The 50,254-nt window shown below is 61.7% G+C and carries 42 protein-coding genes and 3 pseudogenes; 13 read left to right on the top strand and 32 right to left on the bottom strand.

What is annotated here, in order from left to right; all coding sequences use genetic code 11:
- The 8 genes from EN745_RS01855 to tauA form a co-directional block, all read right to left on the bottom strand.
- The coding region (locus EN745_RS01855; RefSeq protein ID WP_127420381.1) for an ATP-binding cassette domain-containing protein at window positions 1–658 on the bottom strand (658 nt) is incomplete at its 3' end.
- Window positions 659–778: 120 nt separating this feature from the next.
- Window positions 779–1,876: a dimethylsulfone monooxygenase SfnG gene (gene sfnG, locus EN745_RS01860; RefSeq protein WP_127420382.1), complete on the bottom strand. Its 1,098-nt coding sequence runs from the start codon at window positions 1,874–1,876 to the stop codon at window positions 779–781.
- Between the two features lie 163 nt (window positions 1,877–2,039).
- Window positions 2,040–3,461 (bottom strand): FAD/NAD(P)-binding protein, encoded by a 1,422-nt coding sequence (locus tag EN745_RS01865; RefSeq protein ID WP_127420383.1) that lies wholly within the window; start codon window positions 3,459–3,461, stop codon window positions 2,040–2,042.
- Entirely contained in the window at window positions 3,458–4,630 is a 1,173-nt protein-coding gene (ssuD, locus tag EN745_RS01870; RefSeq protein ID WP_127420384.1) for an FMNH2-dependent alkanesulfonate monooxygenase, read from the bottom strand. The genes EN745_RS01865 and ssuD overlap by 4 nt, the downstream gene beginning before the upstream one ends.
- A gap of 348 nt (window positions 4,631–4,978) precedes the next feature.
- Window positions 4,979–5,173, bottom strand: a complete 195-nt coding sequence (locus EN745_RS01875) for a hypothetical protein (RefSeq protein WP_127407085.1) — start codon at window positions 5,171–5,173, stop codon at window positions 4,979–4,981.
- Window positions 5,174–5,193: 20 nt separating this feature from the next.
- Window positions 5,194–6,054, bottom strand: coding sequence for an ABC transporter permease subunit (locus tag EN745_RS01880; protein ID WP_127420385.1), 861 nt, complete (start codon window positions 6,052–6,054; stop codon window positions 5,194–5,196).
- Window positions 6,051–6,839 (bottom strand): taurine ABC transporter ATP-binding protein, encoded by a 789-nt coding sequence (locus tag EN745_RS01885; protein WP_127420386.1) that lies wholly within the window; start codon window positions 6,837–6,839, stop codon window positions 6,051–6,053. The genes EN745_RS01880 and EN745_RS01885 overlap by 4 nt, the downstream gene beginning before the upstream one ends.
- A gap of 120 nt (window positions 6,840–6,959) precedes the next feature.
- Window positions 6,960–7,973: a taurine ABC transporter substrate-binding protein gene (tauA, locus tag EN745_RS01890; RefSeq protein ID WP_127420387.1), complete on the bottom strand. Its 1,014-nt coding sequence runs from the start codon at window positions 7,971–7,973 to the stop codon at window positions 6,960–6,962.
- Between the two features lie 608 nt (window positions 7,974–8,581).
- Between tauA and EN745_RS01895 the strand changes: the two genes are divergently transcribed.
- Window positions 8,582–9,922: an FAD/NAD(P)-binding protein gene (locus EN745_RS01895; RefSeq protein ID WP_127420388.1), complete on the top strand. Its 1,341-nt coding sequence runs from the start codon at window positions 8,582–8,584 to the stop codon at window positions 9,920–9,922.
- A gap of 236 nt (window positions 9,923–10,158) precedes the next feature.
- Here EN745_RS01895 and EN745_RS01900 read toward each other — a convergent pair whose 3' ends face one another.
- Genes EN745_RS01900 through EN745_RS01920 form a run of 5 tightly spaced genes read right to left on the bottom strand, consistent with a single transcriptional unit; the run spans window position 10,159 to window position 15,881 of the window.
- Window positions 10,159–11,046: an ABC transporter permease gene (locus EN745_RS01900; RefSeq protein ID WP_127420389.1), complete on the bottom strand. Its 888-nt coding sequence runs from the start codon at window positions 11,044–11,046 to the stop codon at window positions 10,159–10,161.
- Window positions 11,043–12,002, bottom strand: a complete 960-nt coding sequence (locus tag EN745_RS01905) for an ABC transporter permease (RefSeq protein ID WP_127420390.1) — start codon at window positions 12,000–12,002, stop codon at window positions 11,043–11,045. Before EN745_RS01905 ends, EN745_RS01900 begins: the two co-directional genes overlap by 4 nt.
- A 37-nt stretch (window positions 12,003–12,039) precedes the next feature.
- Window positions 12,040–13,683, bottom strand: coding sequence for an ABC transporter substrate-binding protein (locus EN745_RS01910; protein WP_127420391.1), 1,644 nt, complete (start codon window positions 13,681–13,683; stop codon window positions 12,040–12,042).
- A 54-nt stretch (window positions 13,684–13,737) separates the two neighbouring features.
- Window positions 13,738–14,511 (bottom strand): DUF427 domain-containing protein, encoded by a 774-nt coding sequence (locus EN745_RS01915; RefSeq protein ID WP_127420392.1) that lies wholly within the window; start codon window positions 14,509–14,511, stop codon window positions 13,738–13,740.
- 11 nt (window positions 14,512–14,522) lie between these two features.
- Window positions 14,523–15,881, bottom strand: coding sequence for an LLM class flavin-dependent oxidoreductase (locus tag EN745_RS01920; protein WP_127405616.1), 1,359 nt, complete (start codon window positions 15,879–15,881; stop codon window positions 14,523–14,525).
- A gap of 192 nt (window positions 15,882–16,073) precedes the next feature.
- Here EN745_RS01920 and EN745_RS01925 point away from each other — a divergent pair, with 192 nt between their 5' ends.
- Window positions 16,074–17,879: an ABC transporter ATP-binding protein gene (locus EN745_RS01925; RefSeq protein WP_127420393.1), complete on the top strand. Its 1,806-nt coding sequence runs from the start codon at window positions 16,074–16,076 to the stop codon at window positions 17,877–17,879.
- A 347-nt stretch (window positions 17,880–18,226) separates the two neighbouring features.
- On the opposite strand, the pseudogene EN745_RS01930 reads toward EN745_RS01925, so the two are convergent.
- A pseudogene (locus tag EN745_RS01930) lies at window positions 18,227–18,852 on the bottom strand (class I SAM-dependent methyltransferase); the annotation flags it as partial.
- A gap of 76 nt (window positions 18,853–18,928) precedes the next feature.
- A pseudogene (locus EN745_RS36745) lies at window positions 18,929–19,147 on the bottom strand (short-chain dehydrogenase/reductase); the annotation flags it as partial.
- A 9-nt stretch (window positions 19,148–19,156) separates the two neighbouring features.
- Between EN745_RS36745 and EN745_RS36750 the strand changes: the two are divergent.
- Window positions 19,157–19,328: pseudogene (locus EN745_RS36750) on the top strand (ISNCY family transposase); the annotation flags it as partial.
- Window positions 19,329–19,690: 362 nt separating this feature from the next.
- Here the strand turns inward: EN745_RS36750 and EN745_RS01945 are convergent.
- The 3 genes from EN745_RS01945 to EN745_RS01955 all read right to left on the bottom strand — a co-directional run bounded on the left by EN745_RS01945 (window position 19,691) and on the right by EN745_RS01955 (window position 22,439).
- Window positions 19,691–20,401 carry an ABC transporter permease subunit gene (locus EN745_RS01945; protein WP_127420394.1) on the bottom strand — a complete coding sequence of 237 codons (711 nt, stop codon included), beginning with the start codon at window positions 20,399–20,401 and terminating at the stop codon, window positions 19,691–19,693.
- A gap of 77 nt (window positions 20,402–20,478) precedes the next feature.
- Window positions 20,479–21,360 (bottom strand): ABC transporter permease, encoded by an 882-nt coding sequence (locus EN745_RS01950; RefSeq protein ID WP_189362922.1) that lies wholly within the window; start codon window positions 21,358–21,360, stop codon window positions 20,479–20,481.
- Window positions 21,357–22,439, bottom strand: a complete 1,083-nt coding sequence (locus EN745_RS01955; RefSeq protein ID WP_245487597.1) for an ABC transporter ATP-binding protein — start codon at window positions 22,437–22,439, stop codon at window positions 21,357–21,359. The genes EN745_RS01950 and EN745_RS01955 overlap by 4 nt, the downstream gene beginning before the upstream one ends.
- Before the next feature lie 80 nt (window positions 22,440–22,519).
- Between EN745_RS01955 and EN745_RS01960 the strand changes: the two genes are divergently transcribed.
- The 4 genes from EN745_RS01960 (at window position 22,520) to EN745_RS01975 (ending at window position 25,714) form a co-directional block, all read left to right on the top strand.
- Window positions 22,520–22,771 carry a hypothetical protein gene (locus EN745_RS01960; RefSeq protein ID WP_127420396.1) on the top strand — a complete coding sequence of 84 codons (252 nt, stop codon included), beginning with the start codon at window positions 22,520–22,522 and terminating at the stop codon, window positions 22,769–22,771.
- Window positions 22,772–23,030: 259 nt separating this feature from the next.
- Entirely contained in the window at window positions 23,031–24,074 is a 1,044-nt protein-coding gene (locus tag EN745_RS01965; RefSeq protein ID WP_189362923.1) for an extracellular solute-binding protein, read from the top strand.
- A 40-nt stretch (window positions 24,075–24,114) separates the two neighbouring features.
- Window positions 24,115–24,816: an SGNH/GDSL hydrolase family protein gene (locus EN745_RS01970; RefSeq protein WP_210213721.1), complete on the top strand. Its 702-nt coding sequence runs from the start codon at window positions 24,115–24,117 to the stop codon at window positions 24,814–24,816.
- A gap of 148 nt (window positions 24,817–24,964) precedes the next feature.
- Entirely contained in the window at window positions 24,965–25,714 is a 750-nt protein-coding gene (locus EN745_RS01975; protein WP_127227929.1) for a FadR/GntR family transcriptional regulator, read from the top strand.
- A gap of 9 nt (window positions 25,715–25,723) precedes the next feature.
- Here the strand turns inward: EN745_RS01975 and EN745_RS01980 are convergent, their stop codons facing one another.
- The 4 genes from EN745_RS01980 to EN745_RS01995 all read right to left on the bottom strand — a co-directional run bounded on the left by EN745_RS01980 (window position 25,724) and on the right by EN745_RS01995 (window position 30,157).
- Entirely contained in the window at window positions 25,724–26,761 is a 1,038-nt protein-coding gene (locus EN745_RS01980; RefSeq protein WP_127420398.1) for a pyridoxal-phosphate dependent enzyme, read from the bottom strand.
- A 67-nt stretch (window positions 26,762–26,828) separates the two neighbouring features.
- The gene (locus EN745_RS01985) at window positions 26,829–27,827 is read right to left on the bottom strand and encodes a Gfo/Idh/MocA family oxidoreductase (RefSeq protein WP_127420399.1); all 999 of its coding nucleotides are present in this window, start codon (window positions 27,825–27,827) and stop codon (window positions 26,829–26,831) included.
- Window positions 27,828–28,176: 349 nt separating this feature from the next.
- Complete coding sequence (locus EN745_RS01990; RefSeq protein WP_127420400.1) at window positions 28,177–29,268, bottom strand: ABC transporter ATP-binding protein; 1,092 nt, start codon at window positions 29,266–29,268, stop codon at window positions 28,177–28,179.
- A 151-nt stretch (window positions 29,269–29,419) separates the two neighbouring features.
- A complete protein-coding gene (locus EN745_RS01995) occupies window positions 29,420–30,157 on the bottom strand; it encodes a FadR/GntR family transcriptional regulator (RefSeq protein ID WP_127420401.1) in 738 nt (245 codons plus the stop codon).
- Between the two features lie 198 nt (window positions 30,158–30,355).
- On the opposite strand from EN745_RS01995, the gene EN745_RS02000 reads away from it, so the two are divergent.
- Complete coding sequence (locus EN745_RS02000) at window positions 30,356–30,808, top strand: RidA family protein (protein ID WP_127227935.1); 453 nt, start codon at window positions 30,356–30,358, stop codon at window positions 30,806–30,808.
- Here the strand turns inward: EN745_RS02000 and EN745_RS02005 are convergent.
- Window positions 30,801–32,453 carry a choline dehydrogenase gene (locus tag EN745_RS02005; RefSeq protein ID WP_127420402.1) on the bottom strand — a complete coding sequence of 551 codons (1,653 nt, stop codon included), beginning with the start codon at window positions 32,451–32,453 and terminating at the stop codon, window positions 30,801–30,803. The genes EN745_RS02000 and EN745_RS02005 overlap by 8 nt on opposite strands.
- A 13-nt stretch (window positions 32,454–32,466) precedes the next feature.
- Entirely contained in the window at window positions 32,467–33,963 is a 1,497-nt protein-coding gene (locus tag EN745_RS02010) for an aldehyde dehydrogenase family protein (RefSeq protein WP_189362924.1), read from the bottom strand.
- Window positions 33,964–34,248: 285 nt separating this feature from the next.
- Here EN745_RS02010 and EN745_RS02015 point away from each other — a divergent pair, with 285 nt between their 5' ends.
- The 3 genes from EN745_RS02015 to EN745_RS02025 are packed head-to-tail and all read left to right on the top strand — an operon-like array spanning window position 34,249 to window position 38,777.
- Window positions 34,249–36,411, top strand: coding sequence for a hydantoinase/oxoprolinase family protein (locus tag EN745_RS02015; RefSeq protein WP_245487599.1), 2,163 nt, complete (start codon window positions 34,249–34,251; stop codon window positions 36,409–36,411).
- Complete coding sequence (locus tag EN745_RS02020; RefSeq protein WP_127420404.1) at window positions 36,395–38,038, top strand: hydantoinase B/oxoprolinase family protein; 1,644 nt, start codon at window positions 36,395–36,397, stop codon at window positions 38,036–38,038. Before EN745_RS02015 ends, EN745_RS02020 begins: the two co-directional genes overlap by 17 nt.
- A gap of 13 nt (window positions 38,039–38,051) precedes the next feature.
- Complete coding sequence (locus EN745_RS02025) at window positions 38,052–38,777, top strand: ribonuclease activity regulator RraA (RefSeq protein WP_127420405.1); 726 nt, start codon at window positions 38,052–38,054, stop codon at window positions 38,775–38,777.
- A gap of 79 nt (window positions 38,778–38,856) precedes the next feature.
- Here EN745_RS02025 and EN745_RS02030 read toward each other — a convergent pair whose 3' ends face one another.
- Entirely contained in the window at window positions 38,857–39,285 is a 429-nt protein-coding gene (locus tag EN745_RS02030; protein WP_127420406.1) for a MarR family transcriptional regulator, read from the bottom strand.
- A gap of 169 nt (window positions 39,286–39,454) precedes the next feature.
- On the opposite strand from EN745_RS02030, the gene EN745_RS02035 reads away from it, so the two are divergent.
- Window positions 39,455–41,260 (top strand): chloride channel protein, encoded by a 1,806-nt coding sequence (locus EN745_RS02035; protein WP_127420407.1) that lies wholly within the window; start codon window positions 39,455–39,457, stop codon window positions 41,258–41,260.
- Window positions 41,261–41,385: 125 nt separating this feature from the next.
- On the opposite strand, the gene EN745_RS02040 is transcribed toward EN745_RS02035, so the two are convergent.
- The 4 genes from EN745_RS02040 to EN745_RS02055 form a co-directional block, all read right to left on the bottom strand.
- Window positions 41,386–42,096, bottom strand: a complete 711-nt coding sequence (locus EN745_RS02040; protein ID WP_127420408.1) for a cytochrome b561 domain-containing protein — start codon at window positions 42,094–42,096, stop codon at window positions 41,386–41,388.
- A 98-nt stretch (window positions 42,097–42,194) separates the two neighbouring features.
- Window positions 42,195–43,079, bottom strand: coding sequence for a carbohydrate ABC transporter permease (locus EN745_RS02045; RefSeq protein WP_127420409.1), 885 nt, complete (start codon window positions 43,077–43,079; stop codon window positions 42,195–42,197).
- Window positions 43,069–43,914, bottom strand: a complete 846-nt coding sequence (locus tag EN745_RS02050) for a sugar ABC transporter permease (protein WP_245482367.1) — start codon at window positions 43,912–43,914, stop codon at window positions 43,069–43,071. Before EN745_RS02050 ends, EN745_RS02045 begins: the two co-directional genes overlap by 11 nt.
- Window positions 43,915–44,092: 178 nt before the next feature.
- Entirely contained in the window at window positions 44,093–45,295 is a 1,203-nt protein-coding gene (locus EN745_RS02055; RefSeq protein WP_210213722.1) for an ABC transporter substrate-binding protein, read from the bottom strand.
- Between the two features lie 486 nt (window positions 45,296–45,781).
- Here EN745_RS02055 and EN745_RS02060 point away from each other — a divergent pair, with 486 nt between their 5' ends.
- Entirely contained in the window at window positions 45,782–46,795 is a 1,014-nt protein-coding gene (locus EN745_RS02060; protein WP_189362925.1) for a Gfo/Idh/MocA family oxidoreductase, read from the top strand.
- A gap of 250 nt (window positions 46,796–47,045) precedes the next feature.
- On the opposite strand, the gene EN745_RS02065 is transcribed toward EN745_RS02060, so the two are convergent.
- The 3 genes from EN745_RS02065 to EN745_RS02075 all read right to left on the bottom strand — a co-directional run.
- Entirely contained in the window at window positions 47,046–48,275 is a 1,230-nt protein-coding gene (locus tag EN745_RS02065) for an amidohydrolase family protein (protein WP_189362926.1), read from the bottom strand.
- 35 nt (window positions 48,276–48,310) lie between these two features.
- On the bottom strand, window positions 48,311–49,060 hold the full coding sequence (locus EN745_RS02070) for an SDR family oxidoreductase (RefSeq protein WP_281034758.1): 750 nt from the start codon (window positions 49,058–49,060) through the stop codon (window positions 48,311–48,313).
- The coding region (locus EN745_RS02075; RefSeq protein ID WP_210213723.1) for a Xaa-Pro peptidase family protein at window positions 49,057–50,254 on the bottom strand (1,198 nt) is incomplete at its 5' end. The genes EN745_RS02070 and EN745_RS02075, both read right to left, overlap by 4 nt.

The raw sequence follows: 50,254 nt of genomic DNA on the forward strand, positions 1-50,254 counted from the left end.
GCAAAAGCAGGCGCGGCTCGGCGACCAGCGCGCGGGCAAGCTCGACCCGCTTCTGCAGGCCGTAGGGCAAGGTGCCGGCAAGCCGGTCGCGCACCGCGGTCAGATGCAGGAATTCGAGGATCTGGTCGGCGCGGCCCCGCTGCTCGGCCTGCTCACGGCGCGAGCGGCCAAGCCCGAGGATCTGGTCGGCGAAGTTGGACCTGGCTTTGTAGGCAAGACCCGACGCGACATTGTCGAGGACGTTGAGACCCTTGAACAAAGCGAGGTTCTGAAATGTCCTGGCGACCCCCAGGCGCGCCAGCCGCTGCGTCGGGACCTGGGTGTAGCGCCTGCCATCGAGGGCGACGTGGCCGCGATCCGGCTGGTAGAGGCCGCTGATCACATTGATCAGCGAGCTCTTGCCGGCGCCGTTCGGCCCGATGATCGCCCGTATCTCGCCAGGGCGGACCGACAGCTCGACATCCGCCAGCGCGACAACGCCGCCGAACGACAGGCCGATGCCTTCCAGCGCAAGCAGCGCCGCGGAAGCGTCGGCAGCGGTCGGCTGCGGCTCGACCCTCTGAACTGGCCGCGGGCAGGCAGGCAGCCCTTGCGCAAGGATCTCCGGCGCGTAGACCGAAGCCTCGATCGCTTCAAAGGCGTGGCTGGATATCGGCATTCCAATCGTCCCCAACTGTACCCGAAGGCACGCAAAAGCCCTCCAGCAGGCCCGGCTAAGGGGCGCGCGGCTGACAGGCGTCGGCTGGCCGGACCATGCCCGGCCAGCGGAAGTCGCTATTTATTCGGCTGCCAGTGCTGCCGCGGCTTCCGCGTTTTCCAGCTCGCGGACGAGCGGGATGACATGCTTGCCGAAATATTCGACCTCTTCCTGGAAATGCAGGAAGCCGAGCAGGATAAGATCAGCGCCGGCGCGCTTCAACTCGACGATGCGCTCGGCCACCTGCCTCGGCGTGCCGATCAGGTTCGAGCGGAAGCCATCATTGTACTGCACCAGGTCGTCGAAAGACGATTTCGCCCAGTTGCCCTCGCCTTCCGGCGAGGCTTTGCCGGCGTTCTTGACCTCGTGGCCGAAGGCGTTGACCGCTTCCGGATTGGCCTTGGCGATGATCTCGGCCAGCACGGCCTTCGCTTCTTCCTCGGTCTGGCGCACGATGGCGAAGGCGTTGACGCCGACCTTGACCGAATGGTTGTTGGCCTTGGCCTGGATGTCGTCGACCTGCCTGGCGATCCCCTCCGGCGTATTTCCGTTGGTGAAATACCAATCGGAAACACGCGAGGCCATGTCGCGGGCCGCGCGGGACGAGCCGCCCTGGAAGATCTCGGGCAGCGGCTGCGGCGGCTTCGGCTTCAGCGAGTACTGGTTGAAGCGGTAGAAGTCGCCGCGAAAGGTGAAACTGTCCTCGGTCCAGATCCCGCGCAGCGCGCGGATGAACTCTTCCGAGCGCCGATAGCGTTCGTCATGGTCGAGCCAGTGCTCGCCAATGGCGTGGAACTCGCCGCGGAACCAGCCGGACACGAGATTGATGGCGACGCGGCCATTGGTCAGGTAGCTGATGGTGGCGAGCTGCTTGGCAGCCAGCGCCGGATTCCACGGACCGGGCAGGATCGCTGCGATCACCTTCAGGCTTGTGGTGGCGGCAAGCAGGTCATGGCTGAACGACACCGATTCATGCTGCTCGTCGGCGCCGTAGCCGGCAGTGAAGCGTATCTGGCTCAACGCATAATCGAAGCCGGCCTTCTCGGCGATCTGCGCCAGCTTGCGGTTGTACTCCGCCGAATGATTGGTCCTCTGCTCGATGTTCGAGATGACGAGCCCGCCCGAGACGTTCGGTACCCAATAGGCGAATTTGACTGCGTCGCGATCGTTCTGTGGCATGAAAATCTCCCGGCTTGGCCTGTCCCAACAATTGGTCCGGCGGTGGCCGAACGTGCGGACAATTATTAGTCTATTGAGTATATATACAAAGTAGGATTTTCCGTTTTCACGGCCACGCCCGGACGGAAATACCAATTCGCACAGCCGCATCCGTTGCGGATTTTCAGCCCGCGGCCGGGATCGAAGGCAGGGCGCCGAGCCGGCCTTCGATTTCCGAGGCGACCGCCTGCGAATGGCGAGCGACTTCCGGCAGCCCCATCAACTCGCCAAAAGTGCCGCGCGCCAGCGGACCGGCGACGAACAGCCCCGCAAGCGGCGCGCCGTTAGGGCCGACGGCACGGCTATCGAGGCCTGTTTCTATGCCGAGCCCATGACGATCGGCCCTGATCAGGCCGGCCTCGGCAAGCGAACGCAACGCGGGGTTGAGGTGGAGCGCCTTGCCATGCGCCGGTCCCGTGGTGTTCACCACGGTGTCGAATTGCAGCGTCTCGATCTGCTTTTGGCCGCGCCGCCACAGGCTAACCGCCAGGCGATCCCCGTCCTGCTTCGAGGCCACCAGACTGGCCGCGATGTTGTCGAACGTGCCCTCGGCACGGCGGCGCTCGAGCACGCTGGCGACCTGCGGCGCGATCCTGAAGCGATGCACGTCCCAGAAGACGCGCAGCCGGCGCACCAGCCGCATGCGTTCTTCAGTGCCGAGCGCAGACCACACCAGCGGTCCCTGCAAGCGAAGCTGATCGAAGACCGACTGCCAGTTGACGCCGGCGGCCTCGGCTGCCGCCAATGTCGAACGAACGCGCTCGAGCAATGCAAGCGCGGTGCTGGCCGGCGCCGAGACGAAATCGCCGAACGGTTCGCCGCGAACATCCGGATGCCCGCGCGAGCGCAGCCCATGCCGCGACACGGCCAGGATGCGGCCGCGATGGCCGCGGCGGTCGAGCTCGGCGACGGTGTCGGCCGAGGTCAGGCCGGAGCCGACGATCAACACCGACGCCCCGGGAGCGATCGAACCGAGCGCATCCCGGGCATACACATCGGCAACGAAGCCGCGCGTGGCGGCGACCGGCTTCAGGAAGGCAGGAACATCGGGCGACGGGTGCGTCATGGCAAGAACGACCACGTCGGCCGAGATCGGCTGATCCGAGGTGAAAACAGTCCAGCCGCCGTCGCTGCTGCGCCTCACCTTCCGCACGTCGTCACGCAGGTGGCGGACCGCTCCAGTCTCGACAAAAGGCGCCAGCTGTTCGGCGACATAGCGGCCGAAGACCCGCCGCCTCGGAAAGACGTCGCCGTTGCGCCAGACCGAGTCCGGATCGCGCCCGACTTCACCGTCGTGGGCGAGCCAGCGCAAGAAATGCTCGGGCTCGTCCGGGACCAGGCTCATCCTGGCCGCGGGAACGTTGACGCGATGCGACGGCTCCTCGCTGGAATAGGCTAGCCCGCCACCCAGGAACGGGCGCGGCTCGATCACCGTGACGGATGCATGCGGACGCTGCCTGGCCAGGTGCCAGGCAACGGCCGCGCCCGAGAAACCGCCACCGAGGATGGCGATATGGCTTCGCGGCCGGGGCGGCAGCGCGTTCACGATGCGCTGGCGAGCGATTTCGGCCGATGGTCGCCGGCGATGGTCTCGCCGAACGGACCCGTATTGACGGAGGAACCTGCGACCTTGACCAGGTGGTCGGTCGGCAAATGCGGCAGCACCAGCTCGCCGAAGCGATAGGCTTCCTCGAGATGCGGATAGCCCGACAGGATGAAGGTGTCGATGCCAAGCCGGCGGTACTCGTCGATGCGCTGGGCGATCGTGGCGGGATCGCCGACAAGTGCCGTGCCGGCGCCGCCCCGCACCAGCCCGACGCCGGCCCAGAGGTTCGGCGCGATCTCGAGCTTCGACCGGTCGCCGCCATGCAGCGCGCTCATTCGCGCCTGGCCGACAGAGTCCATGCGGGCAAACACCTTCTGCGCCGAGGCGATGGTCGCATCGTCGAGCCGGCTGATCAGCCGGTCGGCGGCCGCCCAGGCTTCCGCCGTCGTCTCGCGGGCGATGACATGCAGGCGGATGCCGAAGGAGAGCTTGCGGCCCGCCTTGTCGGCGAGCTTGCGCACGCCGTCGAGCTTACGCTCGACATCGGCCGGCGGCTCGCCCCAGGTCAGGTACTTGTCGATTTCCTCGGCAGCCACGACGGACCCGGCGTCGGACGAGCCGCCGAAATAGAGCGGCGGATAGGGCGCCTGGACCGGCGGGAACAGCAGCCGGCCATCCTCGATGTGGAAATGCCGGCCCTCGTGCTCGACCGTCTCGCCACGCAGCAGCCGCTTGTAGACCTGCAAGAACTCCTGCGTCACCTCGTAGCGCTCGGCATGCGACAGGAAGATGCCGTCGCCCTTGTTTTCAAGCGGATCGCCGCCGGTGACGACGTTGATCAGCAGCCGGCCATTGGAGATGCGGTCGAGCGTCGCCGTCATGCGCGCGGCAAGCGTCGGCGATTGCAGGCCCGGCCGCACCGCGACCAGGAAGCGCAGCCGTTTCGTCAGCGGCGCCAGCGCCGAGGCGACGACCCAGGAATCCTCGCATGACCTACCGGTCGGCAAAAGCACACCATGGTAGCCAAGCGTGTCGGCCGCTTGCGCCAGTTGGGTCAGATAGTCGAGATCGACCGCCCTGCCACCTTCGGATGTTCCGAGATATCGGCTATCGCCATGCGTCGGCAGGAACCACAGCACCTTGATGCGATCGGGAATTTCGGCACTCATGTCTATTGTTCTCAAGAGACTAACTCCAGTTCGTGACAGCGGCTAACTGCTATCATCAAGCATAAAGTCTAGGATTGTTGAGATTGTACCTTCTATTTCGGGGCTGGATCCTGGAATTCTTTATCAAACACCTGATTTTCCTGCGGAATGGCAGCGCGCGCTAACCAACGAGTTGAGCGTCATCGCGTTAACGTCTTCGGCGCCGGGGTATCTCCCCGCCGGTTGGAAGACGGTTCTAGGCGACGGCTATGATTTGGTAGACGAACAATCTTGCGAGTTGGACTCGCAAGCCGGAATTGTTTTCTGCGCATGGCGGCTGGATCGGGGGGGCGGATCCGGTCGACGAGGTCACTGCGACCAGTACTGCCAGGCCCAGTAAAAACTTTCGTCGCGTGGCGGCAGGCGATCGCGCTCGGGGTCCAGCCGCACCGGCGCCGGCGATCTCGGTTCGTTCAGCGGCGTCTCCGACGCCACGGCTTCCTTTGTGCTGGCAAGCAGCCAGTCGCCGACCTGGGCGAAAAGCACGGCGGTGGAATGGGTCATCATCATTCTCCTTGTTTCGCTCAGTCCTTGCCCGCCCAGGGAACCAGCGCGCGCTCGACCCTGCGGATGACGAACTCCAGCGCGAAGGCGATGGTCGCGATCACCAGGATGCCCATCACCACCACGTCGGTCACCAGGAACTGCGCCGCCGACTGGATCATGAAGCCTAGCCCGCGTGTGGCCGCCACCAGTTCGGCGGCCACCAGCGTCGACCAGCCGGCGCCGAGCGCGATGCGCAGGCCGGTGAGGATCGAGGGCAAGGCGCTGGGCAGCATGACATGGCGAACGACCTGCCTCCGCGTCGCGCCGAGCGAACGCGCTGCGTCGATGCGCTCGCGCGAGACGCCGCGCACCCCGGCGGCGGTCGACAGCGCCACCGGCGCCAGCATGGCGATCGCGATCACCAGGATCTTCGACGGTTCTCCAATGCCGAACCAGATGACGATCAGCGGCAGATAAGCGAGCGGCGGGATCGGGCGCAGGAATTCGAGCAGCGGATCGAAGAGGCCGCGCCCGATCTGGCTGATGCCGATGGCGAGCCCGGCCGGAACGCCGATGACGATGGCCGCGATCAGCGCCGCGAACACGCGCCAGAGGCTGGCGGCGACATGCTGGAGCAGCGTCGCATCGACGAAACCGTCGCGGGCGACTGTGACGAACTTTGCCCAGACGGCGGCGGGCGACGGGAGGAAGACCGGTGACACCAGCTGCAGCTCGGCCGATGCAGCCCATGCCGCCAACAGCGCAAGAAGGGTGATCGCGCTGATCAGGCGCGCTGAAACGCCCCTGCGGTTCCGCCGCGGCCGCGACCATGGCACCGACAGGGCGTCATTCTCGCCGGCCCTGGCTGCCCGCCGCTCCGTGTAGCTGCCGACGCTCATGCCGCCTCTCCTTCGAATATCGTGTCAGTCAACTCGGCGCGGGCTGCGGCGAAAGCCGGATCCGTCTTGATCGCGCGGATCGGCTCGCCGCCGGCATAACGCCGGCCGAATTCGGTCTCGAAGCTGCGCACGACATGGCCGGGTCCCGGCGCCAGCACGACGATACGGGTGGCAAGCACCAGCGCTTCCTCGATGCCGTGTGTGACCATCAGCACGCCGACTTCGGCAGCCGCCCACAGATCGAGCAGCGTCGTCTGCATGCGCTCGCGCGTCAGCGCGTCGAGCGCGCCGAGCGGCTCATCGAGGAGAAGAAATTCCGGCTCGGCAGCAAGCGCGCGCGCCAAGCCGACGCGCTGGCGCATGCCGCCGGAAAGTTCCCAAATTCGCTTGTCGCCGGCACTGTTGAGCTTGACGAGCTTGAGCAATTCGTCGGCGTGCCGCGCCCGCTTCTCGGCGCTCACGCCGCGCAGCTTGAGCGCGAAGGCGACGTTTTCGCGCGCGGTCAGCCAAGGAAACAGCGCATCATTCTGGAACACCACGGCGCGGTCTGGCCCGGGCGCGGTGATCGGCTGGCCGGCGATCGTGGCCCGGCCACGCGCCGGCTCCACCAGTCCGGCGGCGACGTTGAGCAGCGAGGTCTTGCCGCAGCCTGAGCGGCCGACCAGCACGACGAAGTCGCCCCTGCCGGATTCGCTTTTGCCGATGTCGATCGAGACACGCTCGACCGCGGGGGCCGGCTGGCCGTCATAATGCACGGTGACGTTATCGAGCGTCAGATGCGGCATTGGACTCAACACTCTTCTGCTGGATCGAACGAGGGGCGCCTGTCCCGAAGCTGCTCCTCGTAAGCGGTCCGGGACAGGCAGACGCACGGCCAGCGAAGAGGGCCGTGCGAGCTCGCTGCATCAGTTCGAGGCGAGCGCCTCGATGGCATATTTGGCCGTCGCGTATTTCGAGTAGTCGGGAAGCACCGCGTCGATCTTGCCCTGCTTCTTGAGGAAGGCGGACGTCGCCGCGATCGCCTTGACCGTGGCGCCGCCAAGGAACTTGTCGGAGGCCTGCTCGTCGAGCGTCGGGAAGACATAGCCTTTGAGCAGTTCCGGAACCTCTTCGAGCTTGGCGCCGGTGAGCTTGGCGATCTTGCCAGCTTCGGGCGAAGAGACCGACCAGGCCTCGGGGTTGGCCAAGTATCGGGCATAGGCCTCACCGGTGACCTTGACGAAACCGCGCACCACATCTGGATGTTTTTCCGCGAAGTCGGTGCGCACGATCCAGGCGTCGAAGGTCGGCGCGCCCCAGGCGGCGACCTGCGAGGAATCCAGTACCACCTTGCCGGTCGTCTTGATCTGGCCGAGCGCCGGGTCCCAGACATAAGCCCCGTCGATGTCGCCGCGTGCGAAGGCGGCGGCGATCTCAGGCGGCCTGAGGTTGAGGATCTCGACCGACTTCGGATCGACGTTCTCATGCTTGAGCGCGGCGAGCAGGCTGTAATGCGTCGTCGAGACGAACGGCACCGCCACCTTCTTGCCGGCGAGGTCGGCGATCTTCTCGATGCCGGCGCCGTTGCGGGCGACCAGCGCTTCCGATTCGCCGATGAGGCCGACGACGAAGATGGTCTGGATCGGCAGCTCGCGGCTGGCGGCGGCGGCCAGCGGGCTCGACCCGACATAGCCGATGTCGACCGAGCCGGAGGCGACGGCGGCGATCACGTCGGCGCCGGAATCGAATTTCCGCCAGTCGATCGCGGCCTTGGTCGCCTTCTCATAGGCGCCGTCGGCCTGCGCAACTTTCGAAGGCTCGACCACCGTCTGGTAGCCGATGGTGATTTTTAGGTCTTCCGCCGCGGCCGGGCCGAGCAGGGCGGCGCCCGCGAGCGCGGCGGACGACAGAAGCAGAATGCGTCGTGAAAGGATTGACATTGAAAGGCTCCATAACCCCGAGAAGCTGAATTGCCGTTCTATCGTCGCTTAATTCTATAAGGTTTGTAGAGTTAGATAATTCCAACGTAGGAGCCTTTATTGGAAAAGTGTCGCCCGCACGGGCGGTTCGGAAGCGCAAAAGGACAGTTGCGAATGCTCGGCTAGATCCCGTCGCAGGTGTTCGAGATTGGCTGAAAGGCCCACCGCCTCGCCGTCCTCGGCCTCGACCCGAGGATCCATGCCGTGACCGTTGCTTTAGGGTGCAACGGTGCAGAATTCTGAAATGTGCAGCGCCCCGATGTATCGGAATGGAGACGCTTCGCGACGCATCGACGCTAGCGCTGATGCGGCCCTCCCACGAGCGATCCATGAACGAAAATTCTCGCAGCCCTTCATCTGGGCAAATCCATGCCTCAAAGGTAGCGGCAATTGGAAAGCTGCCTTCGTGTTTAGCTCGATTAGTATAGTAATCTTATCAACATTGGGAGTGAGAGAACGATGCGCGATCTTCTGAACACCGTCCCGGCGATCGTTCGCGGCCTCCAGCCGAGGCCGCCAGCGGCGACGGCTGCAGGCCGATCGAGTTAAGTCACGTTCGGCCAGCAGCCATGGTTGGACGCGGCAACTCCATCGTCATTGTCGGCGGCGGCGCCAGCGGCGTCGTGCTGGCCGCGCATCTTTTGAAATCGCCGAATCCCGATCTGCGCGTCGCGCTGATCGAGAGGCGTCCGCATTTCGGGCAGGGCATGGCCTATTCGACGCTGCTTTCCGCGCATGTGCTCAATGTCAACGCCTCCGGCATGAGCGCCTATGCCGACGATCCGACCAATTTCGCGCGCTGGGTGCTGGACCGCGGTCTCGCCCAGCCGGATCAGGGCCCGTTCTACGCGCCGCGCAGCCTTTATGCCCGCTATCTGAAGGAGTTGCTCGACGAACTCGAGGCCCGCGAGCGCGACAGCGGCCGCTTGCGGCTGATCCGCGAGGAGAGCCTGTCGATCTCGCCGACCCCGTCGGGCGTCGAGGTGGCCTTGGTCAACGGCATCAGCGTCGTCGGTCATCTTGCCGTTTTGGCCACCGGCCATGACGAGCAGCCGGGCGCTTTCCAGGGTCGCGCCATCCGCATGGGTTCGGAGGCGGACACCGCGCTCGACCCAGAGGCTACTGTCCTGGTGCTCGGCACGGGCTTGAGCATGGTCGACGCTTTCCTGTCGCTCGAGCAGCGAGGCCATCGCGGCGAGATCATAGCTGTGTCGCGGCGCGGCCTGCTGCCCTCGCCGCATCGCAAGGGCAATCCGATCAAGCTCGACGTCGCCGACATTCCGCTCGGCACCCAGCTTTCTTATTTCGTCGGCTGGTTCCGCAACCTGATCCGCGAGAACCAGAAGGCCGGCGGCGATTGGCGCGACGTCGTCGATGGCCTGAGGCCTTTCAACCAGAAGATCTGGCAGAACTGGCCGTCTTCGGCCAAGCGCCGCTTTGTCGAGCACACCAAAGCCTGGTGGGACATTCACCGCCACCGCATAGCGCCAGAGGTCTATGCGCGCGTCACCGAAGCGGTCCGCTCGGGCCGCATCCGCCTCGTCGCCGGCCGGGTCGTGGAGATCGAGCTGGAGTTCACCGTTCGGATCCAACAGCGCGGCACGCAGGCGCTCGAAACGCTCGAAGTCGCCCGTATCTATGACTGCATGGGCATCGCCCGCGATATTTCGAAGACGTCGAACGGCGTCGTGCGCTCGCTGGTCGAGCGCGGCCTGGCGCGGCCCGACCCGCTTCACCTCGGCCTCGACGTCACCGCCAATTGCGAGTTGGTCGCGGCCGACGGCACGGTGTCATCCAAGATCCTCGCGATTGGACCGCTGACGCGCGGCACTTTCTTCGAAATCGACGCCATCCCCGACATTCGCGTCCAGTGCGCAAAGCTCAGCAAGCAATTGCTGGGTTCGGATTGAACCCGATGGCCGGCAGGCCAGAGCGACTGCCTTGAAAGACAAGCGCCCTGCCATGGTTTTTGATCCCGGGTGATGGCGTTGAGGATGGTCAGCAGCTTTCTGGCTGTGCAATGACGCCGACGATTTTGGCTTGCCCTTGGCGACAAGCTTGTATGAAGCATTCGGTAGGCAGGGTCGTGTCCTAGGCATATTGCAGTCTGGGCACGACTCCGCGCCGATCGACCGGCGCAGCAACGCTAACGCCGATTGTTCTCGAAGGCACCTACCCCTTGCGCGATCAGGTTGGTGGCCATCACCAGCGAGACGATCGCGCCCGAGTTGAAGACCACCACCCACCATTTGCCGCCGGTGAGGAAGCCATAGCCATCGGCGATCGCAAGGCCCCAATCCGCCGAGGGCGGCTGGATGCCGAGGCCGAGAAAGCTCAACGTCGCGATCGAAAAGAAAGCGTACCCCAGCCGGGTGACGAGTTCGATCAGGGTCGTCTCGCGGATGTTGGGCAGGATCTCCAGCGCCATGATGGCGAACGCGTTCTCGCCGCCCAGGCGAGCGGCGCTGACATATTCGCGTTCGCGCTGCTCGCGCACCGCGGCGCGCACGGTTCTTGCCACCAGCGGCGCATAGGCGATGGCGATCACCAAAATGACCGTGAGGTTCGAGGGTCCGAGCGCAACCAGTGTCATGGTGACGAGCACGATGAAGGGAAAGGCCATCAGCGTGTCGAGCAGCCTGGCGCCTATGGCATCGACCAGGCCATCGAAATAGCCGAGCACCAGACCGATGATCGTGCCCGCGGCGACGCCGCCCAATGTCGCCAACGGCGCCACCAGCAGGATGTCGCGCGATCCGACGATGATGCGGGAAAAGACGTCGCGGCCGAGCTGGTCGGTGCCGAACCAGTGCGTCACGTCCGGCGGCGTCAACGTCGCGAGGAAATCCTCGGCGTAGGGATCGAACGGCACGAGCCGGTCGCCGAACAGGGCGCAGGCGATCCAGAACAGCAGGATCAGCGATCGGACAACGACGGACGGCGGCAGGCCGCGAACGGCACGGCTTAACCGGCTGACGACCCGCGGGAAAAAAGATGCGCGCGCCGGCGCCGGAAACTCCAGCAGGTCCATCATAGCGACGCCCGCCGCCGCTGCCGCGGATCGAGCAGCGCCTGAACGAGATCGCCTGCCGCGGCCGACAGGACGAAGATCGTCGCCATGACCAGCACGCCGGCCTCAAGCATGGGAAAGTCGCGTGACTTGGCAGCGTTGAGCACGAGATTGCCGAGGCCCTGGATGCCGAACAGGGCTTCGATCACCACGAGACCGCCGAGCATATAGCCGCTCTGGGTCGCGAGCACCGCGATGGTCGGCGTCAGCGCATTGGGCAAGACGTGGCGGACAATGACCTGCGAACGGTCAAGGCCTTTCAGCGTCGCCGTGCGCGTGTAGTCGGCGGCCAGGGCCTCGACCACGCCGGCCCGCGTCATGCGCGCCAGATAGCCGGTGAGGTTCAGCACCAACGGCAAAGCCGGCAGGATGAAATAGTAGCCGCTTGTCCAGAAGCCGGCGCCGTCCGGCGCGGCGCCGGTGATCGGGAACCAGCTCAGCCACAGGCCGAAGACCATGAGCAGCAACAGGCCGGATACGAAATCGGGAACGATGCCGAAGGAGACGCCGGCAAGCACGATCAGCCGGTCGATCAGGCGGCCCTGGTTTAGACCCGCAATGATGCCCGCGCCTACGCCCACCGGTACAAGCAACAGCAGGATGATGCCGGCAAGTGCTGCCGAGCGGCCGAGGCTTGCCAGCACGAAAGGCGCGACCGGCGCCCGCATCGACAGTGACGTGCCGAAATCGCCTGTCAGCGCCCGGCTGAACCAGTGCCAGTATTGCACCAGCACCGGCTGATCGGCGCCAAGCTGCCTGTTCAGCGCCGCGACGGCTTGAGCATCCGCGAACGGGCCAAGCATGACGCGGCCGACATCGCCGGGCAGGACCTGCCCGGCGAGGAAGACCAGCACGCTGACCAGCCACAAGGTGAACAGGAGCGATGCCGTCCGCGTAGACAAGGTACGGCCGGTCAGCATCGGGTTCCGGGACCCCGGCCGGCTTGGCGTTTGCGCATCATGCCTGAACGAAGGTCACGCGATCGAGCAGCAGATGCGAGATCGCCGTGAAGCGCACGCCCTCGACCTTGTTGCTGGTGATGCGGCTGTATTGCGAGAAGTAGGAGATGATCTCCGGCGTCTCGTCGAGCAGCAGGGTCTGGATCCTGCCGGCGGCGATGCGCTGCGCCTGAAGGTCGCGCGCCTTGCCGTAGTCGACCAGCAACGCGTCATAGTCCGCATTCTTGAAATGCGCGGCGTTCCAGGCGCCGTCGCTCTTCAGCGTCGCGTTGAGGAAGATGTCGGGCGTGCCGCGATGGCCGAAATCGGTGATGCCGAGATTTGAGTCCAGCCAGGGCGAGCTGCCGAAGGTCGCGGAGCCGTAATAGGCATCCTGCGGCAGGACGTTGAGCTTGACGTCGATGCCGGCCTTTTTGGCGAAGTTCTGGATGATCACGGCATAGTCGGGAATGTCATAGGCGCGTTCGGTGGTCAGCGTCACCTCGAAGCCATTGGGAACGCCGGCTTCGGCGAGCAGACGCTTGGCCTCGGCGATATCCTGCTTGCGCTGCGGCACCGACGGATCGGCCGAAGGGAAGATCGGCGCGAAGGGCGTGTCGTTGCCGGCGATGGCGCGGCCTTTCAGCAGGCCTTTCACGATCGCCTCGCGGTCGAGGGTCAGCGCCAGCGCGCGGCGGACCCGCTTGTCGGTGAACGGCGCCTGGTCGGTTCTGAGATGCACGGCGTCATGCGAACTCGCCTGGACGCTGAGCAGCCTGAAATTGGCATTGCCCTCGATCGCGAGTTCGAGACGCGTGGTGCTGGGGATGACGTCGAGCTGACCGGCCTGCAGCGCCACGACCTGCGCCTGCTCGTCGTCGAAGAATTTTATCTCGACACGGTCGGGCAGCGCCTTGTCGCCCCAATAATCGGGGTTGCGCACGAAGCTGGCACCCTGCTTGGGGCGGAAGGATTCGAGCTTGAACGGGCCGGTCGCGTTGAAATTCTTCTCGAAGTCGCCGGCATAGTCGGCCGGCAGGATGACGGCGTTGTAGACGTCGGAGGAAACATAGAAGGGGAAATTCGAGTTCGGCTGGTCGAGATCGAAGGCGACAGTCTGCTCGTCGACGATCTTGGCGCCGCCCTTGGACAGGATGCCCTTATAGGCCGACAAGGCCGCAGAACCCCTGTTCGGGTCAACCAGGCGCTCGAAGCTCGCCACCACATCCTTGGCGGTGACGGCGCGGCCGTCGTGGAATTTCACGCCTGGGCGCAGCTTGAACGTCCAGCGCTTGGCGGTTTCGTCGGCTTCCCACGATACGGCGAGCTTCGGCTGCAAACCATCCTTCGGGTCGTCGAGGATCAGATATTCGCCGACCTGGCTGATGACGCCAATGCTGGCCGGATCGGTCAGCGTGACCGGATCGATCGCCTTGGTCGGCTGGCCAAGCCCGACCCGGACCGTGCCGCCCGCGGCAGCCGCGCGCGCCTGGCCGGCGAAGCCAAGACCTTGCGAGGCCGCGAAGCCGGTCAGGCCGATCAGGGCAGCATATTTCAGGAGATCGCGGCGCTTGAGGAAACCTTGAGCATATTCGTCCACGGCGACGTTCCAGATGTCGCCGGACAGATTGCGAAGCGAGTCGATGTCGTTGCGTTTGGTCATTTTGTCCCTCTTTGAAATTGGATTGGAATGAAACTGGAATGGATGCAGCCGCCGTCAGACCGGCTGGCCGTCGAGTTCGATGCGGTCGACCGCTTGCGGGTAGAAGGCGATCAGTCCCTTGATCTTCGGCATCTCCGCGATCGGGTCGCGGTAGGCCCAGGCGACGTCCTCGCGCAGCGAACCGTCCTTGAGCACGCCGGACCAATAGGAGGCGATGCCCTTGTAGGGACATCGGGTCCTGGTCAGCGAAGCCCTCAACCGATCGAGGCGGACATCCTCCGGCGGAAGATAGAAACGCGTCGGCAGGTGGGTTTCGAACAGGAGCACCGGACGGCGGCTGTCAGCAACCACCTCGCCGTCGAACCAGATCTTCACATGGCTGGAGCTCTGCAGCACGTCGATGCGGGCATAGGGGTCGCGGGCATGGACGAAGACTTCTTCCTCCTCCTCGAACCACTGGTCGACCAGGTTCCAGGTGAAGGCGATGCGGCCGGCGAGCGGGGCGAGGTTTTCGTCGGGCGGCGCCGTGAACGACCAGGCGGCATCGGCGGCACGTTTGTCGCCGGCTTCGATGTCCCAATATTTCGTCTCGCCGCCGACCGGGTGCTGCTGGCCATGCCTCGCCGGTTTCAGCGCCGTCTGGTCGACCGCGGCCAGCGGGAAGAAATAGATCGGCAGGAAATGGTTGGAGCGCAGCACCAGCACGTTGCGGCTGTCGGCGATGATGCGGCCGCCGAATTTGACGCGGATGCGCTTGGGGCTGTGCAGGACATTGATCAGCTGCGGCGCAGTCGCCTCGCGCGGCTGCAGTCTGGGTTGGGCGGTCATGGCGGCTCTCCTCAGGATACGGCGCGCTGGTTGGCGCGCTGCTCGGCGAAGCGGTTGGCGGGGCGGGCAAGCCCGAAACGGTCGCGCAGCGTTCCCGGCGCGTATTCGGTCGGGAAGACGCCTCGGCGCTGCAATTCGGGTACGACCTGTTCGGCGAAGTTGATCCAGTCCTCCGGCAGCAGCGGGAACATCAGGTTGAAGCCGTCGGCGGCGCCCACCTCGAACCAGTCCTGCAGCTGGTCGGCGATCTGCTTCGGCGTGCCGGCGACCGTCGGCACCGAGCCGCTGTTGGCGAGCTTGCGCGCGATCTCGCGCAAGGTCAGGTTCTGCGTCGCCCATTGCTTGACGCGGTTGAGCGAGGTGCGGCCGCCATTGAAGGTGCTTTCATCGGGAAGCGCCGGCAGCGGGCCGTCCGGCGGATAGGCGGACAGGTCGATGCCGCTCCAGCTCGACAGGAGGTCGATGCCGACGCGGTCCGGCAACAGTGTCTGGAGATAGTCCTGCCTGTCACGCGCCTCGGCCTCGGAGGCGGCGACGATCGGCAGGATGCCGGGCAGGATCTTGAAGCTCTCGGGCCGCCTGCCGTGGCGCGAGAGGCGATCGTTGATGTCCTCGCGGTACCGGATGCCGTCTTCCCTGGTGCTGTAGATGGCGAAATGCGCGTCGGCATAGGCGGCGGCGAAGTTCTTGCCGTCCTCGGAGGAGCCGGCCTGGACAATCAGCGGATGACCCTGCGGCGGCCGCGACACGTTGAGCGGGCCGCGCACCTTGAAATGGCCGCCGCGATGGTCGAGCACATGGACCTTGTCGGGATCGGCGAAATAGCCGCTATCCTTGTCGAACAGCAGGGCTTCGTCCTCCCAGCTGTCCCACAGGCCCTTGACGATATCGAGGAACTCGGCGGCGCGCTGGTATCGGAAGGCGTGCTCGATATTGCCGTCGCGGCCGAAATTGCGCGCCTCCTCGTCCATCGCCGAGGTGACGACGTTCCACGACGCCCTGCCACCGCTGATATGGTCGAGCGAGGCAAACAGGCGCGCGACATTGTAGGGCTCGCTGTAGGAGCTCGAGGCGGTGGTGATCAGGCCGATATGTTTGGTGACGCCGGCCAGCGCTGACAAGAGCGTCAGCGGTTCGAGGCGGGCATTGGCGTAATGCGCGACGCCGCTCTTCACCGAGTCCCAGATCGAAACGTGGTCGGCGACGAAAATGGTGTCGATCCTGGCGCGCTCAGCCGCCTGGACCAGCTCGCGGTAGTAGTCGAAGCCCAGCACTTCCCGTCCAGGCGCGCGCGGGTGGCGCCATGACATGCGATGGTCGCCCTGCGGATTGAAGAAGAACGCGCTGAGGATCAACTGATTTCGCGCCATGCCGGCCTCCTTGCAAATCCGCTGCGGGAGACGGGACGCCGCGTCGATCAACGCGGCCGGCCATCTCCATTTTGCAAAAGGCTAGATTGCGCTCGGCATTAATTCGAGTAATTTTATAGAGATTATGTACTAAATAAGCGGAAGCGATTGCCCTTGATTAGGGCTTCAGCAGAAAGCGATTTCGAGGTCTTGATGTCTTCTTCAGTGCTCAATGTGGAAAAACTTTCCATCGCCTATGATGGGAAAAGAGGATGGCAATCCGCCGTTGACGGCGTTTCGCTGACTGTCGCAGAGGGCGAGGCGCTTGGCCTGGTCGGCGAATCCGGCTCGGGCAAAAGTTCGGTAGCCATGGCCATCCTGCGCTATCTGCCCGGCAACGCCCGTATCGCTGCCTCGGCGCTGGAGTTCCAGGGCCGGGAAATACGCGGCCTCTCCGATGAAGAACTGCGGGGGCTGCGAGGCGACCGCATCGCCGCCGTCTACCAGCATCCGGGCGCCGCGCTCAGCCCGGCGATGACCATCGGCCGCCAGATCGGCGAAACGATCATGCGCCATCGGCCGGTCCGTCACGAGGAAGCACGCTGGCGCTCGGCCGAGTTGCTGAAGCGCGTGCGAGTCGCCAATCCGGAGCGGGTGCTCGACCTTTATCCGCATGAATTGTCCGGCGGCATGCAGCAGCGCGCCAACATTGCGATTGCCATCGCGCTCGACCCGGCGCTGCTGGTGCTGGACGAGCCGACGACCGCGCTCGACGCCAGCGTGCAATCGGAAGTCATCGCCATCCTCGACGACCTGCGCCGCGACCACAAAACCAGCATTCTGCTGATCAGCCACGACATCAACCTGATCCGCCGCTCCTGCGATCGCGTAGCGGTGATGCAGGCGGGCGCGGTGGTCGAGAGCGGCGATGCCAAGGGTGTTTTCGAAAACCCCTCGCATGCCTATACTAAGGCCCTCATCGCCTCGATCCCGGCGCTCAATTTCACCAAGCGGGACGGCCGCCTGGCCGAGACCGGCACGACCGTCCGCGATCGCCCCGACGCGACCGCGGCCGCCGCCGATCAAAGAGATTCCTATCGAAGAAACGGGCAGGTCGCCATCGCCTGCAAGGGGATCAGCCATTCCTTCGGCGACCAGGCGGTGCTGCACAATGTCGACCTCGAGATCGGCCAAGGCGAGACCTTCGGCCTGATCGGCGAATCCGGCTCCGGCAAATCGACGCTGGCCAGGATCGTCACCGGGCTGCAGACACCGAGCCAGGGATCGGTCGCGCTGTTCGGCAGGACCGTCGCCGCGCGCGCGGAACGGCGCGCGCAGAGCGAGCGGCGTGACGTCCAGATGGTCTTCCAGTCGCCCGACCGCACGCTCAATCCGCGCCACCGGATAGGTCGGATCATCAGCCGGCCATTGCGGCGGCTTGCCGGCCTTGGCCGGAGCGATGCAAGGAACCGCGTCGCCGACCTGCTCCGCTCGGTCAGGCTGGCCGACACGGCCGCGGAACAAAAACCACGCTCGCTCTCCGGCGGCCAGCGGCAGAGGGCGGCGATCGCGCGCGCCTTCGCCGGCGCGCCGAAAGTGGTGGTGCTGGACGAGCCGACCTCGGCGCTCGACGTCTCGGTGCAGGCCACGGTGCTGAACCTGCTCAACGACCTGCAGCACGACAGGGATACGACCTATCTGTTCATCAGCCACGACCTTCGGGTCGTGCGCTACATGGCCGACAGGATCGGCGTGCTCTATCGCGGTCGGCTCGTAGAGACCGGCTCATCCGACCAAGTCTTTCGTGGACCCAACCACCCTTATACAAAGCTGCTTCTGGAAGCGTCTTCCGACAACTCTCCAACAATCTCCGCGCAAGCTGGGGCTGCGGCCGATGCACCATGCAGCGGGTGCGCGTTTGCAGACCGCTGCCCAATCGCCGATCAAGCGTGCCGTAAAACCGAACCGGCGATCAAAGAACTTGAACCGGGTCACTGGGTCGCTTGTTACAAGTGGTAAGCAGATCACGTCGCGGAAGGAAAGGCGCTAAGTGGCGCCCCGGCGCGGCGGTAGCATTCATGTTCGGACAGAATGAGCTTGCGGAGACAATTATTACCCAGTCAAGCGCTCGCTTCGAAATTCGCGCCTTCTGGCAAAGCCACCGGCAAGGATAGGCTTCGGTGAAAATGAAACCTGTTCGAAGTGGAAGTTCCGTTGACCTCAACCAATCCAGACAAAGCCGCGCTTTTCCTGCTTTAGCAAGCATTTCTGCTGACTGCACAGCCATTCATACTTTTAAATACTAATAAATATTAACACCCACCGACGGAAGTCGCAGAATCTATCTTATGGAACTTGCTAGTATGGAAAGGCGAGATAGCGATATTGGTGAAAGCCCGCCGCCGTCAGGATGCGCGCCACCCGGCCCCGGTCGCCGAACGAGAACGGGCCGGGTGCTTCGGGATTGGGCGGCGCGGTCGGCGGGACGATGCCTTTGATTGCGCCCGTCGGCAGGCGCATCCAATCGTTCTCGGCCACGCTGCGCCAGCAGACGAAAGCGACCCGCCCGCCCGGCTGGAGGGCGCGGCGCATATGGGCGAACGCCCCCGATCGTCGAAGAACATCACCCCGAAACGCGAGAACAGGATGTCGAAGGCGCCCTCGGGCAACTCGGCGCTGCTGGCGTCGGCCACTCGGAACAGGGCCGGCGTATCCTGTGGCGCAGGGCGCGCGCCCGATCGATCAACGGTTCGGATATGTCCACGCCCAGCACTTGGCCACGCCGGCCAACGAGGGCGGCCAGTGCCAAACTCGACGCGCCCGCGCCGCAGCCGACGTCCAGCACGCGCTCGCTCGTCGCAGGCGCGGCGGCTTCGATCGCGGCTTGGCCGAACACCGCCAGCATGGCGTCGAGCCGGGCCTGGTGGGCGACCCAGCGCTCCCCGCTTTGGTCATTCCAATCGGCGACCCGATCGGCATTGTGCTGTGCCATGACATATCCTTGTTGTGAGGCGCTCTTAACTAGGCTCTCCCTGCGGCTGCGAAACGAAAGCCGGTTGATCCTTGCATCAGACCGGTAGCCCGAACCGCTTTCGTAGGCTCTTGTCGAATGCGGAAGCGGGGACGAAACGGCGCAGAAAACTGATCTGACGCGCCGTTTTCCCAGCCGTATAGCGCCTCTTCGGAGCCGAATCGGTCGCAGCCGCCAATACGGTCTAGGCTACCACTTCGGGCGCATCGCCTTTCTCCATCTCCTTCCGTACCGCTCCATTCATGGCTGCGCGCGCAAGACGGCGCCGGCGGGCTGATTGAAGGAACGCGGTCGGCCGAGCAATCGACGGCCTTGATGAGAACTTCCGCAATACCGCATTCGATCTGGTGTGCGATCGCTACCGGGACTTCGGCCCCACGCTTGCCCGCGAGAAGCTGCTTGAATGGCACCAGTTCGCGGTCAGCGGCGAGACGTTGCTAAGCACCGGCTGCGGCCGATGAAGCCCAATCCATGACCGTTGACCGCGCGGTGGTCGCAGTCCACCTTCGTATCGAAGCGATTCGTCGGGTACCGTCCCGCGTATTTCAGGTTCAAATAGATCCGGCGCCACCTTCACTATGGTGGCGTAGGACCAGGAGCACGGCTCCAGAAGGTCCCTGACGTTCCAGACGGCTGCTCGCCAGTTCTGCCGCATCCTGCCTTGCTAATCTGCCCGCGTTTGAAAGCTCTGGACCAATTGGAACTGGTTTAATGAGCGAACGTGAGCTGGACCGCATCGACGTCCTGTCGAGGTCATTGAGCGGAGAATGACCAGCGTCGCAGTGGCAACCCTTCGTTTCTACGCGACTGCCTTGGAGCGCGCGGGGACAAAAAGCCCAATGAGGAAGAGGCTCAATACCGTGCTGACGGCGAGGATGTAGACGACCAGCGCGCTGATCGAGGGCGAGAAGCCAAGGCGCATCATGCCCCAAAGCCGAACTGGGAAAGTGCTTTGGCCACCGGTCAGAAGCAGAGTGACCATGGTCTCGTCGAACGATAACGCAAAGCATAGGACGAATGACGCCATCAGAGCCGGTCTGAGATTGGGTAGCACAACCCACCAGAAAGTCTGAAGCCGGCTGGCACCCAGATCGAGCGACGCCTCGACCAGAGAGGCGCCCATTTCACGCAGCCGCGTCACGATGGTCCGATAGGCGATCGCCAGCAAGATCGTGACATGGCCAACCAAGACAGTCAAAAGCGACCTCGGCACGTCGGCCTCTCGAAAAGAGATCAGGAGCGCGAGCCCTGTAATGATAGGAGGCATTACAAACGGGAGGAAGATCAGGAACTCAATGAACTTTCTGCCCAAGCCAGTTCCTGGTGCGCAGTAAAGAGCAATTCCGGTGCTGATCGCCAGTGCGATCGTGGAAGCGACAAACCCGACGATCAGTGTCAACTTCAGGGCATCGACAATGTCGCCATTGATGCTCTCGAACGCCACGATCGAGACCTGATCCCATTGGAACACGCCGCCTCGGATCGGCACGAAGGCGGTAACGATGGCCATGAGAATCGGCCCGTAAAGGACAGCCAAGATCAGCGCTGTCACTGCGCAAAGGACGACAACCGTGGAGCTTGCGGACTTCAAAATGTCACCTTTCCAGGTGGACGGATGCGAGTAGCCAATGCCAGAGCCACCGTGACAATCATCATCATGAAAATTGAGAGAGCGGCACCGAACGGCCAGTTGAAGCCGAGACCGAACTGACTGAAGATGATGCGGCCAAGTGTGAATCCGTTAGGCCCGCCAACCAGTTCCGGGGTGATGAAATCACCGATCGCCAGCACAAACGTGAATGTCAGCGAAACTGCCACCCCCGACAGGCTCAATGGAAATATCACCGTCCAGAAAATGCGCGTGCGACTGGCGCCCAGGTCGGCGGCCGCTTCGACCAAGCTTGCCGGAATGCGATCAAGGGACAGGAAAATCGGAAAAACGGCAAACGGCAGCAACACCGAGGTCAATGTCAAGAAGACCCCGTAGTAGCTTAGCGTGAAGAATTCGAGCGGTTGGGAGACAAGGCCCGAGGCCATCAGGAAATGGTTGATGACGCCATTTGTGCCAAGCAGATTGCGAACTGTATAGATCTTGATGACGTAGCTCATCAACAAAGGCACAGCAAACGCCACCATTAAAAGAGAGCGCCGCGTCGGGCCAAGAATCTTCATCAAATAGGCGGCCGGAAAACCGACCAGAGTGCATACAAGGGCTGTCGCAATGCCTATTACGAGGGTCCGTCCAATGACCATGCGGACGGTAGAGTCCGCCAAAATCCGAACGTAGTTCGACAGGTTGAAGTCGATAACGACGGCGGAGGCCTCAACGCGTCCGAAGCTGACGACGAAGAAAATACAAAATGGCCCCAGGATCAAAGCGATCGGCAAGACATAGGCGATGACAACGAGGCTATTGATTAGCCGCGCCTCTCGGGCGGATCCCAGCTCTGGAGTTTTCCTGGAGTTCACTTGCGGATGACCCACGTCTCTTTGCCCTTCCACGAGACTGTCACGCCGGCGCCTATTTTAAACGGCGCAGCCAATTGGCTGCTGAGTTGTTTAACGTGCAGGGTCGCACCGGGCGACTTGGTCGATTCAACTTCTACAAGCGACAACGGCCCGACGAAGGAAACTGATTTGACGTGCCCGGCCGGTGCGGATCCGTTTGCTCCGAGAAGCTCAACGTTCTCGGGTCTCACCGCAAGCGTCACCGCCTCGCCGGCGTTGAAATGCATCCCTTGATCGCCCCGAGCCACCGCCATCCCAAAAGGCGTCTCCACAGCGACGCCATCGCCGTTGACTGTCTTCACCTGCGCGTCAACGAGATTGTTGTCACCGAAGAAATCCGCGACATAGCGATTGCAAGGTCTATAGTAGACCTCTTCCGGCCGGCCGACCTGCACAACCTCCCCGTGATCCATGACGCAAATGCGATCGGCCAGACTGATGGCCTCTTCCTGGTCGTGGGTGATGAACAGGAATGAGGTTTGGATTTCGCGCTGAATGGATTTCAGGAACGTCTGCATCTGGTGGCGTAGGCCGGCGTCCAACGCGGCGAGCGGCTCGTCCAGCAGGACCAATCGCGGCTTGCAAATAAGGGCGCGCGCCAAGGCCACTCGTTGCCGCTGTCCGCCAGACATCTGCGCAGGATAGCGCGACCCGAGCTGGCCCAGCCCTACCAGGTCGAGCGTCTGCGCAACCAGCTTGTTGATCTCGTCGGCGGCCAGCCCTTTGACCCGGAGCCCATAGCCGACATTGGCAGCAACCGTCATGTGTGGGAAAAGGGCATAGTCCTGGAAGACAGTGTTGAACGGCCTGCGATTGACCGGGATGCCGTTGATCCGCGATCCGTTGAGAAATATGTCCCCGATTGTTGGTTCGACAAATCCGCCAATCATGCGAAGGATTGTCGTTTTGCCGGAGCCCGAGGGTCCCACAACCACAAGAAACTCGTTTTGGCCGATGTCAAGGTTGACATTGCGCAAGACCGTGTGGCTGCCATAGGTCTTGCCGATATCTCTCATTTCGATAAGAGGGTGGTCGCTCATAAGCATTTCCCAATTAGCCGGTTAGGCTCTGCAACCCGTTATCCTGGCGGATCGCGTCGGCGATGCCACCGCCGCCAATCATGAGCCGCACCTATACTGAATTGCATGCAGAACGCAATACTGCAAATTCGCTTTGCGCACCCGGAATCGTGCCGTTAAAACGCTATCAAGTCGGCACCGCCAAGCCCCGAAAGAAGCTTGCTCATCGCAATGGACAGAGGCTTCTTCACCGACAGGTTCAGCCGCTGAGCTGGCCTTTTCTGGCGCTCGCCGAGGTTCAGATTAAATTGTGCGGACGGGGGCCGTTCACGAAAAGTTGCGAGATCCGCTAATGAAGGCCTAGCTCAAAAAACCACCGCCACCCCTTGACTCTTCGGATTGCGGACTGCACGCTGCATGCACTAACATTAGTCGAGCCGATCCGTTCGCATGGTGTGGGAGCTAGACTGCCGGAGCAAAAGCAAGTCGCTCGGCGGGAGCACCTTTCACAACCAACATCCTTAGCCGAGAAGAACCAGAACCGCGCTCGGACCAAAATGCGGCAGCCTCAAGTGATCAACGATGTGGGAACACCTTCCAGAGGAGATGAGAATGTACAAAAAGTTGTTCGGCGAAATCGGGAAGCTGCTGGCGGTATCGTCCGTCCTTGCACTTGCCATTGCCGGACCGGCAAACGCCGGGGGCAAGCTACGCATCCTGACGTGGGACGGTTACGCCGACAAGGAATGGGTCGCGCAGTTCGAGAAGGACAACAACGCGACCGTTGAAGTGGTTTTTGCAGGGTCCAACGACGAGATGTGGGCCAAGATCCAGGGTAGCCAAGGCAAGGACTTTGACATCTTTGCGACAGCTGCAGCTGGCATGCAGAGATACTACGAAGCGGGACTGCTCCAGCCGATCGATCTGTCCAAGATCCCGAATCATGCCGGCCAATTGCCCCAGTTCCAGGATCTTTCCAAGATCGCCGGCGCGGTTCACGACGGCAAGACCTATCTTATTCCCTATGCCTTCAGCCCGATGACGCTGATCTATGACCCCGCAAAGGTGAATCCGGCGCCCACCTCGTGGTCGGTGCTGTGGGATCCTCAGTACAAAGGCAAGGTTCTGCTCTATGACGACGGCGAAAGTGCGTTCGCCACAGCGGCAATCATGAACGGCGTGCAGACGCCTTTTCATCTGACTGACCAGCAGTTCAAGGATGCCATGCCGAAGCTGGTAGACCTGAAGCATAACTCCGCGAGCTTCTACACGTTCGTGCAGGATTCGGTTCAGTTGGCTCAGAACAATGATGCGCCGATCATTTTCGGTGCTTACGCGGATCAGCAGATTAAGGCTCTCGCAGCCGGCGGCCTGAACTATAAGCAAGCCTATCCAAAGGAAGGCGTCATCGCCTGGGTGGATACATGGGCGGTTACGAGCGGGGCCAAGGGCGACTCCTATGATCTGGCTTTGAAGTGGATCAACTTCGTAATCAGCAAGAAGATCGCCGCAGAGCTAACCGAGAAATCCGGCTACGCGAATTCGGTCACGTCCACCGATACCATACCGGCGGGCACCAAGATCTTCTGGATGCAGCCGGACGAAGATCCCACCAAGCGCACTGACCTTTGGAACCAAGTCAAGGCGACGCCATGACATCGGCTGGTCGCATCGCGTGATGCGACGGGCTCGTCATGTGAAAACTGCCGCAGCAGCGAATGGTCCGACATCGATGACAAAATTGAGGCGCATTCTGTGCTACGGCGACAGCAACACCCATGGCTCTGCTCCAGCCAAGAGTTGGTTCGATAGTCAGCGATTTGATGAGGCGGCGCGCTGGACAGGCGTTCTGGCGGAAGCCTTGGGAAAGGGCTTCCGCCTAATCGAGGAGGGCCTTCCCGGTCGAACGACAACTCTCGATGATCCTATCGAAGGCGCCTCGCGCAACGGACTTACCTACCTCAAGCCATGCATCGACACCCACCGTCCGCTGGACGCAATCGTATTGATGCTCGGCACCAACGATCTGAAAACACGCTTCAGCCTTACTTCGGAAGACATCGCTCGGGGTTTGGTCGCGTTGATCGAGCTGATCTTGTCCGGCAAATCGGGTCCCGGAGGAACCGATCCACGCATCTTGGTCATCGCTCCCGCCCCAATCGAGGAAGTCGGATTCCTCGGCGAGATTTTTTCTGGCGGAGGCATCAAATCGGGCCAACTGGCTGGAAAATACAAGGATGTCGCATCCCATTTCGGCGCCGAATATCTGAACGCCGCGCAGTTCACTAGCGTCAGTCCGGTAGACGGTATCCACCTGGACGTCCAACAACATGCTGTTCTCGGAAAAGCGGTAGCCGACAAACTGCTGACAATGTTTGGCGCGGGGACGGTGCTCTAGTTTCGATTGCGCAGATGGCGGCAGTCGATCGGCCAGCAGCCGTTGATTTGCCGCGGACGACGTCCGGGCCGATGCTCACGTTATGGATTTTCCGCGTTTGCTTGAGTAGATTTGTAAGACAACTGCGAGAATCACGCGGATTTTGCGAATGGGTGCTCCAAATGATGAGCGCATCAAGCTCTCAAAGCGCGTCTATGACGGTTTGCGTCGTCAGATCGACGAGGGTGAGTGGCGCGAAGGCACACGCATGCCTACCGAGACCGAACTGGCGGCAAGCTTCGGTGTTTCACGCCCCGTCGTGCGCGAGGCCCTGGTGCAGCTGCGCAGCGAGGGGATCATCGACTCCCGTCGCGGTTCAGGCAGCGTGGTCATTGCCGCCAACGGGGCACCGAGGCGAAGTTACAGCCCTATCGAGAATGTTGCAGACCTTATCAGCGCGTTCGAGTTCCGATTGACGATTGAGTGCGATGCTGCGGCGTTCACCGCGTTGCGGGGCAAACCGCAGGATCTGGCTGAGATTATCTCCGCGCATGAGAAGTTCAAAAGCGATCTGAGCGAGAGTGATTTCGGTGATCTTGACCTGGCATTCCACATCGCGATTGCCAAGGGCACTGGGAACAAGCTCTTCGAAGCGACGCTGTCGATGCTCAATCCCCAGATACTTTTGGGTATGCGCCTGGTGGGCGAATTCTCGCTGATCGGCAGCACCACAAGAGCTCAGACCGTTTATCGCGAACACGCCTTGATCGTCGATGCAATCAAGTCGGGTGACGCGCAAGCGGCTTTTGACGCGATGCGGAACCATCTGCTTCAGTCGCGCCATCGTATCCTGGGATTTGATGTCCCACCGAATTGGCAAAGGCTGGGGCCGGTCAACACCAGCTCGTCAGCTTCGTGACGGTCATATCTAGGTACAAGCCAGAATGGCGTCGGCGTAAGAAAAAATGGCTGGCAGTCCGCCTGTATGGATGAACACCACGCGGTCCTTCGCCGTCAGAAGGCCAGACCTTATATCGCCAAGCAAACCGGAGAGCCCTTTTCCTGAGTACACCGGGTCGACAAGGATACCCTCGGTTCGGGCCAGCAGGGCAGACGCCTCTTGGGCATCCGCCGAGGGGAGACCGTAGCCGGCACCCACCCAATCGGTGGAGTTGCTGATTTCTTCCACTGGGACCGACAAATCGAACCCGAGGATACGCGCCGCCGCTTCGCACTGACCGGCAATCGCGGAAGGAAACTCATAGGCCTCGTTGCGGCTGTCCATCGGGTTGATGCCGCGGATTTGAGTGGTATGCCCAAGCAGCATTGCCGCCGCCTGCAAGCCGGCCTGCGTGCTTCCCTGAGAGGTCGCATAGATGTAAGTGGGCTGCGCTTCGTCCAGCGCTTCGAACTGAGAAGATATCTCCAGATACGCGTTGACATAGGCGACCGCCGCCAAGCTCAGCGCGGATTGCGATCCCATACCGAGGATAGCCGGGTTTCGGCCTTCGCTTTTCAGCCTTGCCGCCATATCTTCCTTGGCCTGCTTCAGCGAAGCCGTTGCGTCCACGGGCACGATCTTGGCACCGAAGAGCCTGGCGATAAGCTGATTGCCTTGAACATGATCGTAGTGGGCGTCCTTGCGAGGCATCAGGATACAGTCCAGGCCAAGCCGCGCAGCAGCTGCGGCGAGTTGGCGCGATTGATTTGATTGAGACGCGGCGCCCTGGATCACCACGTCGACCCCGCGACTAACCGCGTCACCGAGGATGAATTCATGTTGCCGGACCTTGTTGCCGCCGAAGGCGACACCGGTGCAGTCATCCCTCTTGATCCAGATCCTCGGTCCTTCGAGGCGCTTTGTCAGCGTGGGGCAGTAGTCGATAGGCGTCGGAAGATGCGCCAGCGGCACACGCGGGAGCACTGCGAGCGCAGAGCTCAGTTCGGCCTTTGAAACAATCGTCATTCGGATTGGATCCTTCGGATGATGCTCCCGGCGCGATCCGGTGGCGCGATCCGCACACGTGAAGCGGTCAGATTTCGATCACTCGACCTGTTGAGGCCGCGGTCCGCGCGGCAAGTGCAAATCGAAGGGATGTGAGACCGTCCTCGCCGGAGACAAGCGGGCGGCCGACGCCCCTGACGGCCTCGGCAAAGGCCGCTATGACACGGGGGTAGGCGTTTTCATGCTCGATCGGAATTTCTTGGCGGTTGCCTCGCACGCTCAGCTCCAGCCTGCCGCCGGGCCGCTGCAGCAGCACGTCATCGGCAAAGACAGAGGCCTTGGTGCCGTGCAATTCGAGGGTTGTTCGAGCATGCTCGATCGCGAAGCTCTCCGTGATCTGGACTGTGAGCCCAGACGCCGTTTGGGCTATTGTGGCTACGCCATCTTCAATCCCTTTGGCAGAGATGCCGTTGTTGGAAGTAAAAGCAGCAACGCGCACAAATTTCTCACCCAGTATGAAGTGCAGGGTATCTGCGTCATGAACGGTCAGGTCAAAGAAGACGCCTGCTCCGGCCGAAGCGCTATCGGTGCGCCATCCGCGATTGTCCTGGGGCAGCAGAACGCCGAACATGGCGCGAACCGCGACAAGGTCGCCGAGCACGCCACTTTCGACAAGTTCACGTAGCTTGCGGTGGCTATTCATGCCGCGCAAATGATGGTTGATCGCCAAGACAAGATCTTTGTCTTTTGCCAACGAAACCATTTCCTCGGCATCTTGTTCGGTCATGGCCATCGGCTTCTCACCCAACACATGCTTGCCAGCATTGAGCGCCGCTATGGCGCACGGGGCATGCTTTTCGTTGGTGTTCGAGATGTAGACCGCATCGACACCGGCCGAGAGCAGGTCCTCAAGCGACTCGCAGGTAAGCGGGATGTCATTGGCCCGGGCATATTCGCTCACACGCGCCGCGTTGCTGCCCTGGACGGCAACCACTTCGTTTCCTGGCGTCGCCCTGATCGCGGGGATGATCCACTCGGCGGCTATGCGGCTTGCGCCGACAAGTCCCCATCGAAGTTGCTTTGTCATTGCACAGGTTCCTGATGAATGAGGATGGATGTCAGCCGATCGCCTACGCGCACGGCTTGGGCTGTTATCGTCAATGCGGGATCGACAGCAGCTGAAGGCGAAATGAAGGATCCGTCAGCAGCATCGAGACTTTGGAAGTGGTGCGCTTTGCGCATGCTGAATACGGGCACAAAACCTGCGGGCTGGCTGGCCCGCACAGTTCCGGCTTGGCGCCAGACACCTGTAACGCCGATCGCGTGGGCTGGTGCCGATGGGCACCCGGTGCGGCGCATGATTTGCCCCCATGGTGACCGGGCGACGGATGCGTCTCCAGGCCAGGAAGCTGCCATGCAGATATCTGCATCCAGGCTCATTGAAGGCGCTCGCCGGAGCCGCTGTCGAAGACGCTGATCCGTGACGTGTCAACACGCAGCCGCGCCCTGCCGCTCTGGCTCACATGCCCTGCCCGCAGCAGGGCCAACTGTTCCACGCCGGAATGCTGAAACAAAATGACATCGTCTGATCCCGTCGGCTCAATCAGATTGACGTCGACCTCGATGTCGACGGTCTTCTCGCTCGCGGCGTTACCCTCTGCCAGGCCATAGTGCTCCGGCCGGATTCCGACCGTGACCCTGCGACCGTCCTCGCCCAAAGCCGAGGCGAATTCCTGCGGGGCCGGCAGGATTGTTCCTGACCCCTCCAGCACCACCCTCCCCCCCTTGCTGACCGCCGGCAAAAGGTTGATGCGCGGGCTGCCGATGAAAGTTGCGACAAAGAGATTGGCAGGTCGATTGTAGACTTCGCCTGGGGTTCCAAGTTGCTGAACGACACCTTTGTCCAGGATGGCGATGCGGTTTGCCAGCGTCATGGCCTCGATCTGGTCATGCGTCACGTAGACGGTGGTTCGACCCATTCGGTGGTGCAGCTTCTTCAGCTCGGTCCGCATTTCGACACGCAGAAGAGCATCGAGGTTCGATAGTGGCTCGTCGAAAAGAAAAAGGCTTGGCTCTCGCACCAATGCGCGGCCAATTGCTACCCGCTGCCGCTGCCCGCCAGACAACTGTCCCGGCTTTCGATCCAGCAAATGGCTGATTTGGAGCAGGTTGGCGACGTCGGAAACCGCCTTGTCACGTTCCGGCTTCGCCAGTTTTCGCATCTCCAGCGGAAAAGCGATGTTCTGCCCGACGGTCATCGAGGGATAGAGCGCATAGGACTGGAACACCATCGCGATATCGCGGTGCTGACATGGGACTTCGTTGAGGACGCGCTCCCCAAGTCGGATTTCGCCGGCGTTGATCCTATGAAGGCCGGCGATTGCATGGAGCAACGTCGACTTGCCACAGCCCGATGGTCCGAGAAGGACGAGAAACTCGCCGGATGCGACGTCAATGTTGATGTTTTTCAAGACGCACAGGTTGGGGCCGTAATATTTGTAAACGCTATCGATGGACAACGAAGACATAAGCTAACCTTTCACAGGGCCGCCGGATCGGGGGCGGCCGAAATCGCGCTGGAAAACGCAGGCTGAATGCACAGATTTGCGATCGAGGGAGCGCCACGCCCGAGCGATCGCGGTCGGCAGGACCGCAAGCACGGCGGACGGAGGGGCCGCTTCAATTCTGCCCCCTTCGGATCGACGGCCCGGTGCCCAATGAGGGTTGCCAATCACTTGCGATTTCGAAGCCGAGGATCCTGCGTCGTGAGTTCATGAGATGCCGACCCATTGCCAACTGTGCTTTGTCGGCATCTCGAGCTTCAACGGCGTCGACGATCGTCTCGTGTTCTTCGAAGATCGCCTCGGACCGGGTTGCCGCTTGTTGTTGAGAGAATTCTCCTACGAGCCGCATCCCGAAGACGATCTGCGTGCGCAGCATGCTGAGCGTGGTCTCATACATTGCGTTTCGACTTGCTCGGGACAGCGCCAGATGGAATCCGAAATCGGCATCGCCGAAGGTCTCCTCGTTCGACTGTTTCCTGACGACGGCGGAGGCAATGCGAATTTCCTCCAACTCCTCGTCGGTCCGCCTCAGCGCCGCGAAAGCAGCCACATCGCATTCCACGGAGAATCGAAATTCAAACGCCTGGATGAGGTCGGCTATGTTCTCGATTGGCCTGTAGCCACCCGAGTCCAGGCCATTTTTGCCGATCACAAAGTTCCCGGATCCTTTGCGAGATCCGATCAAGCCCTCCATTCTGAGCCTGATCAAAGCCTCCCGCACGACGGGCCGCGACACGCCATAGTTCTTCGCAAGCTCGGTCTCCGGCGGTATCCGCGTGCCCTCTGGCCACTCACCGCCTTCGACGAATTGTCGAAGAGCGCCATAGACCTGGTCTGCCAATTTGAGCTTCATCGCTCTGCCGGGGCTTGGGGCCTGCACATATTTGTAACCTGTCAGCTAATTTGTTTTACAGCAAGCGATTTTTGTGACACATGTCCGACATTCTCCGGATAAGTCCAGCAACTCGCCCCCATTTGCAAATGTTAGCGGTGCTCACGAGAGACGGGGCCCGCCAGACGCACCGCGGGGCCCATAGGAGGAATGACAACAATGACAGGTGCCTTCACCTACAACGGATACGAGATCCCGGCCTACCAACCCCCCGCTTATGGCTACACTTCGGTTCTGGTGCACGACGGCCAGGCCTGGGTCAGCGGTAATGTGCCCAAGACCGGCGATGAGGATCTCCACCCGGGCAAGGTCGGATCGGATGTCACGCTCGAACAGGCAAAGGAAGCGGCTGACCTTGCGATGCGCAACGCGCTTGCCTCTCTCGCGCATGCCGTCGGCGGTCTGGACAATGTCGTCCAGATCCTGAAGATGACAGTATTCGTCGCGTCGGCACCGGGATTCAATCTCCAGCCCCGCGTGGCCGACGCTGCGACCCTTTTGTTGCGTGAGGTGCTGGGCGAACGTGGCAATCACGCGCGCTCCGCGGTTGGCGTTGCCGAACTGCCGCGCAACTCCAGCGTCGAGATCGAGCTTGTCGCTGCCGTCAAGTAGCCGGGTGGGCCGGAAGCTTTTGCTGCACCTCTCGAGCGAGCGTGTGCTGCTGCGGCAACTTGCGCCCTTTCACCGCATCGGCGCCACGCTCGCCGATCATGATCGATGGCGCATTGGTGTTGCCTGAGACCAGCGTCGGCATGATAGAAGCATCGATGACCCGTAGTCCGTCGATGCCGCGGACCTTGAGGTCGGTGTCCACAACAGCCATTTCGTCGGAACCCATCTTGCAGGTCCCTGCAGGATGAAAGTCGGTCTTGCTCCATTCTCGAACATAGGCACGCAAATCCTCCTCGCTCGTTCGTTGCGCGCCAGGCAAGTGTTCGGCCTTGTAGATCTTGGCGAAAGCGGGCTGTGACAGGATTTCACGAGCAATCTTGAACCCGTTGACGGTGTGCGCCCAGTCGCGCTCATGCGTCATGTATTTCGGATCAATGATCGGCTCGGCCGCCGGATCCGCGGACGCCAGCATCACCTCTCCGCGGCTTTCGGGTCGAAGATAGGCGGTGTTGAGGGTCATTCCGTGGCCCTTGACCTGCACGCGGCCATGATCGATGACGTAGGCGGGAAGGAAGTGCATCTGGATGTCGGGCCAATCTGTGTTCCCATCAGTCGATACGAAGCCTCCACCCTCGCAGACATTCGACGTGAGCGGGCCAGTGCCGAAGGCCAGAAATTGCAGCGTGTGCCAAGCCGCCATCGGGCCCTTGTCGTGACCGTTATAGGATACCGGTTCCCTGAGGCTGGCACAGCAATAGACGTCCAGATGATCCTGCAAATTCTTGCCGACGCCTGGCAGATCATGAATCGCCCTCACGCCCGCGCGCATGAGTTCGGCGGCTGGTCCGACGCCTGAAAGCAGCAGGATTTTTGGAGAATTGATTGCGCCCGCGCACAGGATGACCTCGGACCTGGCCTCGATCCGGCTTGTCTGTCCCTTCATTGCGACCTCGATGCCTCTCGCGCGGCCGTTCTCCACGAACACCCGAAGCACGCGGGCCTCGGTTTGCACGGTCAGGTTCTTGCGATTGGCATTGGGATAGATAAAGGCCTGCGCGGCGCTCGACCGACGTGCCGCGCGCTGAGTGACCTGATAATAACCGACCCCATGTTGTTGAGCGCCGTTGAAATCGGTGTTGTAGGGGTAGCCAGCCTGTTGCGCCGCGCGGATATAGACCCGCGTCAGGTCGATCGGCGAACGCTGGTCGGACACGCCAAGCGGCCCGCCCTGACCATGGTAATCGTCGAGGTATCGCTCATTGTCCTCGGATTTGCGGAAATAGGGCAACAGATCATCATAGCCCCATCCCTCGTTGCCCAAGTCGCGCCACTGATCGTAGTCGCGACGGTTGCCTCGGATGTAGACCATCGAATTGACCGATGAGCCGCCGCCCAGGACCTTGCCCTGCGGGAAAAGCATGCGCCTGTTGTTGAGAGCCGGCTGCGGAACCGTTTCCCACTCGTAGCGAAACCTCGGGCCTTGCAGTTTGGCGTAGCCCGCTGGCCAGCGAACCAGAGGACCGTCGTTCTTCTTGCCGAACTCGACAAGAAGCACGCGTGAGCCGGCATCCTCGCTCAGGCGCGAAGCCACGACGCAGCCGGCCGAGCCGCCGCCAACAACGATAAAGTCATATTCCTTGTCCATCTTCACCCTCACCTCAGATGGCCTTGCCGATCCAACGTGGCTGATATCCGCCGCTGCGCAATTGGACAGTTTTGATGTCCATGAACTCTTCGCATCCGACGCGGCCAACCTCGCGCCCGATCCCGCTCGCGCCGAGGCCGCCAAATGGAAGTTCAGCGGGTCCGTCGAGATAGGTGTTGACCCAAACGGTTCCGGCCTCCAGCTCCCGTGCAGCCCTCAGCGCCGCGGCTGTGTCGCCCGTCCATATGCCGGCCGACAAACCGTAGTCGGTGCCATTGGCAATGGCGAAGGCCTCTTCTAGCGTCTCGAAAGTCTGGATGGTGCAAACTGGACCGAATATTTCCTCCTGGGCAATCCGCATGCTGGATGCGACCTCGGTGAAAACGGTCGGGTCGATGTAGCGCCCGCCGGCCTCTTCCCGATACGTACCGCCAAGGGCAAGCGTCGCGCCTTCGGCTTTGCCGATCTCGATGTAGCCTAGAATCTTGCGATACTGCGCTTCGCTGATGATTGGACCCATCAGCACGTCGTCGCGCAGCGTGTCGCCGACGGGGATGGACCGTGCGGCCTCGATAAACTTTCGCGTGAAATCCTTGGCGATGCCGTTCTGAAGCAGGATACGACCGCCTTGATTGCACGATTGGCCGGCGTTGAGAAAGGCTCCATGCAAGGCGGCGTCGAGTGCGGCTCCCAGATCGGCATCATTCATGACGATGTGGGCGTTCTTGCCGCCTAGCTCGAGTGAAACCTTCTTCAATACCCGAGCGCCGATTTCCATGGCGTGTTTGCCCACCGCCGTCGATCCGGTGAAGGAGATCATTCGAGCCAGCGGGTGCTTAAGCAAAGCCTCCCCGGTCACCCTGCCGCTGCCGGTCACGATGTTGCACACCCCATCGGGCAGGCCCGCCTGCTTGAGGATAGGACCCAAGAGCAGTGTCGTGGCGGAAGTCAGCTCCGATGGCTTCACGACAGCCGCACAGCCGGCTGCAAGGGCAAACGGCAGCTTCTGGCTGATGATCAAGAACGGAAAGTTCCAGGGCGTCACGATGCCAGCCACGCCGACTGGCGCGCGCAGTGTCAAGGCCAAATAGTCCTTACCCAGGCCGCCAAAACTGTCGCCCGTAAGAGAGCGGGCCTGCGTGGCGGCAAATTCCCACAGCATGGCCGACCGCTCGATCTCGAGCCTCGCCTGCTTGTGCGGCTTGCCGCTTTCGGCCATTTCGAACCAGGCCAGTTCATCCACATTTTCGCGAATTAGACTGGCGGTTCGCAGCAACACGTTGGAGCGTTGCTCCCCACTCGATAGGCGCCATCCAGCCTCGAAGGCAGCGTGAGCGCTCACACAGGCCTGATCGACCAAGCCTTCCCCCGCCTCATGCAACAGCGAAACCGGCGTGCCATTGGCCGGGTTGACCGACACACTTTGCGCGCCTTGACTCACCGACCACGCGCCGTCGATCCAGCTTCCAAATTGTCTGACCGCTTTCGGCGGAATAAAACCAGAAGTCATTCCAAATCCCTGCATTCCAGTCTGCGTGCGCCTGACCTGATCTGTCGAAGCGCGCCAAACGCTGCGCAAAGCGGGCAGCAAAATTACATATTTGTCAACTCCCTTTCGCTGGTTAGATAGTCGAAAAATTGGCTGACTGTAAATCGTGGCCGGACATTTAATGGGTTCCAGCTGCTGCCGCGACGACCAAATCCCTATGGGCCGGCGCCGACAGGCCCGATCGAAGGCTCTGTGCGTCAGTCTGCGCGCAAGATTGATTGACAACTAATCGAAAAAATTACAAATATGAAAACTGCTGCCGACAATGGAGTGCTGATGGTTTCCCGCGTCAACAGAGCGTCCGCCGACATCGGTGGCACTTTCACCGATATCGTGATCGAGATTGGCGGCGTCCGCACCTCGACCAAAATCCTGACGACCCATCAGGCGCCCGAACGCGCCGTTATCGACGGCGTGCAGGGCCTGCTGGAAACGCAGGGGCTTGGATTCGGTGACCTTGACGTCTTCCTCCACGGCACCACGTTGGCGACGAATGCAATTATCGAACGCCGTGGTGCCAAGACGGCACTGATCACCACGCAAGGCTTCCGCGACACGATCGAAATTGGCTCGGAAAGCCGACATGACCAGTACGACATCTTCATCAAGAAGCCACGGCCGTTGGTGGGCCGCGGCTTGCGCTTCACCATACCAGAGCGGGTCGCCTCCGATGGAAGCGTCCTGCTCGAGCTCGATGACGCACATGTCGTCGCACTTGCGCATTCATTGAAGGAGCAAGACGTTCAGTCGATCGCCATCTCGTTGATCCATGCCTATGCGAATCCATCGCATGAGGTGCGCGTGCGGGAAATCCTGTCGGCCATGCTGCCCGACGTTTATTTTTGTATCTCCTCCGAGACGTGCCCCGAGGTTCGTGAGTACGAGCGCACCTCGACCACGGTTGCTAACGCCTATATCCGTCCAATCATGGCCGGTTATCTTGGCCGGCTCAAAGCTGAGTTGGCGCAAAAGGGACTCAACGCGCCGATCCTGCTTATGACCTCGGGCGGAGGTCTCACGACCGTCGACCAGGCCGCCGATTACCCGATCCGTTTGGTCGAATCCGGCCCGGCCGGTGGGGCAATCCTCGCAGCCAAGATCGCTAAGGAATGCGACCTTGACGCGATCGTCTCATTCGACATGGGGGGAACGACCGCCAAGATCTGTCTGATCGACCATGGCCAGCCGCTGAAATCGCGCAGCTTCGAGGTGGATCGGACCGAGCGATTCCTCAAGGGTTCGGGCCTGCCGGTCCGGATACCCGTGATCGAAATGGTCGAGATCGGCGCAGGAGGCGGCTCGATCGCCCAGGTCGACAGCATGGGGCGCCTCACGGTCGGTCCTGAGAGTGCTTCTTCGGAGCCAGGGCCGGCTTGTTACGGAATCGGCGGCCGTCGGCCGACTGTCACCGACGGTGATTTCGTGCTGGGGCGGATCGACACCCGAAAATTCGCTGACGGCCGCATGGTCTTGCGGCGCGACCTGGCAGAGCAAGCGCTATCCAGCGAGGTAGGAGATAAGTTGCGGTTGACGCCCGTCCAGGCCGCCGCCGCGGTAACCGCGATCGTCGAGGAGAACATGTCAAACGCCAGCCGGGTCCATGCCGCCGAGCACGGCAAGGACCTGCGGCGCCGCGCAATGATCGCCTTTGGCGGCGCCGCTCCGTTGCACGCAGCGCAACTGGCAAGAAAATTGTCCTTGGTCAATGTGATCGTGCCCAAGGGAGCCGGCGTCGGATCTGCCATCGGCTTTCTGGAGGCCCCTTTGGCCTACGAGGTCGTGCGGAGCCGCCATAGCCGGCTGGACCGCGTCAACAATGCTGCCACTGCCGACCTCATCGCACAGATGAAGCAGGAGGCCAGCGCCGTGGTTGCTCCGGCAGCTGGGGGCCAACCCATCAAGGCGCATGTCTCAGCGTTCCTGCGTTATGTTGGGCAGGGCCACGAACTCGAGGTCGATCTGCCATTCGCGGCAGATGGCGGGATCGACGGCGCGGCTTTAAAGGAGGCATTCGATCGTCGATACAAAGAGGTCTTCGGTCGCTTCCTGCCCAATCACGAGATTGAGGTTCTCACGTGGGCGGTAACCGCATCTGCCGAACAACCTGTCCTCGCGGCGGATGACGCCTCAAATGGCAGCTGTCGGAAGATCGAACCGTCGGGCGAGACCCCCTTCACCGAAATCGATGGCAGCACCGTCCACGCTCCTGTCTATGAGCGCTCCGAGCTTGGCCCGGGCATCATCCTGACTGGGCCGCTCGTCATCACCGAGCGGGAGACCAACACGGTCGTTCCGAGGGACTTTCGTGTCGAATGCAATGCGTTCGGCCATCTGGTCCTGACCAATCTTGCCGCACAAGCGGCCCGACAGTCCGATCGCAAGGGAGCGACAAATGACCGTCAGCCCTGAAATCCAGCAGATTGGCGAGATCGAGTTCCAGATCATGTGGAACCGCCTTATCGCCGTTGTCGAGGAACAGGCCCAGGCCTTACGCCGCACGGCATTCAGCCCGATCGTCCGCGAATCGGGCGACCTTTCTGCCGGCTACTTCCACCCAGACGGCCGCATGATCGCGCAGGCGGTGACAGGCACGCCCGGACATGTCAACACGATGGCTGCCTCGGTGCTGCACTTCCTGAACCGCTATCCCGCAGGCACGATGCGCGAGGGTGATGTCTATGTCACCAACGACCCTTGGATGGGGACGGGCCATCTGCATGACTTCGTCGCGGTAACGCCCGCCTTCCATCAGGGCCATCTGGTTGGACTTTTTGCATCGACTTGTCATTTCATGGACGTGGGAGGCATTGGCTTTGGCCCGGACGGCCGCGATGTCTTCGAGGAGGGTTTTTATGTCCCCCCACTTGCAATGATCACGGCGGGCGAGATCGATCAAACCCTGATAACCCTCGCGCGCTCGAATTCGCGCTACCCGGCTGAACTCGAAGGCGATCTGATGTCCCTCGCCGCCTGCAATCAGACCGGAGTGAGCCGGCTGGCGGACATGCTGGATGAGTTTCATCTTACCGATCTGACCGCCCTCTGCGACCAGATTGTCAGGCGCTCACGCGACGCAGCCCTGAAGGCGATCGCCGCAATTCCGAAAGGCACGGCCGAGGCGGAAATGGTGATCGACGGTTATGACCGGCCGGTCATCTTGAAGGCAACGACCCGGATTGCGGACGACCACATCACGGTGGATTTTTCTGGCACATCGGGCCTTTCAGCGCGCGGCATCAACGTGCCGATCAGCTATGCCCAGGCTTATTCGACCTATGCGGTCGCCTGCGCGCTTTTCCCTGAGGTCCCGAACAATTCGGGCTCGCTATCCGTCGTGACCGTCACGGCTCCCGAAGCGACGATCGTCAACGCCCAACGTCCTGCCCCGGTATCGTCGCGACACGTCATCGGCCAGATGCTGCCCGACGTGGTCTATGGCTGTCTTGCGCAACTGGTTCCCGAGAACGTTTTGGCCGAGGGCGCGTCAGCTCTGTGGAATCTCATCCTTGAAGACGCGCATGACGCGTGCCTCACACAAGGTATTGCAGGGACGCGACGCTTCTCGGCGCTGTCGGTTCAGACCGGCGGCACCGGAGCCCGCTCGCGGCTGGATGGGCTCAACGCCACGGCCTTCCCGTCGGGGGTATCTGGTGTTCCTGTCGAGATCCTCGAGACCCTGACCCCGCTCATCTTCTGGCGCAAGGAATTGCGTGCCGGTTCGGGCGGAGCTGGTAAATTTCGTGGCGGTCTCGGTCAAAGCATCGAGATCGCTCATCGCGAAGGCCATCCGTTCTACATCTACGCAGCCCTCGACCGCATCGAGAACCCCGCACGCGGACGCTTCGGCGGCGAAAACGGTGCTCCGGGGAAAGTCGCGCTGAAGTCAGGCAGATCGCTCAACGGCAAAGGCAAGCAGCTGGTGCCCGCGGGCGACAGGCTTGTCGTCGAAACGCCCGGTGGGGGCGGCTATGGCCCTGCCGCCGAGCGCGATGCCGGCAGCATCGCGGCCGATCGCCAAAACGGTCTAACCAAGTGAACTCGAGGAAAGCATGAGCGAACACAACTTATCTGACGAAACGCGAGCGAAGCTGAAGAAGATATCCACCGCATCCATTGCCACGGCACTCTACAAGCGAGGGCTGCGCAACCAATTCATTCAGGGCGTCGTTCCGGTTGCGCCCAAACAGGACAACATGGTCGGCCCGGCATTCACACTGCGCTACATTCCCGCGCGCGAAGATCGCAATCCGATCACCGTTTTCCGGAATCCGGAGCATCCACAGCGCGTTGCGATGGAGACTTGCCCACCCGGCCACGTCCTCGTAATGGACGCGCGCAAGGACGCCAGGGCTGCGACAGCGGGCTCTATTTTGATCACGAGGCTGGCGTTGCGCGGCGCGGCGGGCGTGGTCTCGGATGGCGGCTTCCGCGACGCGGAAGGCATAGGCGCGCTGGACATGCCCGCCTACTACGCCAGGCCGTCGGCGCCAACCAACCTGACACATCATGAAGCGCTGGACATCAACGTGCCCATTTCGTGCGGGGATGCGCCGATCTTCCCTGGCGATGTCCTTGTCGGGGACAAGGACGGCGTGATGGTGGTCCCGGCTCACCTCGCCGACGAGATTGCGGAGGAATGCACCGGAATGGAAAGCTTCGAGGATTTCGTCCTGGAGGAGGTCCGGAGCGGCGCGTCGATCATCGGGCTCTATCCCTGCACGAAACCGGAAAACCAGGAAAAGTATGAGGCCTGGCGCAAAAAGGCAGGACGCTAGGCCTAAAGCGGCCTCGTCCTCCCGAGGCCGGCCTGGCGGGCTGCGATCCTCCCTTCGCAGCCCGCCACTTCCCCTTGATCTAGGTCTCTTCCTGGCGGGAAAGCAGACGGCGCAGCATCGGCTCTATGCGCGAAAGCTCGTCAAGATGCGCGGCCGACAGTTCGGCCAGACGATCGTCGGCCAAAGGGGTGAGCTGCAGCAAGACGCGGCGGTAATCGCTCTTGTCCTGATCGCGTATGACCAGGCCTGCCTCCGCAAGGCGGTTCACTAGTTCCACCGCGCTATGGTGGCGGATGCGCAGCCGCTCGGCGAGATCGCCCACCGCCACCGGTCCGCCGTTTGGAAAGCCCTTGATCGCCAGCAGCGCCTGGTGCTGGCGCGGCGTGAGACCCGCCTCGTTGGCCTGAACCTGGCTGAATTCGAGAAAGCGCCGGATCAAATAACGGAACTGCGACAGCCGCTGGTAGTCGGCCTGGCTGATGGCGGGACGTGGTTTCGGCGGTGTCATCCCCGACTTATGGTCCTTTCCCGCAAAAGCTCAACAGGCCCTCGCGATCCCGGTCCAAAATGACGCGGAGCAGGGCGCGAAAACGGCTTGAAGAGTTATATCGTGTTACGATATGAGGCCGGCTGAAACCGGACGGCCTTTGCGTCGCCAGAAAGCTCAGGTTCCCAAAATGAAATCCGCTCACGCCGGCAACGGCCATCTCCGTGACTTCACGACCGATCCGCGCGTGCTCGTCATCGCGGCCATTGCCGTGGTGGTGGCGACTGCCGGGCTGTTCGCCGGCATCGTGCTCCTTAGGCTCATCAGGCTTGCCACCAACATCGCCTATTTCGGCCAGTTCTCGCTTGCCGAACTCAAGCTCGAAGATACGCCGCTTGGGCTCGCCGCGGTGATCGTGCCGGTGATCGGCGCGCTGATCATCGGGCTGATGGCACGCTTCGGCAGCGAGAAGATCCGCGGCCACGGCATTCCAGAAGCCATCGAGGCGATCCTGCTCGGACGCTCGCGGCTCGACGCCAAGGTCGCGGTGCTGAAGCCGCTGTCGTCGGCGATCTCGATCGGCTCGGGCGGACCGTTCGGCGCTGAAGGCCCGATCATCATGACCGGCGGCGCCATCGGCTCGCTGATCGCGCAGATGCTGCCGGTCAGCGACAATGAGCGCAAGACGCTGCTGGTGGCGGGCGCGGCCGCAGGCATGACGACGGTGTTCGGCACGCCGATCGCCGCGATCATGCTTGCCGTCGAACTGCTTTTGTTCGAATGGACACCGCGCAGCTTCATCCCGGTCGCCGTCGCGGCGATCGTCGCGGAAGTCGAGCGCACCTTGCTGCATCTGCCAGGCCCGATCTTTCCCTTCTCCGGCAGCATGGAAGCGTCGGTCACCGGACTGGGCGGCTGGGTGCTGGTCGGCATCTGCGCCGGCCTGCTCTCGGGACTGCTGACGCAGATGGTCTATCGGTGCGAGGACGCTTTCCAGAAACTGCCGATCCACTGGATGTGGTGGCCGATGATCGGCGGCCTGGTGGTCGGCATCGGCGGCCTGATCGAGCCGCACGCGCTTGGCGTCGGCTACGACAACATCGCCAGCATGCTCGACGGCCGCACCGTCGCGGCTGCTGCGCTGCTGCTTCTGGTGGTGAAGGCCATCATCTGGTCGGTAGCGCTGGGATCCGGGACATCGGGCGGTGTGCTGGCGCCGCTGCTCATCATGGGCGGCGCGATGGGGGCGGTGCTGTCAGGCGTCCTGCCCGAGGCGAGTCCCGGCTTCTGGCCGCTTCTGGCGATGGCCGCGACCATGGGGGGCACCATGCGCGCCCCGCTGACCGCGACCTTCTTCGCCACCGAGCTCACCGGCAACACGCATGTTCTGGTGCCGCTGATCACGGCCTGCGCCACCGCGCACGCGGTCACCGTGCTGTTGATGAAGCGCTCGATCCTGACCGAGAAGGTGGCGCGGCGCGGGCACCATCTCGTGCGCGAATACCGCGTCGATCCGTTCGCCCTGACCAGGGTCAACGAAGTGATGACGACCAAGGTCGAGAGCGTGCCGGCGACGATGACGCTGCATGGCGCGGCAACCTTCCTGACCGCGCCGGACACGCGGCATCCGAGCTTCCCGGTGATCGATGAAGCGGGCCATGTGCTCGGCGTCATCGATCCTCCGGCGATCCTGCGCTGGCGGCGCGCCGGCAAGCATCGCAAGGCGACGCTCGGCGAGCTACTTGCCGGCAGCAAGATCACGCTCGCTTATCCGGACGAATATCTGGAGGCGCTTTCCGACAAGCTGCTCACCGCCAATGTCTCGCACCTGCCTGTGGTCTCACGCGGGGATGAACGGCTCGTCGGCTATATCGGTTGGAAAGACATGATGCGGGTCAGGTCGAAAAAGCAGGCGGAGGAGCGCGAACGCACCGCCTTGCTCAGCTTTGGCGCGAAGCACAAGGCGCCACAAAGCGTCGGCGAAAGCGCGGTTTAGAGCAATCCCAGGAAAAGTGGGGCGGTTTTCCGTCCGGAATTGCTTAAACAAGACATAGAGCGGTTCGCCGCTCCGCCGGCGAAACGCTAAGAGACGGCCAACGGCCGAGAGTGGCAGCAGCGTATCTAGTCACCATTCAACTGATCGATGCGAAGCTTGTTGAATGGGTGACGAGCTCCGGTGCCGAAGTTCGACAGATATGTATCGTGGTGGAATCCCTTTGCCTCCAGGACGATCATAGTCACCACCCACATGATAACGGTGAGGCCGAGGCCGACAGCTAGGCTAGAGATCCAGTATTGCGACAGGCCTGTCACGACTGCGCCTAACGCCAGGGCCACCGTGAAGTACCCGACGATCTTATGGTAGGCCTCGAACCATCGGCGTTGTGGGCTCATATCATAATGATCGCCCCGACCGACGGTCGCGGTCATGCCGCTCTGGGTGGATGCATCGGGGCCGCCATGGGTCCCGCGAAGCCGCGCGCTCACAAGCTGGAGGATGCCGAGAATGACGGTCGTAATGCCAAATACCGCGTGGATCGTGGCACTCAAGCCTCCGTTCGCCAGCAAGGCGATTGACCCTCCACAAAGGCTGCAGAAGGCGAGAAAGGAAAGTCCCAGGCGATGAACGGTGAACCAATAGAGCTTGCGACCAAGTTTAGGACTTCCCTTCGGTATGCCTTCGCGAGAGGGCGGCGGCTTGCCGTACCGGGTGAGAAGAACAATGCCGGGCACCAGAACGATCCAGATCGCGAACATCAGCCAGGCATGACATTCCCAGTGGGCCTCAAGGGCGAAGCCTAGTGGCAATTGCAAGGTTGTAGGAGCGTCCATGTGTTGCTCATCCGTCTGGCGCGCAGATCCATTGTGCCACCTGGGCGCCATTGCTGACGCGCCAGGAGCCAGGATTCCAATAAACTTGCCGGCTCTCCCTACCCCTTCACGGAACCGGCCATCAGGCCGCGAAGGAAGTACTTCCCAGCTAGAACGTAGATGGCGATCGTTGGCAGCGCGGTCAGCACGACTGCCGCCATGTCCACGTTGTAGCGCTTCACGCCGGTGGTCGTGTTGACAATATTGTTCAGAGCCACGGTCACCGGAACGTTGTCGCCGGATGTAAATGTTGTGCCGAAGAGGAAGTCATTCCAGATATTGGTAAACTGCCAGATCACCGCGACGACGATACAGGGGATTGAAATGGGCAGGATGACCCTAAAGAAGGTTTGACAAAAACCCGCGCCATCCACCTTTGCGGCCTTAACCAATTCGGCTGGCAGAGAGACGAAATAGTTCCTGAAGAAAAGCGTTGTGAAAGGGATCCCATATACCACGTGAACCAATATGAGCCCCGGCATAGTATTCGCCAGGCCAACCGCGCCGAGCGAACGCGCCATTGGAATGAGGATTATCTGAAATGGAATGAATACGCCAAAAAGGAGCAAGGCGAAAATAACGTTGGAGCCACGAAACTTCCAATGCGTGAGCGCAAAACCGTTTATGGCTCCGATTGCGGTTGACAAACCTACAGCGGGGACGATCAGGATCATTGAATTGAGAAAGAAGCCCTTCAAACCTGAACATTGAAGGCCAATGCAAGCGTCGGACCAGGCTTGCTGCCAAGCTTCCAGGGTTGGCGCCTTCGGCAGCGAAAGCAAGGAGCCGTTGCGTATCTCGTCGATATTCTTGAGAGACGTAAATACCACGACCACGAGCGGCAGCAGATAGACAGCCGCGATGAAAATCAAGCAGCAATAGATGAATACGCGCCGCAGATGATAGCGCCCTCCCCTTTCGAGAACGATGCTGTCATGCGTCATCGCGTTGTTTCCTCACGTCGGAATAAAGGTATGGTGCCACGACCGCGGTGACAGTCATGAAAATCATCATGGCACTTGCCGCGCCCACTGCCATCTGGTCTCGACCAAATGTCTGCATGTACATGAACGTCGCGGGAAGGTGCGTGCTGTTTCCAGGGCCCCCGGCGGTTAGAGCCACCACCAAGTCGAAGCTTTTCACTGCCTGCTGCGTCAGGATGACGAACACGGTCAAGAAGGCTGGCCCGAGCTGCGGTATGATGATGCGCCGGTAGATTTGAAAGCTGCCGGCCCCATCAAGTCTCGCGGCCTTGGTGATATCCTCGTCAATTCCTCGGAGCGCCGCAAGGAACAGGGCCATAACGAATCCGGACGACTGCCAGACCCCTGCCATGACGAGCGTGTAGATCGCAAACCGGGGGTCCACCAACCAGTCGAACCGGAAGCTATCCCAGCCCCATAGCCGCACCATTCGCTCGATGCCGAGGCCTGGATTGAGGATCCACTTCCAGGCTGTTCCCGTCACGATGAACGACAGTGCCATCGGGTAGAGGTATATCGTTCGAAAGAAGCCTTCGGCGCGGATCTTCTGATCGACCAGGATCGCCAGTGCCATCCCGATGACCGATGCAATCGCAATGAACAGGATCGCGAAAATGAAGATATTGTCGACCGCGATACGCCATATTGGATTGCTCCAGAGGCGCCAGTACTGATCGAGGCCGACAAATTCGTAGGATGGGAGCATCTTGGATGCTGTGAACGACACTACCCCCGTCCACACCATGAAGCCGTAGACCGCCAGAAGGATGATAGCAACCGATGGAGCCAACGCCAGTTGGGACGCGTTGCGGGCAAGCCAGAGCTTGACGCCGGAGCCTTCACGCCATTGCCCGCGCTTCGCGGTTTGCAGGACCGGGAAAGTCGTTGACACAGGAATCCTTTCGTCTCGCAAAAGCCGACGATCGCAGCTTCGTTAGACGGCTGCGATCGTCGCCTGACCTCGATCTTTTCCGCTACTGCGCGGATTTAAGGCCGGTTACGAGTTGGTCGATAGCCTGCTGCGAGGTCACGCTGGGCGTCTCGAAGAACGTTGAGACGACGTCGGTGAAGACGCCCGTTTTCGTTGCGCCGGCCGCGGCATTATGTGCCAGTGACGGCAGCGATTTCTGGCTCTTTTGGGCTTCTGCGCGATCCGCAAAGGCGGCCTTGCCGCAGAAGTCGAACTTATCCATGGAAACGTCGATCCGCGAAGGGATGGAGCCCTTCTTGATGTTGAAGGCTTCCTGGAACCCTTTGTCCAGGATCGCCGACGCCATGGCGAGCTGGCCTGCCTGTTTGTCCTTGTCCTTTGTCTTGAAGAAGCCGAAATTGTCGGTCAGCCAGACGTAACTTCCCTTCGTGCCCGGGGCGGGCACACAGCCGTAGTCGACGTTGGGCTGCAGGTTGGCTAGCGACAGCTCGCCTTTCGCCCAGTCTCCCATGATCTGCATTCCAGCCTCGCCCTTGATCACCATCTGGGTAGCAAGGTTCCAGTCGCGGCCGGGATAATTGGAATCGATATATTTGTTCATCTTACGCAGCTGGTCGAAGACCTTGACCATCGTGTCGCTGCGAAGCGCTGCTTCGTCCTCGTCGATGACAGCCTTGCGGTAGAAGTCGGCGCCGCCAATGCCAAGAACAGCATTCTCGAAGAGATCCAACTCCTGCCAGGGCTGACCACCCAAGGCCAGCGGCGTCACGCCCTTGGCGAGAAGCTTTTCGGAAACTTCGTTGAATTCGTCCCAGGTCGTCGGCGGTTGCAGGCCGGCGGAATCGAAGACTTTCTTGTTGTACCAGAGCCAGTTCGAACGGTGCACGTTCACCGGAACCGCGACATACGATCCGTCATGGGAAATGAGAGGAACAAGTTCCGGAGCAATCACCTTGGCCCAGTCGTCCTTCTTGGCGAGGTCCGTCAGATCGGTTAGCACGCCCTCGGATGCCCAGGCCTGGACCTGCTGAGCGTGCATCTGCGCTGCGGCTGGCGCGGTATCGGATGCGATGCGGGCGCGCAGCACCTGCACCATGTTCATCCCGGTACCGCCGGCCACCGGCGAGTCGCTCCAGGTGACGCCACGCTCCTCGAGGAGCTTCTTGAGCACATTCAGTCCGGCCGCCTCGCTGCCACTGGTCCAGTAGTGCATAACCTCCACATTCGGCCCGCCCGCCAGCGCCATCGTTGTCGAACCGGACAGCAACAAGGCCGTCGCAAGAACCAGATTCCGATTAAGCATTTCTCATTCCCCTTGATGAAACTACGGTTGCTATACAAGGTTGTTGTTTGCGGTCTTCTGGGCGTTTCTTTTGCCTCTTCTTGACAATACGTGAGCCGTTCCCCGACGCTGACACTGCCGCGTTGCCTGTCGTTCAGAGTCCCATCTCAGGTCGCCGGCTTCTCATGTCCGACTTATCGTTAGCTTTTATTACATATATGTCAATCTCAAATCAGACGCCTGCCCTGCGCACGGCCTCCGGTAGGCACCAATGCGCCGGCATAACGGCGCTAAGTGCCGGTCTTTGCATGGGAAAATTCGCGACCGGGCTGGGGCTACCGGCCATTTCCACTTGCCAGCACGTTGACAAATAGCACTTTAGTCAGACAAATTATCGCATAAACATCAGTATCCCGCAGTCCTGCGGGAGGGAATGGGGAGTGCATCGCAATGAACGAGAAAGTGGTTTCCTGGGGCCTAATTGGCGCCAGCACCATCGCACGCGAGTGGATGGTCGACTCCATACGCAAGCATCCGCTGGGCAGGGTTAAGGCTACCGTCAGCAGCGATTTGAGCCGCGCCCAAGCCTTCTCAGACCAGATGGGTATTCCTGACGCCTATGACTCGCTTGAGCCGATGTTGAGCGATCGAGAAATCGACGCGGTCTACATAAGCACCAAGAACGACCAGCACCTGTCGCAGGCGCTGGCTGCCATAGAAGCCGGCAAGCACGTGCTTTGTGAAAAACCGCTCGCTTTGGAGCCGAAAGACGCGCAATCGATCGTTGAGGCAGCCGAACGCAAAGGCGTGGTACTCGCTACGAACCACCATCTGCGCAACATGGAGAGTCACCGAGCGATAAAGCGACTTCTGCGCGAGGGAGCGATAGGAAAAATCAACTCCATCCGCATTTTCCACGCAGGATCGCTACCCCAGAGCCTAAAGACCTGGAGACTTTTCGAGAAGGCTGCGGGCGCCGGGGTTATTTACGACATCACCGTGCACGATGCAGATCTCCTTAGATTCTATCTGGAGAGCAATCCCACCAAGATCACCGCACTGGCGACTTCGTCTGGCGAAGGGGCGAGCGGCATCGAGGACAGCGTCATGTCGGTATGGGAATTTCCAGGCAACATTTTGGTGCAATGCCATGACAGCTTTGTCGTCGGTTATGGCCCGCGCGGCGTCGAAATCCATGGCTCCGCCGGCAGCATTCTTGGCATCGACGTCATGTCACAGGCCCCTGGTGGCCGCGTTGTTTTAAGTACATCCGACGGTGAGCAAGACATACCTCTTGAACTCAAGGTCACGTATGACCGCGGTGTCTCCGATTTCATGGCCGCTATGCAACGGAAAGGCCGGCCCTCCTCGACGGGCGAGGACGGCGTTTGGAGTGTGAAGTTGGCAAAGGCGGTGGGGCAATCGGCCGCCACAGGTCAGACCGTGTTAATCGAACAAGTGTGAGACCCGGTTGCGCGTCATAGCCGTCGCCCTTCACAACGGCAGCCGTCGTTCCTCAGGTTTTGGACGCGAGAAGTCGATAATTCGCCCTGATTGCCCTCAGATCGACAATCATCACCGGGCCGCGTTGAAGGCGCAGCCTCGCTTCATCGGGAATAGACAGGGGCGCCGAAGAGGGAGAAGGAGACATGTGTCTTGGGCGGTTCCCCCATGATGTTCCGCCAGGTCGACCGCGATGAGCGCCATTGGCCGCTCAGATTTCACGTTTGTGGAGGTAGCCGTCCTTGATCGTGACACGGATGCCGCTGCCGTCCTCCTCGAAGACGCCAATGTCTTCGAGCGGATTGCCGTCGACGATCAGGATGTCGGCGAAGGCGCCCGGGATAAGTTCTCCGAGCTTGCCCTCGTGCCGCACGATCTCGGCATTGACGATTGTAGCCGAATGCAAGGTCTGGGCGGGCGATTCGACCGCGGAGCGGATCTTGAACTCATGCAGTTGATAATGATGCATGACGCCTTCCAGGTCGGTACCAAATCCCAGTTTGACGCCGGCGTCGCGGCAGATCTTTACTGCTTCGACGCCGCGGCGCAGCATCATCTTGACCTGTTCGACGATATGTGCGGGCGTGCCCAGTTGGTCCGCGTAGAAGATGCTGGCCTCGAAGGTAGATAGTGTGGGCACGACGTAGGCGTTTTTGTCGGCCACCAGGCGCGCGGTATCCTCGTCTATCAGGTTCGCGTGCTCGATAGTGCGTACCCCAGCCTCGAGCGCGCGGCGGATAACATCAACGCCATAACAGTGCGCCATCACATATGTGCCGAAATCGGCCGCCTCCTGCACGGCGACGCGTTGTTCTTCCAGTGAGAAATGCGGCGAGTAGATCGAGGATTTCCCGGAGTTGCCTCCCCCGGCCATCAACTTGATCTGATGAGCACCGGCCGCGATCTCCTCGCGCACTGCCCGGCGGACTGCATCCACGCCATCCACGACACGGCTGATGTTGCGCGTACTGCGACAATGCGGGCAGCCTTGATCATGTTCGGTCCGAACCCGGAAATCCCCCAATCCGCCGGTGACCGCCAGCGCCAGCCCTGGCACGAAAAGGCGCGGGCCAGGAAATAGATTCAAGCGTGTAGCATCGGCAAGTGCCGCATCCGCGCCGCCGGAATCGCGCACGGTAGTAAAGCCCCGTCGCAGGTAGTCGGCAAGGATCTTCGAGGCGTGCGCCGCGACGAGATAGGGTGCGGTGTTGGCCAGCGTCACCTGGTTGTTGACATAGGCCATCGCGTGGACATGTGCATCGATAAGGCCGGGCATCACGACACGACCTCCGGCATCGATTCTGGTCGCTCCCTGGGGCACGCCAACCGAGCCGGCGACCTCAACAATTTTTTGGCCCTCGATCCGGATCTGCTGGCCTGAACGCAATGTTGCGTCCCGTGGATCGAGCAGGGTGGCGTTGGTGATGACGATATCGCTCATTGATTTTCCCGTATGTGCGCCTGGCCATCCACCCATCAGCGGGTCGGGCCCTTTATCAACGACTCCCCGCCATCGACCACGACCGCCTGTCCGGTCATGAAGCGTGCATCGGCCGAGAGAATGAAGCGAACGATGGCGCCGAATTCCTCGACCGTCCCCATGCGATGCAAGGGAACGAGCTCCGGCACCTTCTGGAGGAAAGATTCCCTTCCGCCAAACATCTCCCAGGCTGGCGCGTTGAAAGGCGTGTCCACCCAACCGGGGCAAAGAGCGTTCACCCGGATGTTATCGCCGGCATATTCCAGGGCGAGTTGCCGGGTCATCGTCAGCAATGCCGACTTCGAGACGATGTATGGCAACGAACCCTTGGCGACCATGATGGACGCTGCCGATGCCGTGAAAAGCAAGCTGCCGCCTCCGGCCTGACGCAGCAGCGGAAGCGCGGCACGTGCCAGTAGAGCATTGGCGCGAACGTTCAGCGCGAAGCTGAGCTCGAAAGCGTCCAATTCCATGCTTTCGAGCGTGCCGACATGGCAAACACCGGCATTGTTCCAGACAGCATCCAGGCCGCCGAGGATTTCGCCGGCCTCGCTCACCACGGAGGAAATACGCGTGTCGTCGCCAACGTCGATTTCGAGAACCCGCTCAGCGCCCAGATCGTCCGGCGCTTTTTTCCTGTCGGCCATAACGACGCGCGCGCCGCAGGCGGCAAGAGCGCGAACGCCAGCCTCGCCCATGCCGCTGGAACCGCCGACGACGAGAACGCGCTGTCCGATTTGGCTCATCTGACGGCAATCTCCCTGGCGGCCTGAGTGAGACGCAGCGGCCCGTTTTGCGTGACCAGGACCGTTTCGCTGAAGGGCATGCCCTCGCAATAGTGGATGACGTGGAAAACCATATTCGGCTCGAGTGCCCAGGTCTCGTTGGGCATGAAGATGCGGGTATGATCGGACGTGCGGGGCGCGGCGTGATAGCCGAGCGTGTAGGCCGAAACCTGTGGGTAGGTCTTCTTCAGGCCTTCGCGAAGCATGGTCTCGCGGGCGACGCGGTCAATCTCGCCCGAAATGGCGCCGGGAACCATGGCGGCGATGAATTCGTCCTGGATCTCGACAACCCGCTGCGCAATCGCGCGTTGACGATCAGAGACGTGTCCAACCGCCATCGGCCGGGCAATGCGCCCCGAATAGCCATAGACCTGCGGAACAGCCTCAATGAAGTAGAGCTCGCCCGCCTGCATGATCCGCTCGCCCAGCCGGCCGTGCATATTGGCGACTGTGCTGCCGTATCCGAAAACGGCCACACGACCATTGTCGGCTCCCAGGCTGATAGCCTTGCGGTATGTTGCGATGGCAGGTTCGCGTTCTGATCGGCCCAGGGCGATTGCGTCGGTTCCGGCCTGGATCGCGGCGTCAGCTATCGCGCAGGCGCGGCGCAACGCCTCGATCTCGGCCGGCGACTTGATCAAGCGGTGTTCCCAGATCACCTTTCCGAAGTCGATGAATTTCAGTCCGGGATTTACTGCCTGGACCCGCTCATATCGCTCGATGGTCAGGAAATGGCTGTCCGTCTCGATGGCCAGCGTTTTCGTGCCGCTGTCGCGGATGAGCCCCGCCAAGAGCGCGGTTTCGTCCTCGTGATCGTCAAAGGTGACAAACGCGTCCACAGTGGCCTGCCGCTGGGCCCCGAACTGATCGGCCGAGCGGATCAGCAGGGTCACATCACCCAAGAGTGAGATCAGCGCACCCTGGTAGCGAGCACCGGAGTGGGCGTAGCCCGTCAGGTAAGCCAGGCTGTCGATCTGATCGACAAGCAACAGGTCGGCGCCGCGATCAGCCATTTCCGCAAGAACACGGCTGACCCGTCTCCTGAATTCCGCCCGGTCGAAGGGCAACACGGCCAGCGAGCTGTCAGCCTTGGCGATGCCGCCCGTCATGCTGCATCCCAGTTGAAATGGAAGCCCAGATCGGCCCAGGTCTTGC

Source organism: Mesorhizobium sp. M4A.F.Ca.ET.022.05.2.1 (assembly GCF_003998845.1).
In the GTDB taxonomy this organism is placed as follows: domain Bacteria; phylum Pseudomonadota; class Alphaproteobacteria; order Rhizobiales; family Rhizobiaceae; genus Mesorhizobium.

Coding starts and splice junctions, on each gene's coding strand:
- EN745_RS01920 (WP_127405616.1), bottom strand. CDS start 15,881: ATGGCGCGAAATCAGTTGATCCTCAGCGCGTTCTTCTTCAATCCGCAG.
- EN745_RS02030 (WP_127420406.1), bottom strand. CDS start 39,285: ATGACACCGCCGAAACCACGTCCCGCCATCAGCCAGGCCGACTACCAG.
- EN745_RS01965 (WP_189362923.1), top strand. CDS start 23,031: ATGTACAAAAAGTTGTTCGGCGAAATCGGGAAGCTGCTGGCGGTATCG.
- EN745_RS02060 (WP_189362925.1), top strand. CDS start 45,782: ATGAACGAGAAAGTGGTTTCCTGGGGCCTAATTGGCGCCAGCACCATC.
- EN745_RS02005 (WP_127420402.1), bottom strand. CDS start 32,453: ATGGACAAGGAATATGACTTTATCGTTGTTGGCGGCGGCTCGGCCGGC.
- EN745_RS01925 (WP_127420393.1), top strand. CDS start 16,074: ATGTCTTCTTCAGTGCTCAATGTGGAAAAACTTTCCATCGCCTATGAT.
- EN745_RS01980 (WP_127420398.1), bottom strand. CDS start 26,761: ATGACGATTGTTTCAAAGGCCGAACTGAGCTCTGCGCTCGCAGTGCTC.
- EN745_RS01885 (WP_127420386.1), bottom strand. CDS start 6,839: ATGCCGCATCTGACGCTCGATAACGTCACCGTGCATTATGACGGCCAG.
- EN745_RS02040 (WP_127420408.1), bottom strand. CDS start 42,096: ATGGACGCTCCTACAACCTTGCAATTGCCACTAGGCTTCGCCCTTGAG.
- EN745_RS02035 (WP_127420407.1), top strand. CDS start 39,455: ATGAAATCCGCTCACGCCGGCAACGGCCATCTCCGTGACTTCACGACC.
- EN745_RS02010 (WP_189362924.1), bottom strand. CDS start 33,963: ATGACTTCTGGTTTTATTCCGCCGAAAGCGGTCAGACAATTTGGAAGC.
- EN745_RS02000 (WP_127227935.1), top strand. CDS start 30,356: ATGACAGGTGCCTTCACCTACAACGGATACGAGATCCCGGCCTACCAA.
- EN745_RS01975 (WP_127227929.1), top strand. CDS start 24,965: ATGGGTGCTCCAAATGATGAGCGCATCAAGCTCTCAAAGCGCGTCTAT.
- sfnG (WP_127420382.1), bottom strand. CDS start 1,876: ATGCCACAGAACGATCGCGACGCAGTCAAATTCGCCTATTGGGTACCG.
- EN745_RS01900 (WP_127420389.1), bottom strand. CDS start 11,046: ATGATGGACCTGCTGGAGTTTCCGGCGCCGGCGCGCGCATCTTTTTTC.
- EN745_RS01945 (WP_127420394.1), bottom strand. CDS start 20,401: ATGGCCATCGTTACCGCCTTCGTGCCGATCCGAGGCGGCGTGTTCCAA.
- EN745_RS02025 (WP_127420405.1), top strand. CDS start 38,052: ATGAGCGAACACAACTTATCTGACGAAACGCGAGCGAAGCTGAAGAAG.
- EN745_RS02020 (WP_127420404.1), top strand. CDS start 36,395: ATGACCGTCAGCCCTGAAATCCAGCAGATTGGCGAGATCGAGTTCCAG.
- EN745_RS01960 (WP_127420396.1), top strand. CDS start 22,520: ATGAGCCGCACCTATACTGAATTGCATGCAGAACGCAATACTGCAAAT.
- EN745_RS02065 (WP_189362926.1), bottom strand. CDS start 48,275: ATGAGCGATATCGTCATCACCAACGCCACCCTGCTCGATCCACGGGAC.
- EN745_RS02055 (WP_210213722.1), bottom strand. CDS start 45,295: ATGGCGCTGGCGGGCGGGCCGAATGTGGAGGTTATGCACTACTGGACC.
- EN745_RS01990 (WP_127420400.1), bottom strand. CDS start 29,268: ATGTCTTCGTTGTCCATCGATAGCGTTTACAAATATTACGGCCCCAAC.
- EN745_RS01910 (WP_127420391.1), bottom strand. CDS start 13,683: ATGACCAAACGCAACGACATCGACTCGCTTCGCAATCTGTCCGGCGAC.
- EN745_RS02045 (WP_127420409.1), bottom strand. CDS start 43,079: ATGACGCATGACAGCATCGTTCTCGAAAGGGGAGGGCGCTATCATCTG.
- tauA (WP_127420387.1), bottom strand. CDS start 7,973: ATGTCAATCCTTTCACGACGCATTCTGCTTCTGTCGTCCGCCGCGCTC.
- EN745_RS01955 (WP_245487597.1), bottom strand. CDS start 22,439: ATGAGCGACCACCCTCTTATCGAAATGAGAGATATCGGCAAGACCTAT.
- EN745_RS01895 (WP_127420388.1), top strand. CDS start 8,582: ATGGTTGGACGCGGCAACTCCATCGTCATTGTCGGCGGCGGCGCCAGC.
- EN745_RS02070 (WP_281034758.1), bottom strand. CDS start 49,060: ATGAGCCAAATCGGACAGCGCGTTCTCGTCGTCGGCGGTTCCAGCGGC.
- EN745_RS01905 (WP_127420390.1), bottom strand. CDS start 12,002: ATGCTGACCGGCCGTACCTTGTCTACGCGGACGGCATCGCTCCTGTTC.
- EN745_RS01880 (WP_127420385.1), bottom strand. CDS start 6,054: ATGAGCGTCGGCAGCTACACGGAGCGGCGGGCAGCCAGGGCCGGCGAG.
- EN745_RS01875 (WP_127407085.1), bottom strand. CDS start 5,173: ATGACCCATTCCACCGCCGTGCTTTTCGCCCAGGTCGGCGACTGGCTG.
- EN745_RS01915 (WP_127420392.1), bottom strand. CDS start 14,511: ATGACCGCCCAACCCAGACTGCAGCCGCGCGAGGCGACTGCGCCGCAG.
- ssuD (WP_127420384.1), bottom strand. CDS start 4,630: ATGAGTGCCGAAATTCCCGATCGCATCAAGGTGCTGTGGTTCCTGCCG.
- EN745_RS01995 (WP_127420401.1), bottom strand. CDS start 30,157: ATGAAGCTCAAATTGGCAGACCAGGTCTATGGCGCTCTTCGACAATTC.
- EN745_RS01985 (WP_127420399.1), bottom strand. CDS start 27,827: ATGACAAAGCAACTTCGATGGGGACTTGTCGGCGCAAGCCGCATAGCC.
- EN745_RS02015 (WP_245487599.1), top strand. CDS start 34,249: ATGAAAACTGCTGCCGACAATGGAGTGCTGATGGTTTCCCGCGTCAAC.